This is a genomic window from Dactylosporangium maewongense, from assembly GCF_039531485.1.
GTDB lineage: Bacteria > Actinomycetota > Actinomycetes > Mycobacteriales > Micromonosporaceae > Dactylosporangium > Dactylosporangium maewongense.
In genome coordinates this window covers 1-57,671 of sequence record NZ_BAAAQD010000028.1, presented here as the reverse complement: position 1 = coordinate 57,671, position 57,671 = coordinate 1, and the positions used below count along the sequence as shown (strand labels likewise).

Genomic DNA, 57,671 nt, shown 5'->3' with positions numbered 1-57,671 from the left:
CGGCCTCGGTGCTCGCGGCGTCGACGGGCACGACCACGTCGACGTGGGACCCGGCGGACGAGACGCGGACCGGGGTCTGGCCGGGGATGGTGACCTCGAGGACGGGGGCGGTGTAGTCGACCGTCTTCTTGCCGCCGGCGAGGACGCGCAGGGTCGGCGGGCTGACGACCCGGACACCGATGGCGGAGGGGCCGTTGTCGAGCAGCTTGAAGTCGGCGATGCCGCCGGTGGCCGTGGCGGAGGCGGCCGGGCGGCTGCCCGAGGAGTCGACGCCCGCGACCGTGGCGCTCTCGACGGCGTTGATGCGCAGCAGCGCGCGGCCGTTGCGGCCCGGCAGGACGGTGATGCCGGCGAGCTTCGCCTCACCGACGGCCCGCGGGCCGTCGGCGCTGGTGCAGCGGCCGGCGTTCTTCCAGGACGCCTGCGCGCGCAGGCCGCCGGTGCCGAGCCGCAGCGCGCCGAGGTCGACGCCGGCGACGTTCACGACGTCGGGCTGGTCGTGGGCCGGGGGCGCCTGCTGGTACGCCCTGGGCCCCAGCACCCCCGCGGGCAGGTCGCCACTGCTGCGCAGGTAGCGGGAGTCGGCGGCGGCGCGCAGGGTGCCGCCGGCGATGCCGGAGTGGGTGGTGGCGACGCGGAGCTCGGGAAGGACCGTGCCGGACAGGCCGGCGGCGCGCAGGTCGACGCGGCCCAGGGCAAGGGTGTTGCTGGCGGCGGTGGCACCGAAGCCCTCTGGGCAGGCCGCGTCGGCCGGTGCCGCAGCCGCGGGCGCCGCGAACGCGACCGGGCTCAGCGCTCCGACGATCGCCGTTGCGGCGAGGGCGGCGAGGGTCCGGGCTGTTTTTGGGCGTGCGGAAGCAACAGGAGACGTCATGCTTGAGGTCCTCCGAGACCGGGAGTACGGGGGTAGCTCGCCGGGGGGCGTGCCACTGCTGCCCCCAACGAGCCCTTTCCGGCCGGAGTTACGGCCCACTTAGCGGGCTCATCCGCACTAGCAACGACGAAGTAGTTGTAATAGCTACGGGGTACACCAAAAGAGTCAAACTGGACTTTTGACCGATAAAGCCGCAGGCCATATGGAACTGGCAGTGGGCCGCGTTACTGTGCACCCATGGGCATGCTGTGCGCGGTGAGCTTCAATCGCTACGGGCGGCTGTTCTACTTCGACCCCGGCGAGTTCCGCCCGGAGGTGGGCGACCGGGTGCTGGTCCCGACCGACGACGGGCCCGAGGTCGCGGAGTGCGTGTGGGCCGCGCAGTGGGTCAGCGAGGAGACCGAGGGCTTCCCCCGGCTGGTCGCCATGGCCGCCGACGCCGACCTGCGCCGCGACGAGCTGCTGCGCAAGCGCAAGGCCGAGGCGAAGGTCGCCGCGAAGAAGCTGATCCGCGATCACGAGCTGCCGATGAAGGTCGTCGCGGTGGACCACGTGCTGGACAGCACCGGCGGGCAGGGCGCGCGGACCACGATCTACTTCACCGCACCCCACCGGGTGGACTTCCGTTCGCTGGTGCGGGATCTGGGCGCCACCCTGCACTGCCGGGTGGAGCTGCGCCAGCTCTCCGCCCGCGACTCCGCCCGCGTCCAGGGTGGCATCGGCTCGTGCGGGCGCGACCTGTGCTGCGCGACGTTCCTCAACGACTTCGAGCCGGTCACCATCCGGATGGCGAAGGACCAGGACCTGCCGCTCAACCCGCTGCGCATCTCCGGCGCCTGCGGGCGGCTGATGTGCTGCCTCAAGTACGAGCACCCGCTGTACCAGCAGTTCCAGGCCACCGCGCCGGCCGTCGGCACGCGGGTGTCCACGCCGTCGGGCGAGGGCCGGGTCGTCGGGCACAGTGTGCCGCGCGACTCCGTCACCGTGCGGATGGACGCCGACGGGTCCCGCTGCTCGTGCAGCCGGGCCTCCGTGTGCGGCTCCCGCCAGGCGTACGAGGAGCGCTACTGAACCGTCACGGTGACGGTGTGCCAGCCGGTCGCCCCGGACGGGAAGGGCGTGGCCCGGTCGGGTGTCTGCAGGGCACCTGTCTTGTCGGTCGCCCGGACCCGGAGCAGGTGGCTGCCGGGCGTCGCGGCCCAGTCGAGGCGCCACTGCGCCCAGGTGTCGTCCGTCGGCGCCGGCAGCAGCGTCGCGGCCTGCCACGGCCCGTCGTCCACCTGCACCTCGACCGCGGCTATCCCGCGCCCCTGCGCCCACGCCGCGCCGGCGACACGCACCGGGCCGGCGGCCGGGTCCAGGCGGGTGAAGGGCAGCGGCCGGTCGATCCGTGAGGCCGTCTTCACCGGGCCCCGCGCCGCCCAGCCCCGCGCCACCCAGTACGCGTCGTACGCCTCGAACGTCGTCAGCTCGATCGACGTCAGCCACTTGCATGCGCCGGCGTAGCCGTACAGGCCTGGCGTGAGCATCCGCACCGGGAAGCCGTGCTCCAAGGGCAGGGGCTCGCCGTTCATGCCGACGCAGAGCATGGCGTCGCGCCCGTCGAGCACGACCGCCAGCGGCGTCCCGATGGTCATGCCGTCCACCGACCGCGCCACCACCTGGTCCGCGCCGGGCGCCGGCCGGGCCTCCCGCAGCAGGTCCGCCAGGGGTACGCCGAGCCAGCGCGCCGTCCCCACGTACGGCCCGCCGACCTCGTTGGAGACGCAGTTCAGCGTGACGTCCCGCTCGATCAGGGGGCGGCGGAGCAGGTCGTCGAAGGTCAGCTCCAGCGGGCGGCCGACCATGCCCCTGACCCGCAGCCGCCAGCCGGCGACGTCGACGCGGGGCACGGTCAGCGCGGTGTCGACGCGGTAGAAGTCCCGGTTGGCGGTGACGAACCCGGCGCCGGACCCGGCCGGCAGCGGCGGCGCCGGTGAGGCAGGCGCGGGGAGCCGGATCGCGTCCCGGCTGCGCTCGGCGGCGCCGCGACCGGCGGCGCGCACCAGGGCGGCCCCGCCCCCGGCGACGGCGGCCCCGGCGGCGACCAGCCCGGCGGTGGTGAGGAAGCGGCGCCGGCCCATCGGCCGAGCGGACCCGCCGGCATCGGTGGCACCGCTCCGGTCGAGGGGGCGCAGCAGCAGGACCAGCGCGGCCGCCGCGACCACGCCGCCGAGCAGCGACGGCAGGCCGTCCAGCGGACCGGCGGCCGGCCGGCTCGCCGCCGCGGCCGCACCGGCCAGGCCGAGGACCGCCGCGCCGGCGAGCCCGAAGGCCTGCCGGCGCAGTCCGAGCACGCCCACCAGCGCGGCGAAGGCGGCCAGCACCACGGCGATCCCGGTGAGCAGCAGCGGCTTGTCGTGCGTGCCGAAGGTACCCACCGCCCACTCCTTCACCGCGGTGGGCGTGGCGTCGACGATCACGCCCCCGACGCCGGCGACCGGACCGGCGGCAGGGACGGCCAGGGCGGCGAGCAGCTCGCCGGCGGCGATCCCCGCGGCCGCGGCCGTGATGCCCGCGAGGGCGGCCCGGATCCGCATGGCCGGTCAGGCCTTCGGCATGAGGACGGTGTCGACGATGTACACGATGGCGTTGGCGGTCTGGACGTTGCCGCAGACGACCATCGACGCGCCGTTGACGGTGAAGCTGGTGCCGCTGCCGCTGACGGTCAGCTCGGTGCCCTGCAGCGTCTTGTGCGAGCCGGCGAGCTGCGCGGGCGTGAGCTTCTCGGGCACCACGTGGTAGGTGAGGATGCCCGTGAGGGTCTTGGTGTCGGCGAGCACCTTGGCCAGGTCGGCCTGCGGGATCTTCGCGAACGCCGCGTCGGTCGGGGCGAAGACCGTCCCGGCGGGCAGGGTGTTGAGCGAGTCGACCAGGTTGGCCTGCTTGGCCGCCGTGACGAGGGTCTTCAGCACCGGGTTGCCGGCCGCGGCCGTGCCGACGGGGACCTTAGCCATGGCGGTGAAGCTGCCGGCATCGGCGGGGTCGGTCGGCACCGCGGAGCAGCCGGCCCCGAACGGCGCGTCCGCCATGGGCGCGGCGCTGGTCGGCGCCGCCATCGTGGTCGCGGCGCCGGTGGTGGCGGCGGGGGCGGCGGTGTCGTTGCCGTCGTCCGAGGAGCCGCAGGCCGCGGTGGCCGACAGGGCGAACACGGCCGCCGCGGCGACGGCGACGAGCTTGGAGGCGCGCATGGTGATATTTCCCTTCGTAAGCGGATGTACACCATGTCTTCGGAGCGCCCCGGCCGATCGGATTGGTGCCTTTTGCAAAAAACCACGGGCGGGTGACGCGGAACCCGCGCCACCCGCCCGCTGACCTCGACGTGTCAGGCCGGCAGGACACCCCAGGCGAGGGCGCCGCCGATGAACGCCGGCACGGTGGCCGCGTCCGCGAAGGACGTGCCCGCCCCGCGGCTGTAGTCGTTGGCCTCGTTGACCGGCTGCCAGTCGGTGCGGCTGACCCGCAGCTGGATCTCGCCGCTGTTGCCACCGGGCGCCACGCTGCCACCGGTGAAGGTGACCTCGATGTACGCGTCGGCGCCGTTGACCGCCGACGGCAGGTTCACGACCCGGGTCGCGAGGTTGCCGCAGCCGACGGCGGCCCAGTCACACCAGATGGCGTAGCTGCCGCCGTCGCGGGTGAAGTAGTAGCGGACCGCGACGGTGTTCAGCGCGAGCGGCGCGGTGCCGCCGTTGACGACCTGGAGGCCGGGCTTGATCTCCTGGTCGTTGGTCGGAACGCTGTTGTTGCGGTACTGCACCCGCACCACCCCGGTCGGGTTGGCGGCGGTCTTGCCGGTGACCGCGGCGGACACCGCGGACGCGTTGCCGGCCGCGTCGAACGCCCGCACCGTGTAGCTGTAGGTGGTGTTGGCGGCCAGGCCGGTGTCCACATAGGTCGTGCCGGTGGCGGTGCCGACCTTCACCCCACCCCGCAGCACGTCGTAGCCCGCGACGGAGCCGCTGTTGTCGGTCGACGCGGTCCACGAGAGCGAGACGCTCGACGTGGTCGTGCCGGTGACCGCGAGCCCGCCCGGCACCGACGGCGGGGTGGTGTCGACCGGCGTGCTCGACGTGGTGGCGGTGCGGGCGGCCGACGCCGCGGACACGTTGCCGGCCGCGTCGAAGGCCCGCACGGTGTAGCTGTACGTGGTGCTCGGCGTCAGGCCGGTGTCCGTGAAGGACGCGGTGGCCGAGGTGCCGACCTTGGTGGCGCCGCGGTAGATGTCGTATCCGGCGACGGTGCCGCTGTTGTCGGTGGACGCGGTCCAGGTCAGCGAGACGCTCGTGCCGGTGGTGCCGGCGACGGTGAGCCCGGCGGGCACCGACGGCGCGACGGTGTCGGAGACGCCGCCGTAGCGGTCGTTGAGGCTCATGCCGTTGGCGCCGAGCTTGACGTCGTGGTCGAGGCCGACGAACTTGTTCTGGTACTGCCACAACGCGGGCTTCAGCATCGCGTACTTGGCCTCGTCCCACGTCTTCCAGTCGTCCAGCAGCAGGCCGCCGGTGTCGCCGGAGTTGGGGTTGAGCACCCAGAAGGTCTGGCTGATGCGCTTCTCGATGATGGTGTCGCGCAGGGCGTACATCCACTTGTCCTGCCGGGCGTCCTGGCCGAGCCGGCCGCCCCACTCGCCGACGAGCAGCGGCGCGGTGTTCTCGGTGTGGATGTAGAGCCAGTTCGGCTGCCACACGTCGGTGGTCAGCGACGCCTTGTCGAACGGCTTCTGGAACCACGGCTGCTCGTAGACCAGCGGGCCGTAGTCGTGCGGCGAGTAGACGATGTGGTTGCCCAGGTTGACCGGGTAGTTCTTGACGCCGCGCAGGTTGCCGCCCCACCAGTTGCCGTAGTAGTCGGCCTCGGCGGTGGAGGACCAGTTGGTGCCGTTCTTCGGGAAGATCTCGATGCCCTCGCAGAGGATGAGCATGTTGGGGTTCTTCGCGAGGATCCGGTTGCCGGCGACCTGGCAGGTGTTCTTGAAGTTGTCCTGGTCGGTGGAGTTGTCCCACTTCGCCCGCGGCGACTCCGACCACTTGCCGTGCGGCTCGTTCTTGATGTCGGCCGCGACCAGGGTGTCGTCGTTCTTGTACCGGTCGATCACCCACTCCCAGCCCTGGTAGAACAGCTCGGACGTGATCGAGCCCTTCCACCACACGGGGTAGATGTGGCCGGAGTTGTCGGCCTCGGCGGAGTGCACGTCCAGCATCACCTTGATGCCGTTCTGCTTGCACAGCTGCAGGAAGTAGTCGAAGACCTGCAGCGTGGTCTTGCCGAGCAGCTCGGGGTTGGCGTAGGTGTTGACGCCGCTGGGCACGGCGGCCTGGCCGGCCTTCCACTCCAGCAGCAGCTGGGTCGAGATCGGCACCCGGACGATGTTGATGCCGCGGTCGGCCATCGACTTGGTGATCTCGGTGATGTTGCCGCTCCACAGGCCGTGGAAGACGCGCTCGGTGGCGTTGAAGCCGAACCAGTTGGTGCCGGTCAGCCAGACCTCGTTGCCCTGGCTGTCGACGATCTTGTTGCCGGCGGTGTGCAGCCAGTCCGCGGTGTCGGCGGCGGTGGCGGGGCTCGACGACACGAACGGCGCGAGCGGGACGAGCAGCGCGGCCGCGGCGGCGGCCAGCAACCTGCGATGGAGGCGCATGCTGACGTTCCTTCCAGATGGCGGTCCAGAACAAAACCGGGGCGCCCCCAGCGTGGCGGCGCGTGGGAGCGCTCCCGGTGACGGGTAGCGTAAGCATGTCGACACCGTCGCGAAACAATGGCGAACATCGTTGGCACGCTTGTCCCGCGGCACGCCGGGACCCGCGCAAGGAGGTCCCGGCATTGACCACTGTCCTCATCGCCGACGACAACAGCGTGGTCAGGGCGGTCGTCAGGGAGATGCTCACCGGTGACATCGTGGTCGTCGCGGAGGCGGCCAACGGTGCCGAGGCGCTCGAGCTGGCCCGCCGGCACCGGCCCGACGTGACGCTGCTCGACCACCGCATGCCGGTCCGCGACGGGCTGTCGGTCGTCGGGGCGATCAGCACGCACAGCCGGGTGCTGATGCTGACCCGCAGCGCCGACGACCGCACGGTGCTGGACGCCGTGCGCTCCGGCGCGATCGGGTTCCTGGTGCACGGGCAGTTCGGCCCGGCGGAGCTGCTGCACGCGGTCCGGGCCGTCGCGGGCGGCGAGTCGCACCTGTCGCCGAGCGCCGCGCGGGTCCTGGTCGCCGCCGTGCGCCAGGCGCCGCCGCGGCATGGGCTGTCGCAGCGCGAGGCGGAGGTGATGGATCTGATCGCCCGCGGACTGTCCAATGGGGACATCGCCGCGACCCTGGTCCTTTCATCGAAGACGGTCGAGAACCATGTGAACCGCATCTTCGCCAAGCTCGGCGTCACCAGCCGGGCGGGCGCCATCAGGCGTTGGGACACCTGACTTTCGGGGGACGAGCACCCAAATCCGCTGGGTGCGATCCCCGCGAATCGCTCCTGAGATGCGGAAACGCACCCAGCGGGAGTTTCGGGAAACGTTGCCAACACGCCGCGCGCGTGGTGTCGTGACGGGCATGCGGGTCCTGGTCATCAGCTCCACCGGTAACAGCCTCGCCGAGCTGCTGCGCCCGTGCGCCGGCGCACTGGACGTGCGCCCGCTGCTGCACGTGCTCAACGGCGGGCGGATCGACGCCGATCTCGTCGTGCTGCACACGCACGCGCCGATCCGCGAGCTGACCGCGCTCGCCACGCTGCCGCCGCCGCGCCCGCCGGTGCTGGTCGTCGCCTTCGCGGTGGTGCCCGGCGACGTGGTGCCGATGCTGCGGGCCGGCGCGCGCAGCCTGCTGGTCGAGGGCCAGTACACCCGGGCGGACCTGCTCGACGCGGCCCGCGCGACCGCCGACGGGCACAGCCGGCTCTCGCCGGTGCCACTGTCCATCGTGGTCGATCACGTGCAGCACCGCACCGCCGACCGGGCGCCGGCGCTGCTGCACCAGCCGCTGACCCGCCGCGAGCACGAGATCATGGAGCTGATCGCGGCCGGCGAGCCCAACGCGGCCATCGCCACGCGCCTCGACCTGGCGGAGAAGACGGTCCGCAACCGGGTCAGCCAGATCTACCTGAAGCTGCGCGTCAACAACCGCACCGAGGCGATCGTGCAGTGGCTCAGCCGCACCGAACGCCGTTCAGGGTGAAGACGGTCGGCGCCGGGTTGGCCCCCTGCCAGGTGCCCTGCAGCCCGAACGTGACGGTGCCGCCCGCGGGCACGGTCGGCTTGACCCCGCCGTCCTCGACCACGACCGCCGGGCCCGTCTGGGTGGCGATCGCGCCCCAGTAGCTGATCAGCTGCTGACCCGACGAGAACTGGAACCGCAGCGACCAGCCGTCGATCGTCCGCGTGCCGGTGTTGGTGAGGACCACGTCGGCGACGAAGCCCGGGTTCCACTCGTTGCGTTTCGAATACCGCACCGTGCAGGCGTTCGCGGCGTCGGTCCCGGTGGGCGGTCCGGCGACCGGCGGTGACGGCTGGCCGGAGGCGCCGCCCGGCGAGGCCTTCGGCGACTTCGTGACGGCCGGTGCGGCGCCCGGCGACGCCCCCGCCGGCGACCCGGACGGCACACCGCCCGGCCCGGTGGGCGTCTGTCCACCCGGGACGGACGGCCCGTCACCCGCGGGCAGTGCGCCGGCGGACGCCCCGGCTACGCGCTCACCAGGCGGGTCCGCGGCTTCACCGAACGGCGGGACCCCGGTGAACGGCAGGATCAGCGCCACCGGCAGGGCCACCGCGGCGGCGCCGACGAGCAGCCGCAGCCGGCGCGACGGCGGTGACGCGGGCGTCGCGGGCTCGGCGGGGACGACCGCGGTGACCCGGCTGCCGCCGCCGGGCCGGGACCACACGGTCAGCGTCCCGCCGCACAGCCGGGCCCGCTCCTGCATGCCGACGAGGCCGTGGCTGCCCGCCCGCTGCAGCAGGCTCAGGTCGTCGGGCACGGCGAAGCCGGCGCCGTCGTCGCGGACCTCGAGGGTCACCTCGCCGCCGGCCCGGGTCAGCGTCACCGCGACCAGCTCCGCCCCCGCGTGCGCGGCCACGTTGCGCAGGGCCTCACGCAGGATCCAGCACAGCTCGATGCCGACCTCGGGGGCGGCGTCGACGTCGGCGTTGTGCAGGATCACGCCGACGCCGCTGGTCACCGACCACTCCCGCCCGATCGCGGCGACGACGTCGGACAGCGGCGCGTCGGCCGGGTTGGACCGCAGCTCGTCGATGAGCACCCGGGCGTCGCGGGCCGCGTCGAGCGATCCGTCGCGCAGCGTCGCCGCCAGCCGGCTGGCCCGGTCGGGCTCGGCGAGCGTGCCCGGCAGCGCGGCCGCGCCGAGGGCGATCGCGTCGAGCGTCTTGCTCAGCGAGTCGTGCATCTCCCGGGCGAGCCGGGCGCGCTCGGCGGCCGCGGCGGCCGCCCGGGCCTCGATCCGCATCCGCTCGCCGCGCGCCGCCCACGCCCGCCGCACCCGCATGGCGAGCACCGGCAGCAGCCCGGCGGCGACGACGGCCGCGACGGCGACGACCGGGTGCGGCTCCGGCGCGGCGGCCGCGGCGCCCGTACCGTCGCCGGAGCCCGAACCCGGAAGCAGCCACAGCAGCAGGACCGCCGCCGGCAGCCAGATCGCCGCGGCGGCGAGGCCGAGCAGGGTGCCCCCGACGGCCGCGGCCACCGCCAGGGGAAGCGTCGCGAGCCCCCCGGGGAGGGCGCCGGCCACCCCGAGCACGACCGCTCCCGTGGCGGTGAGGAGTGCGACGGCCGCACGAAGACGCACTGAGTCACGCATGGTGCGACGAGTATCACTCGCAGCGCGGCAACCCGCTACTGTCCCGTGGGAGCGCTGTCACCGGGGCGACGCGGCCGCCGGCAGCTGGCGCTCCAGCTCGGCGGCGGGGACGGGGCCGGAGAAGTAGATGCCCTGGGCCTTCTCGCAGCCCAGCAGGGTCAGCTCGCGCGCCTGGGCCTCGCCCTCGACGCCCTCGGCGACGGTGTCCAGGTGCAGCATCTGCCCGAGCCGCAGCACCGCCTGCGCGACCGCCGAGCCCTTCGACGTGCCGTCGAGCTCGGCGACGAAGCAGCTGTCGAGCTTGAGCGCGTCGACCGGCAGGCGGGTCAGGTAGCGCAGCGACGAGTACCCGGTGCCGAAGTCGTCCAGCGCGACCCGGATCCCGGCCGTGGTCAGCGCCTCCAGCTGCGCGATCGGGTCGGCCTCGGCGGTGTGCCCGGCACCGTCGGCGGCGCCGCCGACGACCGCGCTCTCAGGCACCTCCAGCACCAGGTGACCGGGGAAGAACCCGGCCCGGTCGAGGATCTCCAGCACCTCGCCGGTGAAGCCCTGGTTGTCCAGCTGACGGGGCGAGATGTTGACGTTGAGCTGGAGCGACGGCACCCGCCGCTGCCACGCCTTCGCCTGCGCGCAGGCCTGCTCCAGCACCCAGCGGCCCAGGTCCTCGATCACGCCGGCGCGCTCGGCGAGCGGCACGAACCTCTCCGGGACGAGCAGCCCGTGCCTGGGGTGCTCCCAGCGGACGAGCGCCTCCACGCCGGCGATCTCGCGGTGCGGGAGGGCGACGATCGGCTGGTACAGCAGCCGCAGCTGGCCACCGGCGATCGCGCCGCGCAGCTCGTGCTCCAGCGACAGCTCGGCCTCGTCGGTCAGGCTGCGGTCCCAGCACTGCCAGCGGGTGCCGTCATCCCGTCGCTTCGCCTGGTGCATGGCGAGGTCGGCGCGGTGCAGCAGCTCGTCGGCCGTGCACTCGCCGGGCCCGCCGACGGCGACGCCGATGCTCGCCGACGCGCGCAGCGTCTGGTCGCCGAACGGGATCGGCTGCTCCGTCGCGGCCGCGATCCGCCTGGCGACGGCGACGGCGTGGTCGACCCGGCCGATGTCGTGCAGCACCGCGGCGAACTCGTCGCCGCCGAGCCGGCCGACCAGGTCGCCGCCGAGCACGCTGCGGCGCATCATCTCGCCGAACTCGACCAGCAGCCGGTCGCCCGCCTCGTGCCCGAGGGCGTCGTTGACCTGCTTGAAGCCGTTCAGGTCGAGCAGCAGCACGGCGGTGCTCCCGCCCGTCCGCCCGCCGCGGGCGAGGGCGCGGCCGAGGACCTCGTGGACGCGGGACCGGTTCGCCAGCCCGGTGAGCCCGTCGGTGACCGCCATCTCGCGGCTCTCCTGCTGCACGAGCGCCTGGCGCAGCATGACCAGCCCGGTGATGCCGGCCGCGCCGGCGACGAGCCCGGCCCACGGGTGCGCCTGCCCCTGCCGGACCGCGGCGAGCACCAGCAGCGCGTAGCCGACGCCGATCCCGGCGTACGGCAGCAGCCGCGTCCTGCCGGGCCGCGCCGCGCCGCGATCGACGGACCGCCGGGTCGCCCGGCGGTTCTGCTCGACGGCGGCGGCCGCCAGCAGGAACAGGGTCGTGCTCCAGCAGGCGAGCTGCCAGGCGGTGCGCCCGACCTGGTCGGCGTGGGCCCGCAGGTGGCCGAGGTGGCCGTCGCCCACGGTGTACACGAGCATCCCGGCGGCCACGATGCCCAGCGGGCGGCGCGACGTCGGGTCGGCGCCGCGCAGGAGCACCATGACGAGCCCGGACAGCAGGGCGAGGTCGGCCGCGGGGCGGGCGGCCGCGGCGACGACCGTGCCGGTCGAGGCGCCCTTCACCGCGATGTACGGCCCGACCACGAAGTACCACATCGTCGTGGCGGCGCCGGCGACGACGATGGCCGCGTCGAGGACGTGTTTGTGGCGCTCGCCGCGGGTCTCCGGGAGCAACGGGAACGCCCGCACCGCGAACAGCAGCACCAGCACGAACGCCAGGTGCGCCGCGTCGCCGGGCGACGGGAAGGGCCCCGTGTCGGTGACGGTGGCGACGACCGGCACGCCGAGCGCGAGCCCGTAGCCGAAGGCCATCAAGCGCCAGGCGCGCCGGGTCCGCCGGTCGAGCCAGTCGTGGCGGGCCGCGCACACGGCGCAGACCAGGCCGGTCGCGCCGGACACGAGGATGCCGGCGACGGTGAGCGCGCCGGCCGTGGCGACGATGCCGGCGACGGTGAGCGCGTACAGGCCGCCGAGCACCCAGAGCACGGCCGCCCAGCGCCGCGTCCGCCGGTCCGCTCCCACCGCCCTGGCAACCTCCGCCCGACACCGTCGTCAACCACCCATTCGGCGGCGGAGGGCCGCGGCTGAGCCAAACGGCCCGCTCGTCGCGGCTGCCGCTCAGGACCGGTCCCGACCTCAGGCGGCAACCACCTCGAACACGACCGCCTGCTGCGGGGCCAGCAGCGGCGCCGGCAGGCCCACCTCCGCCAGCAGCCGGCCCGGCAGGGTGATCCCGCCGTCGAGCAGCCACGCGGGCGGCCGGTCCTGCACGGTCCTGGGCGGGCCGCCGAGGGGCAGCGGCCGCACGGTGTACCGGCGGTCCGGGTCGAGCCCCGCGAACTGGACCGGGGGCGGGATCGCGGCGCCGGAGGCCCGCAGGGTCACCAGGGCGTACACGGCGGCGCCGCGATCGGCCGCGACCACGCCGTGCACGAGCCGGTCGGGGTCGTCGCCGCCGGAGCGGACCACCGTCCCGGTGTGCAGCAGCGGCCGGAGCCGCCGGTAGCAGCGCACCCACTCGGCGACCTCCAGCCGCTGCTCCCCCGACGCGGTGGTGAGGTCCCACTCGATGCCGGCGTGGCCGAACAGCGCGGTGGCGAGCCGGAGGCTCAGGTCGCTGGTGCGCCCCGTGACGTGCGCCGCCGGCGCGCCGACGTGCGAGCCGAGGTGCTCCGGCGGCACGAGCACGCCGGTCCAGCGCTGGATCCGCTGCCGCTCGAGGGGGTCGTTGCTGTCGGAGGTCCAGAACCGGTCGACGAGGTCGAGCACGCCGAGGTCGACGCGGGCGCCGCCGGACGCGCAGCTCTCCACCTCGACGTGCGGGAACCGCCCGCGCAGCTCGGCCAGCAGGCGGTAGAGCGCGGTGGTCTGCCGGTGCGCGGCGCCTTCCTGCAGCAGGTCCCGGTTGTGGTCCCACTTCAGGTAGGCGATCGGGTATTCGCGCAGCAGCGCGGTGAGGCCCTCCAGGACGTGCTCGTAGGCGCCGGACGACAGGTCGAGGACCCGCTGGTGCCGCCAGGTCGCCGCGCCGGGCGGGCCGAGCAGCCAGTCCGGGTGGGCCCGCGCGAGGTCCGAGTCCGGGGAGACCATCTCCGGCTCGACCCACAGCCCGAAGTCCATGCCGCGGGCGTGCACCGCCGCCACGAGCGGGTGCAGCCCGTGCGGCCAGCGGGCCGCGTCGACGGTCCAGTCCCCCAGCGCCCGCCGGTCGTCGGTCCGCCCGGTGAACCAGCCGTCGTCGAGGACGAAGCGCTCGACGCCCGCGTCCGCCGCCGCGTCGACGAGGCCCCGCAGGCGCTCCATGCTCTGGTCGAAGTAGACCGCCTCCCAGGTGTTCAGCACCACCGGACGCGGCGGGACCGGGCCCCGGCGTGCGCGGACCCAGCCGTGCAGGCGCTCGGAGAGGCCGTCGATCCCGGTCGCCGACCAGGCCGCCACCGTCCACGGCGAGGTGTAGGACCCGCCGGGCGGGAGCAGGATCTCGCCGGGGTCGAGCAGCTCGCCCGCGCCGAGCACCGAGCGGCCCAGCGGCTGCCGCTCGGCCCACAGCCGCTTGTCGCCGCTCCACGCGAGGTGCACGGCCCAGACCTCGCCGGCGCGGAAGTCGAAGCCGGGGACGCCGAGCATCATGAGGAACGGGTCGTCGTGCCCGGGGCGGCCGTGCCGGGTCTCGCGGCTCCAGGCGCCGTCGCGCAGCGGGGCCCGCTGCGGCCGCCGCTCGTAGGCCCACACGCCGCTGAAGTCGAGGATCTCCGCGGCCCGCGCGGGCACCGGCAGCACGACGTCGAGCGCGTCGAGCAGGAACGGGCCGGTGCCGTGGTTCGTCAGGGTGTGCCGCATCCTCAGGACGCCCTGCGGCGACAGCGAGACCTCGCCGGCGACCTGGAGCAGCCCGTCGGCCGAGCGCAGGTCCGCCACGACGGCGCCGGAAGAGGGGCGTTCGACGCCGGCGAGCCGCCACGCGGGGCGGGCCGGGCCCGCCGCCCAGGAGCCGCGCACGGCCGGGCGGCCCGTCCAGCCCTCCGCCAGCGCTGGCAGCGTCGACAGCCGCAGGGGCTCGTCCAGGGAGCTGGGTGGCACCGCGGGGACCGCCGCGCCGGCCAGCGCCGCCAGGTCGGCGTCGGCCAGGTCGCCCAGCGCGGCGCCCCAGTGCAGGATCGCGGGCGGCCGCGGGCCGCGGGCGTCCAGCACCAGGCTCGTGCCCGCGGCCTGCAGGTGGATCAGCAACGCTGTCACCCCTCCATCATCGACCGCAGGGTGTCGAGCAGGTCCCCCGTTACGTCCCTGCTCGACACCCCCGTCGTGTGGCGCCTCCCGGCCCGACCACCGCCGGGAAGCGCGGGCGCGCCGGCCCGGAAGCCGGCGCGCCCCCTGTATCAGGACTGGACGTTGACGATCTCGCGGCCCGTGTTGGCGTAGAAGTACTGGTAGCCGGGGCTGTGGACCTGGATCTCGCCGAGGGCGTACGCGTCGCCCACCTTGAACGGTGCCGGCGAGGCTGTCACCGGGACCTTGACCTTCTGGGTGTAGCCGGTGCAGGTGATCTCGGACGTGCGGTTCGAGCCACCGGTGGTGATGTTGCCGACGGCCTGGGTGACGCTGACGTAACCGGTGAAGAGCCAGCCGGCCGGGCAGCTGACGTTCAGGGTCACGACGGTGGCCGCGCCATTCGCCTTCAGCTGGGCCTGCTTGGCGATCTTCACCGTGCCGTGGCCCGGCGACTCGGACTGGAGGTTGACGGCCGCGCCGGCCGGGACGGCGAACGCGAGCACCCCGCCGACCGCGAGCGCGGCGACGCCGAGCTTGGACTTGGTGACCTTCATGATGTTTCCTCCCCGTTGGGTGGTGTTGCGGACTCTTCGCCGTGGGAGGGACCCGCGATGCCCACCAGGACACCGACGAGCAGCGGGACGACCGCCAGCTCCCACAGGAAGTCAAAGGCGCTGTGCAGCGCGAGCGCGGCGATGGCGGCGACCGCCCCGGCCCACAGCGGGATGGGCACGCCGGCACGCCTGCCGGCGCGGACGTGCAGGATCAGGGCCGCGACGAACGCGAGCAGCAGCACGAGGCCGATCGCGCCCAGGTCGACGAGCCACTGCAGGTATTCGTTGTGGACCCACCGGCTCACGACCAGCTGGCCGGTGTGGTCGATCCAGAAGTACCGCCCCTGCCCCGGGCCGCTGCCGGCCAGCGGGTGGGCGGCGACCAGGTCCAGCGCCGAGGACGTGGCCCCGGACCGCCCGCGGGAGGCGAGGGTCGCCCGCCGGGCGAGCAGCGCGTCGAGCCCCGCCACGTGCCGCAGGCCCAGCACCGCCGCGACCGCCAGCACCGCGCCGGCGCCCAGCAGCACGAAGGCGGGCAGCCGCGGCAGGACCAGCGCCACGACGGCGCCGGCGACCAGGCCGCCGACCGCGAGCAGCGGCCGCGGCGACGCGTCCGCCGGGAACGACGGGATGAGCGCCGCCAGGGCCACCCCCGCGCCCAGCAGGGCCGGGACGGCGTGCCGGAGCACGGTTCGTACACCGGAGGCGGCGGCGAGCACGACCAGCCCGGCGGCGAACGCGAGCGCACCCGCCCGGCTCAGCGTCGCGGCCAGCCCCACCTGCGTGAGATAGACGGCGCAGGGCCGCCACCAGACGTTTGGATCGTCGACCGCCAGCGCCAGCGCCAGCAGCGCGGCGGCCGCGAGGACCGCCGCCGCGGCGTTGGAGTAGGTCAGCGTGGACGCGGCGCGCCACATCGTCGACTCGACCAGCACCGACCAGCGCTCCAGCCGCCACGCGACACCGGCCCAGCCGGTCACCGCGACCAGCGTGCCGAGCCCGACCAGGCCCGACATGAGCCACTGCCGGGCGGCCGGGCCAGTCAGGCGCACCGCCGCGAGCGCCGCGACGAGCGTGGCCAGGCTCGCCGCGACCGCGGCCACGACCGGCAGCCCGCCGCTCACGACGCCCCGCAGCAGCGCCCACGCGACGACGGCACCGGCGGTGCCGAGGATCGCGACGAGCCCCGTGAGCAGGTCCCGCCGGGCGTGCAGCGCGAGGCCGAACGCGACCGCGGCCAGCACGGTCACCAGCGTCCTGCCCGGCAGGTAGAAGCCACCCTGAGCGACGACGCCGGCGGTCGCCGCGGCGACCAGAGCGATGTGAGACAGGACCGGATCCTGTTTGTGCACAAGCGTTTCCACCAGCACCACCCTTCCCCGTCAGGGTGCCCGTGGCGGAAACAGTATCGACGTCCGCGAAGATTCGCAGACCCCTATCCGATACAACCTTTTGGGCCGCCCAGGCGTTACAGGGCTCCGGCCGGCGGGCGCTGGGCGGCGGCGAACAGCAGGCCGAGCGCCGCGAACGTCACGACGAAGCTCGCCCCGTCGGCCGCGAACGGCAGCGTGGTGAGGGTCGGTGGGGCCGGCAGCCGGAGCACCCCGACCAGCAGCGGCGCGAGGAGCGACGCGAGGACCTGGCCGCCGAGCGCGACCGCCCACACCCGCTGGAACGCGTGCCGGTCCGGCAGCTCGGCGTCCGGGCGGGCGGCCCGCGTCGCCAGCAGCCCCACCTGCAGCGCGAACACCAGGACCAGCAGCGTCAGCACCAGTTCGCCGGCCCGCCCGCAGACGTCGGCCAGCGACACGGCCCCGGCCGTCTCCCGCGCGACCCCGACGAGATCCCGGGCGGGTGCCGGTTCCCTGACGGCGACCTTCCACGGGTCGAACAGCCACAGGACCGTCGTGACGGCCGCGACCGCGGCGACGCCGGTGCCGATCGGCCGGAGGGTCGCGGTCCACGACGACCGCCACAGCACCCGTCCCGCGCCGAACACCGCGCCGGCCGTGGCGCCGCACACGAGGGTCGCGGCGCCCGGGTCGCGGGTGAACGCGTAGACGGCCAGCGGCGGCACGGCGACGACGTGCGCCCTGACCGCCTCCCGCATGACCCGGTCCCGGCGCCACAGGCACCCGAGCACCACGGCGCCGGACACGGCCGCGGCGAGGACGGCCGCGGGGAGGGCCTGCCGCCAGTACAGGCGCGGCTCGAGCACGCCGTGCGGGGTCGCGACGACGGCGGCGACCGACCCGGCGAGCAGCACGCCGACCGTGGCGACCCAGAGCATCTGGTGCACCGGCCGGCGGGCGACCTCGTACGCCGCGAGGAACAGCAGCGCCGAGATCATGAAGACGACCCATTCGAGGCCGGGCACCACCGGCTCGCGGGCACTGAGCCGCAGCACGAAGCCGATCTGCGCGAGCAGCATCGCGACCAGCAGGAGCCCCCGCAGCTCGCCGGCGCCGGTGGCGGCCAGGCGGGCGGACCGGGCGGCGGTGATCAGGAACAGCCAGCCGCACAGGCCGACGCCCGCGAACGCCGCCCAGGCGACGCGCGGCAGGTCGGGGTCCCTGGCCGCCCACGCGAGGGTCAGCAGCAACGCGGCGAGCGCCTGCAGGCCGGCGCCGGCCGCGTCGCGGTACCAGTGCGGGTCCCGCAGCACCGCCCGGACGGCGCTCACTGCGCCGCCCCCAGATACATCAGGAGCAGCACGAACAGCGCCGACCCGATCGCCAGGCTGAGGACGAACACGGCGTACTCGCTCTCCTCGGTCCGCAGCACCGCCGGCTCCTTGGCCGGCCGCTCAGCCTGCCGGTGGGCATCCGGGGACCCGGACGGCACGCTCACCTGCTCCGGCATCGGCGGCTGCTGCGGTACTGGCTGCGGCACCGAACTCGGCACCGGATGCGGCACCGGCTGCGGTATCGAATGAGGCACCGCCTGCGGTATCGAATGGGGCACCGCCTGCGGCAGCGAGTGCGGCACCGGCGGCCGTCCGTTGTGGGCGGTGCGGTGCGGGACGGCGACGCGGTACAGCGCGTCGTCCACGACCCGCGCGGCATGGTCGCGCGCCAGCGGGTCGACGTATTCGGGCCGGTTGACGTCGATCCACGACAGGTCGTCGCCGCCGTAGCCGCGAGACGACGCCTCGGACGGGACGAACACGATGCGCGGCAGGTCGGTCCCGGCCACGCCCGCCTCCGCCGTCGAGAACGTCCACGGTGGACACTCGTCGGGCCGGAAGCAGTGCTGCGCGCCCCACAGCAGCGCCCGCCGGTACTGCTCGGGCGCCACCACCGCGAAGCGCCCCGCGGCGCCGTCGGTGAGGAGCCCGGCGACGAAGGTGACCAGCCGATCGTGGCACTCCTCGAGCGCGGCGAGGATCGTGGCGTCGTCGTCGCTCGCCGCCCGCCATCCCGGTGGCATCCCCGGAAACGGGCCCTCGCCGTCGATCCCCTCGACCGGCTCGGCGTCGGTGCGGACCCTGACCGCGTCGGCGAACGTGAGCAGCCGCGGCGGCCCGAGCAGGGCCCGGGTGCGGGTCGAGGCGCGGTGATGGCCGTCCCTGGCGGGCCAGCGGTGCAGCAGCGCCATGACGTCGTCGTACTGCAGGTAGCAGGTGCTGCCGGTGTCGTACTGGCCCTGCGGCAGCGACAGTCGCGGCAGCAGACGGTCGTACCAGAGCTCCTGCTCCGGCCTCGGCAGCGACGAGCGGGCGGTCATGAAGCCCTTCGCCTCCGACCACTGGAACAGCATCGTGTGCACCTGGCCGCTCACTACGCCCTCCTCGTCGTCCCGGCCGGCATCTCCGCACCCTGATGCAGCGTCCCGGCGGGCAGCACGTCCAGCTGCGCCAGCAGCGAGAGCAGCGGCTCCAGGCAGCGCTGCGGCCGGGCGCCACGCGGGAAGCGCCCACCGGAGTCGGCGCCGCCGCCGGTCGCCGAGGCGAAGTGCAGCGTGCAGTCGCGGAAGCGGGCGAACGGCGCGAGCAGTCCGGTGCGCCCCCGGCGGTGCAGGTACGCGTAGGCGTCCCGGCTCTCCTCGACGACCCGGTCCCAGTCCAGCGGCGGGACGGCCGTCGAGCGGGCGCGGATCCACCGGTCGACCGGCTCCTCGAAGCGGCCCAGGTCGCTCTTCGTCACGACGATCGCGGCGGGCATGTCGAGCCGGCCGTCGGGGCCCTGCCGGGTGGCGAGCCGGTCGATCACCGCGCCGAACGTCGCGTCGATCGTGTCCATCTCCGGGTCGGCGACGAACAGCAGCGCGTCGACGGCGGACAGGAACTGCGCCGCCCGGGTGCGCTGCTGCCGCGGCTGCAGGGTCTCCCCGGCGACGTCGAAGAACATGAGCGGCCGCGACCGGCCGTTGACGGTCACCACGACGCCGTCGGTGTACTCGACCTCGGCCACCGCGCCGGTGTGCGGGAGCATGGTGCCCTGGTCGTACAGCGGCGTGATGTGCTGCTCGCGGAAGCTGTCGTGCCCGGCCATGTCGACCGCGCCGGTCATGACGTTGAAGTTGGTCAGCCCGCCGGCGTCGATGTCGCGCACGATGCCGGCGAGCAGGTGCGTCTTGCCCGCGCCGGACCTGCCGATGACGGCGACGTTGATCGGCCTGCCGCTGCGCAGGTAGCCCACCGGCAGGTAGTGGTCGGGGCCGTCGCCGGCCCGGTTCGGGCAGCGCTGGATCGCGTGCAGCAGCAGCGACTCGCGCTGCGCCTCGGACAGGTCCGGCGTCAGCTCCAGCGCCCGGTACTTGCCGTCGACCCAGCGGCGCAGGTTCGTCCCGGTCCACTGCACGTCGTCCAGGCACAGGTAGCACCGCCGGGGCGGGTACTGCGCCTCGGGCGCGGCCTGCGCCGGCGGCCGCGACCGGAAGAACCCCCGCCGGGCCGGGCGGGCCTCCTCCAGCGCCGCGGCGGCGTGGGCCGCGCCGTGCCCGCCCGGCACACGGCCGGACCGCAGCTCCTCGTAGCGTCGGCGGCCGGCCGCCAGCCGGTCGTCGGGCTCGCCCGGGCGGCCGACCGGGGACGCGATCGACAGCCGCGCGAGCGCCTCGACGGCGGTCGGCCGGCGCGCGGCGACCGGCTCCAGCATGTCGCCGAGCAGCGCGCCGAACCGCGGCCCGAGGTCCTGCGGGCGGGGCGTGCCGTTCAGCGTCCCGGACACGATCCGCCCGAGCAGCACCCCGACGCTCCAGACGTCGTCGCGCGGGTCGGCGTTGCCTTCGCCGGTACGTTGCTCCGGTGGGCTCCACGGCCCTTCGCCGAGCGGCTCGCGGGGCTCCCCGGCGAGCGCCGCCCAGGAGAACCCGTCGAGGTAGGCGTGGTGCCGGTCCCAGCGCACGGTGTCGGGGCTGATCGCCCGGTGGACCACGCCGACCGCGTCGAGGCGGGCCAGGGCGGTGAGCACGTCCACGAGCACCCGGTCGATGTCCTCGTTGAGCAGCCGGCCGAGGTGGCCGGCCAGCGGCTCGCCGGGCACCGGCTGCCAGAGGACGAACGGCTCGTCCACGTCGACCTTGTAGCCGACGATGCGCGGCAGCAGCGGCCGCTGGTCCCGCTCGCCGAAGCGGCGGTGCAGGCGCAGGCCGGCGCAGATCTCACCGTCGAGGCGGCGCTCCCAGGCGTCGCGTTCGCCGGGTGTGCCGCTGCCGACCAGCCGGCGCTGCAGGACCTGGTATCCGCCGCCGGCGGCGAGGTAGCGGGTGCGGAACCGGAAGCCGCCGTTGTCGAACGGGCCGCCGGAGTCGCCCGGGTCGCTCAGGACCGGCCAGGAGACCTCGTCACCGGCAGGCGTGGTGAAGTCCAGGACCTCGTCACAGATCGCGCCGGACATCCCGGCCACCTCCGTCCTCGTCGGCGCGCCTGTCGCCCGCCGTGCCGTCCCGCTTGCCGGCAGGACCCGCCGGATGGATCAGGCCCTCGGCGGTCGACCACACGGCGTACAGGCCGATGAGCGTCAGTACGCCGGCCACAATCGCCTGCCACGTCCCCAGATCGGTCATGCGGTCGCCTCCAGCTGCTCGAACTCGACGCGGGCGCGCAGCGGCACCAGGTGCAGCATCCCGGCCGACGTGCCGGCGGTCGTCCAGACCAGCTCGGCGGGGCGCGGCCGGCGCCCGGGGTCCAGGCCGTCGACGGCGTCGGCGATCGCCTCCTTGGCGCTGCCGGGCGCGAACGCGACGACGACCGCGCCGGCCGGGTCCTTGCCGATCAGCTGCAGCTGGTCGTCGGCGCACAGCTGCTGCACCGGGCCGTCGTCCAGCGCCGCCCGGCGGAAGTCGTCCAGGCCGCGCCACCAGGTGAGGACGAGCTGGTCGCGGTCGCCGCGGGCGGGCCAGCGGGGCGGCGGGTGCTGGATGCCGTCGTGCCGCACGTAGCGGTCGTAGCCGGTGGCGAGGTCGCGGGCGTCCTGCGCGACCCGGTCGGGCACGCCGTCACGCTCGCCGCGCCTGATGTCGGCGGCGCCGCGCTCCACACAGTCGACGGTGAGGGTGACGAGGTCGTGCCGGACGAGCGCGTTGACCGCGCCGACGGTCGTCGCCGCCGTGTAGGGCGTCCCCTGCGGGCCGGCGTCCAGCGCCGATCCGTGCGCGAGCAGCTCGTCGCCGAGCGAGTCGAGCGTGCTGCCCAGCGTCCGCACGGCGTCGGAGGCGCGGGTACGGGCGTCGGTGAGCACCCATTCCACGGTCGCCTCGTCGTACACGTCGGTGAGCGCCCGCACGAGCCGGTCGGGCTGGCCGGCTGGCAGCCGCAGCCGCCACGCCGCGACCAGGCGGCTCCACCACAGCCCGGTCGCGACGACGGCGAGCAGCACGCCGGCTCCGGCGCAGGCCCAGGCGACCTGCGCCGGCACGGGCGGGTCGGCACCGGCACCGGCACCGAGGTCGTCGCCGAGGCCTCCGCTGAGCAGCAGCGCGGCGCCGACCGCGGGCAGCGCCGCGCTGATCACCAGTACCAGCGCGACCATGGCGACGTCGCGGACGGCGGCGCGGCGGACCAGCCCGATCCGGTTGCGCCGGCCGCGCAGCAGTGCGGCGCCGAGGACGAGCAGCGCCACCACGGCACCGCCGAGCCCGGCGGCGACGGTGCGGCCGAGCGGCGACCCGGCCGCCGGGACGAGCGCGAGCAGCGGCGCGAGCACCATCAGCAGCGGCACCAGGAGGCTGCCGAACCCGCCCGGCATAGCCGGGACGGAGCTCAGCTCCGCGAGGCGCTGGTCGGGGCAGGCCTGGTCGACGGACGGGACCCGGACCGCGCTGCCGGCCGGGCGCAGCGCGCTGGCGGTCTCGAAGATCTCGGTGACGAGCTGCCGCAGCGGCCGGCCCATCCCGATCCCGCCGAGGGTCGTGCGCAGGACCTGGTCGACCGCGGCCGGCTGGTCGGTGGCCGGCCCGCCGGGCGGCGGCGGCAGCGTGACCCCCTCGGCCCGCAGCTTGGCCCGGCGCTGCTCGTCGGGGCCGGCGTCGCCGGTGAGCAGCAGCCGCCGCAGCGCCTCGCGGTAGGTGTGCAGCGTCTCCGCGGACCGGCGGAACAGGCCCGGGATCCCGGGCCCGCGCTGCGGCAGCAGCGGCTGCCAGGGGCGGCCGGCGGTGGCGAGGGCCGCGCCGAGCGCCCGCGCGGCCCGTTCGGCGTCGCCGCGGGCGTGCCCGAACTCGCCGGTGGGCTGGGTCGGGTCCGGGTGCCCGAACCGGCGGGCCAGCTCGCCGCCGAGGGCCACCGGATCCTGGCCGCCCGGCTGGGCCGGGATGACCCGGTCGCCGCCGGTGACGATCGCCTCGACGGCCCGCCGCTGGGCGGCCACGAGCACGTCGCCGGCGACGCGGTTGGACACCACCCGCACCCCGGGGACGGCGACCCGCGACGGCATGGCGGCCGCGCGGGCGGCCACCTCGTCGAAGAGCTCCTTCGCGGTCAGCGCCTCGAGGAGGTCGTCGAGGTGGTTGTACCCGGCGCCGGCCGGGACGAGGACGACGACCGGCGCGGGCCCTTCGCCGGGGTTCCAGGTGATGCCGTGCTCGTCGCCGACCCACAGGACGGTCGTGACCTCGTTGCGCAGGATCGTCGGCAGCCGGACCGGCACGCCCGACGCGTCGTCGGCCATCCCGACCGCGATGCACACGACGTGCCGCACGGCCCCGGCGTTGCGCACGACGGTCAGCGCGTCGCTGTGCGCGAGCAGGTCGACGGCCCGGTCGACGACGACGACCCGGCTCAGGTCGACCTCCCGGACGCCGCCGTCCAGCCCGGCGCCCCGCTGCCGCACGTACTCGTTGAAGGTGCGGCACGCGGCCAGCGCGGCGTACTCGGTGCGCAGGTCGACCAGGAGCGTCCGGCTCTCCGGTGCCTGCGTCGTCAGCGTCGTCGTGGTCATCGCTTCGTCATCCCGGGCATCGGGACGTGGCGGGTCAGCACGGTGTGCTCCAGCTCCTCGAACGTGTTGCCGCTCGGCGCGGTGCCGAGGAAGGTGCGGCGCCGGGCCGCGGAGAACGTGTCCCGCCAGAACCCGAGCAGCTGCTTGCAGTACGGCTGGGTGCCGGCGGGCAGCCGCTCCAGCATGTCCGTGAGGATCTTGATCTCGCGCTCGACGACGACGTCGACGACGTGCACGTAGAGCGGGTCCGGGTCCTCGATGATCGTGGCGAGGCCGTTCGGGGCGGTCTCCATGAGCTTCTCGCAGAAGTTCAGCCGGATCACGTTGCTGTCGGTGAGGGTCCATTCCTCGTACGCGCGCAGCAGGCTGCCCCACGAGGAGGCGGCGCCGAACGGCTGCAGGTCCAGGACCATCCCGGTGGAGGCGGGGGCGCCGCGGCGGGTGACGACCTGGATCCCGGCCGGCGAGTCCCGGTCGCCGCTGACGGTGATCTGCCCGTTCCACAGCGCGGCGAGGAACCGCTGGAGGATCTCCACGCGGTGCCGTTCGGTGGTGGCGAGCCAGTCCTGGTCGTACCCGAGCCGCTGCCGCCACGGGAGGTAGTGCTGCGGCTTCGGTGTCTTCGCCGCCTGGGACCAGTCGAGCAGGACCTGCCGCACCTCGGCGACCTCGGTGACGCCCATGCCGCCACGGGCGAACACGACCGTGATCAGCTCGGTGTTCACGGCGCGGAACTCGGGCGGCGCGACGTTGTGCCCGTGCGGCAGCTTCAGCGTCTCCCGCAGGAACCGCTCGACGTCGTCGTCGGGCGCGCCGGCCGGGTACACCACGAGCGTGTCCAGCTTCCCGGTGCCCTCGGGGACGAACGCGGCCGGGATCATGCCGGCGAGCGCCGAGACGAACCACTGCACGTCGTTGTGCGCGACGGCCGCCTCGTCACGGGTCGCGGCGGCGCGCAGCAGCTGGCTCATGTGCGGCAGCAGCGGCGCCTCCTCCTGCTGCTGCTCGCTGCCCCGCAGGATCTGCACCACCTGCTGCTTGAGCAGGCCGAGCAGGATCTGCAGGCCGTGCTCCGGGCCGCGGCCGGGGGTGAGGCTCTCGGTGAGCGCCGACCGCCAGCCGTCGGGGCCGAGGACCGCGGCGATGATCTCGCCCTCGGTCGCGTTCGGGCGGATCTTCTTGCCGGCGTACCGGTCGGCGAGCCTGCGCAGCATCCGGTCGTAGGTCAGCTCCAGCTCGGTCCGCAGCGGGAGCAGGAACGTGACGCCGACCCGCGACCGGTAGAGCTCGTCGGCGCGCCGGTTGTAGTCCTCCTCGCTCTTGCCGGCGTGGTTGGCGAGGGCGTCGACGAGCGCCCGCAGCTTCTGGCCGAACCGGTCGACCCGCGGGTGCCAGAGGGCGCGGTGGTCGTTCCAGGCGGCGTGCCAGCAGCGGTTGGTGCGGTAGCGGTACCAGGCGTTCTGGGTCTCGATGCTCTTGCGCACGGCGGGGTCGGCGACGGTCACCCGGATCACCCCGCCGAACCCGTTCTTGATCGCGGCGGGCTGGGGCGCCTGGATGCGCCAGTCCTGCGACGGCGGCTCGGGCTGCTGCCGGCGGTTCTCCATCACCCCTTCGACGCCCATCTTGTCGATCTGCTCGGCGAGGGCGGAGTCGCCGCAGAAGACCCGCTTCAGCCGCAGCAGGTCGATCTCGTTGAGGACGTGCAGCCCACCCTCGACCGGGTTGAAGTCCCGGGCGAGCTCCGGCGACCGCCGGGCGAGGGACTGGTCGAGCCCCGTCAGGCCCTCCTCCATCCGCTTGACCCGGGTGCGCAGCATGTTGACGATGTCGGTGGCGCCCCGCACCGCGGCCGGCTCGCGGAACGGCTGCTCCTCCCGCGCCCACACGGCGCCGACGCCGGAGGCGTTGAAGAAGTTGCGGATGTGGTCGAGGTTGGACTCGGCCCGCCCGGGCGGCGCCGGCAGCAGCTCCCGCACGCCCCTGGCCAGCATCCGGCCGGCGAACATGTCGGCGAGGTCGTCGAAGGGCACGGTCAGCGACCCGACCAGGCTGGTGGAGACGCTGCGCTGGCCGATGCCGGTCTTGGAGATCAGCTGCCGCTCGTGGCTGCCGTTGATGAACGTCGCGGCGAAGGACTGGTGGCCGTCGGTCCCGCCGAGGGCCTGCTTCGGCTGCTCCAGGCCGACCAGCGACAGGATCAGCGCGACGATCGAGCGGTGCAGGTCCTCCCGGTCGATGCCGGCGGTCTTGCTGAACAGGAACGCGGTCTGCGCCGCGCCCAGGCGCATCAGCACGTCGCCCTCGTTGGGGTAGGTCACGTGCAGGCCGCGGCTGACCAGCTCGGCGCTGAGCGCGCCGTGGTTGCGGTTGTCCTGGTTGAGGTCGTCGATGAGGCGGAACAGGTCCAGCAGCGACCGGCCGGCGTTGAGCGAGGCGGCCATCCCGCCGCCGCGGCCCTCGTCGAACGCCGACGGCATCAGCACCAGCGGGTAGATGTTCGCCTTGACGTTCGCGCGGGCGAACGCCGAGTCGATCAGGTGCAGGTAGTCGTAGAAGATGCCGGCGCCGGTGCCGCCCGCGACCGAGAACGCCACGAAGACGTCGACCGGCTGCAGCGCCGTCTCCAGGTCGCGGTTGAGCACCCGCAGGTCCGCGGCCGAGGTGTTGATCGCGCCGATCGCCTGCGTGATCGGGTGCCGGACCGCGTCGATGTTCTGGGAGACGGTCTCGAAGATCGCCGCCCGGCCCACCGTCGGCAGCTGCCCGGCGCCGAGCCCGAGCGGCACCACCATCGGCTCCCGCTCGGGGCCCGGCAGCCAGCTCTCCACGAAGTCCGGGGCCTGGATCCGCAGGTTCCGGGCGACCTGCGGGTAGCTCTCGAACGGCGGCAGCAGGTCGTACGCGTAGGAGGCGGTCTTGCTCGCCACGTCCGCGTAGGACTCGTTTGGCACCGAACGGCGGCGGAGCTGGCTGAGCTCCTCCTGGCTCAGGTCGGCGTAGATGAACTGCAGGCAGTGCGGCAGCTCGTACGGCTGCAGGTGCTGCAGGTTGTACTCGGGGCCACGCAGCCGCATGCCGTCGGCGCCGCACAGCTCCTCCCGGAGCCGGCGCTCCAGCTCCGCGCCGACCCGGCAACCGGTGCCGCCGAGGCCTACGAACATGACCGGGTGATAGATATGCATGGGGTCCCCTAGAGATATTCAGGCGCTCGGTTGGTGGGGCTGGTGTCTTCGTGCTGGGGCGGGTCGTAGTCCCGCTGCTTCGGGACCTGTCCCGAGTCCCGCACCGCGATCGAGTAGCCGCCGGGCAGGTGCTGCAGGTCGACCGCCGGGCCGTCGGTGAGGAGCTCGAGCGGCTTGCCGGCGCCGGGGTGCTCCAGCAGCACGCCGCTCTTGCCGCCGCGGCGCGCCGTGTAGGGGCCCTCGCCGGTGTTGGTGGACCGCAGGCCCGCCGGGTCGCGATGGTCCTGGGGCACGAGGATGTCGAAGTCGAACCGGTTCGAGCGGTGTTCGGGCTCGGGCCCCAGCACGCCTCCTTGCTGCTGGTTGCCGCGGTACAGCGCGAACTGCAGCCCCCTGACGTCCTGCCCCCGGACCCGCGCGACGAGCATCAGCGCGGCCTTGACGGCGGCGGCGGCCAGCAGGACCGCGGCGCCCACCAGCCACCAGAAGTACCGCTGCGGCCAGGACGGGCGCTCGGTGACGGTCACGCCGAGCGGAGTGTTCGTCAGCACGTCCCCGCTGGCGGCGTCGACGAGCTGCAGCACGCCGCCGGACGGGCCGACGGCGTCCTTCGCGAACGCCAGGCTGAACTTGAACTCGCTCTGCCCCGGTGCCGCCGCGGCCGTGGCCGGGGAGACCGACACCGACCCGCTCCGGTTGAGGTCCTTGACGAGCAGGCGGACCTCCTTCGGCGCGGTGCCGCGGTTGGTCACCCGCACGACCCCGGACCGGGTCGACCCCGCCTCCGCGGGAGCCCGGTCGAAGGCGATCTGCGCGTTGACGTCCGTCGGCTTGCCGGGCTCGAAGGTCTCGGAGTGCTCGTCGGCGGCGACGCCCGTGCCGCTGGCGACGCCGCGGACGGTGTACCGCCCGGAGGCGTTCGCCGGGAGCTGGAACGAGGCGCTGTAGATCGCGTCGCCGGCCTTGGCGTCCGCGTCCTTGCCGTCGTCGAGCAGCGCCACGCTCGTGTCGGCGCCGGCGCCGGTGAGCCGCGCCGAGAACGTCAGCCCCTCAAGGATCTTCGGGTCGGTGATCTCCAGCGAGCGGGTGTGCGGGCGCATGTACACGGTGAAGGCCTGCCCCGGCGCCGGGCTCGGCGGGTCGAGGACGAACACCGAGCGCAGCACGCCCTGCCACAGCGCGCTCGCGGTGACCAGCTGCTTGGACATCCCGCCGGGCGCGACGAGCTTGACGGCCCAGTCGCCCGGCTTCGGGTTGCGGATCCGCAGCGCCTCGACGGTGCCGCTGTTGCCGGCCAGCTCGAAGGTCGAGCCGTCGGCCTCGCCGCTGCTCGGCGCCTTCCGCCCGTCCGGGTCGGTGAAGGTGACCGACACGGCGGGGTCGGCCTTGTAGACGGTGATGGTGCCGTCGGTCGCGATGGCGGGGATCGGCACCTTCAGGGTGACCTCGCCGCCACCGTCCAGGGTCGTCGGCTCGGCGAACGAGCTGCCGCCGCACCGTGCGGTGGCGAACGCCTCCTGCATCGACTTGAGCAGCCGCGCGCCGCCGGAGTCCTGGACCAGCGTGGCCTTCGGCGTGACCTCCCGGCCGTCGCACTGCGCCCGGCCGCCGTTGGCGGCGAAGAACTCCAGCATGGTCTGGTCGATGTCGCCGCCGAAGCCGAGCGGCCACACCTGGACGCCGCGCTCCTTGGCCTTCGGCAGGACCTGCCGCCGCAGCAGGTCCTCGGCGTGCTGCTGCTGGGCGGTGTCGTTCGGCCCGTAGGAGGTGTCGCCGCGCACGTCGAGCCGGCCGTCGGTGAGCAGGAACAGCACCTTCGGCCGGTCGCTGCCGCCGAGGTCGGAGATGCCCTGGTTGAGCGCGGCGACGAAGTCGGTGTCGTCGCCGTCGCCGCCGGCGCGGAGGTTGATGTTCTGCTGGATGCACCGGCCCATCGCCTCGCGGTCGGCGGCGCCGGCCCCCGGCCGCAGCTCGCACCGCTGCGACTCGACGGCGGGCTTCGTGCCCCTGCTGGCGAAGCCGAAGACGATCACCCTCGACTGCGCCGACAGCTCGCCGAGCGCGATCGTGGTCGCGGCCGCCTTCTCCTGTATGACGGCTTCCGGGCGGAGACTTCCCGACTCGTCCACCGCCACGACGACGTCGATGGGCTTGACCTCGCCCTCTTCCGCGGCCGCCGGCCCCGCGCCTGCGAATACACCGGCACAGGCGGCCAGGGCGACAAGTGCCACCCGTGCAGATACGCCTCGCGTCACGGTTTGCCGTCCTCTCTGCGGTCGAACCCCGTTTCGCCGCATCCCTGACGGACAGCGCTTCCGGCAGCACGTCCCCGCGACCGGTCGCGGTCGCATGTCCGTCAGTCAGGACGGATGGAGGGCACCTCGATGGAGGGTTTTCTCGCCGGTACGGGCGGCGTGGAGCACCCGGCCGCGATGGACGGCGGCGTGCCGGGTGAGCCGTTACGGCTGGGGGTCGCCCTGGGCGTCGTCCTGGGGCTCGCCGTCGGGGGCGTCGGCCTCAAGGGCGCGGCGGCGGGACTCCACGGTCTCGGCCACCGCTTCGGCGTCCGCGCCCGACGCCACGGCGGCGTCACGCAGCGTGCCGAGCTCGGCCCGCAGGAGCTGGGCAAGCTGGTCGCGCTGCTGCGGTGACAGTTCCATGGCACACCGAGGTTAACAGCCACCGGCCCGGCGAGCAGAGCGCAGCGGCGAATGACGGGTCGCCGCGGCCGTCGGGTCAGGGCGGTGCATCCGGCCGGAGTGCCCCGGCGGTGCGGGTGGGGGCGAGGGCGGCGGCGAGCCGGGCGGCGTACGGGCCGGCCGCCCCCACGAACGCGGGCGCCGCCGAGGCGACAGTGGCGGCGGCGGGGTGACCGGCGGGCAGCAGCTCGGCCGCGGCCAGCAGGTGCCCGGCCGCGGTCACCCGGTCGGCGTCGCCGGCGCCTGGCTGCAGCCGGGCGCGCAGCAGGTGGGCCACCGCGAGGACGAGCCGGTCGACGCCCGCCGTGGCGGGGTCCGCTTCCTCGGCGCCGTAGACGATGGTGGTCGCCAGGCCCACCAGCTCGTCGACGGCACCTGCCGCGGGAGGCTCCATGGCCGCCCTGACCAGCACGGCGGCCAGCACGTGCAGCGCGCCCGGCCCGTCCGCGGCCCGGTCCGGGGCCTGGTCCGGGGCCTGGTCCAACGCTTGGTCTGGAGCTTGGTCTGGAGCTTGATCTGGGGCTTGATCTGGGGCTTGATCTGGGGCGCTTGCCGCCTCCGTGGCAAGGGCCGACACCGTGTCCAGCAGGACGAACCGCAGCGCGTCGAGGTCGAGCGGCGCGGCTGCCGGGGCGGCGAGCCGGGCGCGCAGGGTCGTGGTGTCCGTCGGGGTGTCCATCGCGCCGTCCGCCCCGTCACTGTCCACTGTGGACGAGTCCGGCCCAGGCCACGACCCGCGCCGGGTCAGCGCCGGCCAGCCGGCGGGTCAGCGCCTCCGGCATCGCCGGCGGGACCTCGCGCCGGGGGTCGAGCATCCACAGCTGCGCGCGGCGCAGCGCGTCCCACGCCGGGCGGCGCTCGACCATGAGGTGGTGGTGGAACATGTACACGAGGACGGAGGTGTCCTGTTCGGGGGCGCTCCACTGGGTGGACAGCACGGTGCGGACCCCGGCGGCGAGGAACGCGGCGCCGAGGCCGAACGCCGCGTCGTGGCCGCGCCCGGCGACGCCCGTGCGGCAGGCGGCCAGGACGACGAGGCCGATGGCCCGGTCAGGCACCTTCGCCAGCAGCGCCACGAGCTCCTCGGCGGTGAGCCGCCCGTCCGGGCCGGCGAGCACGAGGTGCGAGGTGGTGTCGCCGGCCGCCGGCTGGCTGACCCCGTGGCAGGCGAGGTGCAGCATCGCCCCGGCGCCGGGCCGGCCGCTGGTCAGCCAGTCGCGCACCTCGGCGGCGGTGCCGGCGCCCGACGTGCTGGTCGTGCCGTCGGGCCGGCGGCCGACGTAACGGGCGCCGGGGTAGAACGAGCGGTGGACGGCCTCGGCCCCGGTCCGCGCCGCGACCAGGTCGGTGGTCCCCTCGCCGGTCCGCGGGTCGGCGACGACGAGGCCGACGGGCAGGAGCGGCACCGCGGACGCCGCCGCCGAACGGCACAGCATCCGCGCCGAGACGGTCTGCGAAAACGCCACGAGCCGCACGGCGTGGGTCCCGTCGCCGCGCCGCGCAGCATGCCACGGCACCCGTGCGAGGTCGCCCACCGGCACGAGCACCACCCGCGGCGGCCGTCCACCGGCCGCCGGCGGCAGGGCCGGCAGGAACCGCTCCGCGAGCGGCCCGACGGCGGCCCCCCAGGCCCAGTCGCACAGCGCGTCGAGGCTCCCCGCGACGGCCTCGCCGCCTGGCGCGTCGCCGACCAGGTCCGGTGCGGAGACCGCGGCGAGCAGACGCTCGACGCCGACGTCGGGGACCAGGCCCGGCAGCACCATCAGGCTCGGCGGACCGGCGGCCGGCACCATGACCGCCCAGCCGGGCATCCGGTCGGTGCCGGGCACGAGGTAGACGAGCGCGTCGGTGTCCAGGGCCGCGAGGGCGGCGCGGATGTCGGGCAGTCCCGGCGGGTCGAGCAGGCCGGCGAGCGCGGGGTCGCCCCCGTCCCCGTCCCCGTCCCCGTCCCCGTCCCCGTCCCCGTCCCCGTCCCCGGACAGTGCGGCCCGAGCGGCGGTGCGCAGGTCGGCGGGGATGTCCCCGGCGCCGCCGGTGACCATCCGCCAGCGGGTGGCGAGTCCCGGCCGCCCGGCCCGGTCGAGCCGGGCGGCGACGTCGACGAACTCCGTAGCGGCGAAGAGCGCGAGCCCTCGCCCGACGTCGAGCGCCCGCACGGCCGCGGCGAGGTCGTCGCCCACGAGACAGCGACGGGCGATCTCCAGCACACTGCCGGCGGCGTCGCGGGCGGCCGCCCGGGCGGCGGCCGCGTCGCGCTGGAGCAGCACGTCCCAGGCACAGCGGCGCAGCCCCGCCGGCACAGCGCCGCGCGCAAGGGCGAACCCGGCGTCCAGCGGGTCGTGCATGCCGTCCTCCTCCATGAGTCCCGGCAGCCGTGTCATGCCGCCATCTCCACCACGCTCCACCACCCGACGAACCGGCCGCGCCGCCTTCGCCGCACACCGCTCGACGGCCGGGGTCAGCCGCGGGTGGAGGACGTGTTCCGGCGGCGGTGCGGCCGGTGTCCGGCCGCACCGCCGCGGGTGGGACGGATCATGCCTGGAGATCGATGCCGAGGATGTCCAGGACCGCCCTGGTGATGCGGGCCATCGCCGTCTCGTCGGCGAGCAGGAGCGTGATCCGCTCGGCGGGGTCCGCGCCGGCGCCGGGGACCAGGTCCAGGTCCTCGGCGCCACTGCCGGAGCGGAAGGTCAGGTCCAGGACGATGCCGACCGCCTCGACCGGATCCTGGCCGGCCCGGATCCGGCGGTCGATCGCCTGGACCGCGGCCGCCGCCAGGTCGGCGAGCCGGGCCTCGTCGTTGTCGTGGCGCTCGCTGAGGGCCAGGTGCGGCTGCTCGAACAGGGCGGCCGAGTCGGGGTCCGAGCGGGGCGATGGCGTCACAGGTGCCTGCTTTCTGCCGAGCGGTCGCTCGACGAAGTTCGCGTACCACGTCGTGCTCTGCCGCATCGCCGCGAGGACGGTCTCCACGTCCGCCGCGACCGCCCGCTCGCTGCCGAGCGGCTCCCCCGTGACCTTCGAGCGCAGCTCGGCCCACGCGCTCAGCGGCCAGAGGCCGGTGCCGGCGGTGGCCGAGACGCCGACCCAGACGAGGATCTCGATGGCCAGCGTCGTGTGCCACGGGTCGTGGTGCAGCGCCGTGGCGAGCCAGGCGGGCATCCGCGGACGCTGGAGCGCCCCGACGGCGCCCCGGCGGCGGCGGTGGCCGTCGACGGTCGCCGGGGTGAGCCGGCGGACGATCCAGCCTTCGAGGTTGTGGATCGGCACCTTCGCGTTGCGGAGGAGGTCCTCCATCACCGCCTCGACGTCGTCCTGGAACCGATCGAGGCAGTCGGGGCGCAGCCCGGCGATCGACGCGGCACACGTCGGATGTCCGCGCTGCAGCTCGAAGCGCCGGGTGTGCTGTTCGAAGACGAGCGGCCAGACGACGTCGTAGGCGCCGGCCGTGAGGGCGGTGTAGTCGTTGCTGCCGATGGTGTCGCTCGCCCGGTGTGCCAGCTCGCCGACGCGGGCGAGATCGCGCACCGTTTCCGTCGATTCGGGCACCTCAGAATCCTTTCGCCTGCTAATGCTGCAACAGTGCCCGAGCGCCCCCGCACCGGAAAAGACCATTACGCAAAAGATCCCACTACCCGCATCCAATGACGTTCCTTCGGCTTTCTGCCGTCCGTCGATCGGACGGGTCCCGGCACCCGATATCCCGACCCTTTCATTGGACAAGTACTGGCCAAGTTCTGCGCAATAGTGCGGACATTGAAGAGTGACGTGGTCTGAGCGCCGGAATGGGGGCTTACGCTGGCGCCCGTCGAATCTTCGCTGGAGCAGTTCGAGAGGGGGACCGGTGTCCGCAGAGGACGATCTCGTGCGCGAGCTGGTGCGGATCCGCCGAGGGTGGGGGCTGGACAGCCACGACCTGCGCGCCAGGGTCGGCGAGCGGCTGGCCGCGCTGTGCGGTGTCGAGCCGGCCGACAGCGACCGCGACGTCCGCGACCGGCTGCTCACCTGGCTGGGCTCGCACGTCGTGGACCTCCCTGCGGAGCTGGCCCGCACGACCGCGGTGGCGTTCGCGCTGGAGCGCGACGTCCAGCACCGGCACCTCACCCAGCGGGTCGAGTGGCTGGCCCGGGAGCAGTCGTGCGCGCCGCGGACGGTCCGCCGACGGATGGACCACGCGCTGCGCCTGGTCGTCCGGGCCGCCCTGAACCGGCGGGAGCACCGGGACGCGGCCGGCCGGCAGCTGCGCTCGCTGCGCGCCGTGCTGCACCTGGGCGACGGCACGCTCCAGCTGCACGAGGCGTGCGAGACCGTCGACGTCACCGCGCCCGCGGGCCGCCGTCCGGCGAGGCTGCCCGCCACGCACGAGTCGTGGCTGTCGCAGGGCAGGACCGGCTCGCACTACACGGTGGTGCCGCTGGTGCCCTGTGCGCGGTTCGAGGTCGAGGTGCGCCTGTCGCCCGGCACCCGCCTGCGCATCCACCGGCTGGAGGCGGCGCCCCCGGGCAGCGCCGGCGAGGAGCCCCCGGTTTTGGGGACCGCCGGCGACGCCGTACACGCGGAACAGGACGACCGGGACGGGCAGGACGGGCGCCGCGGGCTGCGGCTGGTCTTCGACGACCTGGTGCCCAGGCACGGCTACGGGCTGGTGTGGACCGGCGGCGACCATGTCCCGTCCCCCTCTCCCCCGATGGACTAGTCATCGCGTTCCGGCGCCTAGTCAACGTTGCCGATATCGATCGTCTCCGCAGGTCGAGAGGCTTCTTGCGTACCTCTCGAGCGACGAGGAGCACGCAGATGACGACCCTTCGACCGACCCTCGAACCGGAGCCGGAGCCTCTGCACGCGGTGCTGGCCCGGCTCGTGCACCACGTGCTGAACGGCCCCGTCGCGCCCACCACCCGGCGGCTGCTGCACACCGCGTCCGGCGGCGACCCCCAGCTGCTGCGGGCCCTGGTGACGAGCGCCCTCGCCGACGGCACCCTGGTGTGGCAGTCGGGGCGGTGGCGCTGGGCCCCGGACCTGTCGCAGGCGAGCCGGACGACCGGCCTGATCGAGGCCAGGGCGTTCACCATGAAGCCCGACCAGCTGGCCGCCCTGCGGACCCTCACCGCCACCGGCGCCGAGCCGTTCGCGGCCGTCACCCAGGCGCTGGGCGACCGCACCGACCCCGGCGACGCCACCGACGAGACCCGGCTGACCCGCCGCGAGCGGGAGGTCCTCACGATGCTCGGCAGCGGCCTGAGCACCAGGGGCATCGCCCAGCGGCTGTGCCTGTCGCAGCGGACCGTGGCCAAGCACCAGGAGAAGGTGTACCGCAAGCTGGGCACCTCCGACCGGCTGACCACCGTCCTGCGGGCGCAGCGGCTGGGCCTGCTGAAACCCGGTGCCTGAGCCGTCACGCAGGCAGGGCCCGGACGCCGCACCCGGCGTCCGGGCCTCGGGAGCGCAGCGGCTCCGGGAGCCTCAGGAGATCTCGCTCGGCCTGGTGTCGCGGTCCAGCTCGTCGCCGTCCACGACGACGACCTCGGCGACGCGGCCGTTGAGGTACACGGTGACCGGCCGCTCCTCCTTGTCCAGCAGGGCCAGCCGGGCCGTGGTGGCGCTCTCCATCGCGGACTGGACGTTCTGGACGACGGAGGTGAACTGGTCTGCGTGGATGCCGTACTCGTGCTGGCCGATGACGATCCGCTTGGTGCCCATGACGGTCTTCCTCTCAGAAGGTGGTGCGTTGCGATGGACGCCGGGCAGCTCAGGCGACTGCCTCGACGGTGAACGAGAACGAGAAGTCCTGCGCGCGGCGCAGGGTCCCGTCGGCCGGGTGCCGTCCCGCGCCGAACCCTTCGTGGGCCAGCAGGGAGGTCCGGTAGAGCCCGATGCTGTCGCCGACGGCCCGGCGCAGCAGCTTGTAGGCGACGTTGACGACGACGGCCCCGGCACCGATCGCGGCGACCGCCAGGGCCGCCTGCGGCGCGGCCAGGGCGAGGCCGGCCAGGGTCGTCGCCGCGCCCTGCACCTCGGGGTCGCCGAGCTCGGCGCGCATCATGTCGCTGAGCTCGAGACTTCCGGCCGAGTCGCGGGACACGAAGACCGCGATGTCGAGGAAGTCGGTCGCCGGCCCGTGGTAGACCAGCAGCTTGTCCAGCGGCAGCCGGTCGCCGTCGCGGACGTTGGCGAAGCGCTGGGTCTGCGCGGTGTAGACCGGCGTGCCCGGGTGCGATCCGCCGGTCAGGACCACGGCGTCGACCCGGACGTCGGCGCCGAACAGGGCCCGGTTGCGGTGCACGACCAGCTCGCCGAGGCGGACGGCCACCCGTTCGGGCGCCGCGCCGCGCGCGGTGAACGACGGCGTGAGCAGCCGCGCCGCCGGGTCCGGACGGTCGTCGATCGCAAAGGTGACCTCCTCGGCCACCGGTGCGGGCACCGGGCTCAGGTCGAAATCGATGAAGCGGACGGTGTACTGGATCTGCGGGCCGGACGACATCACCATGTCGCGCGTGCCCCCTACAGCGATCTGACGGACAAGCTGCTCCAGCGGCGACGGCCAGTGGCCCTTCCGGTTGGTGTACGCGGCGCCCTGCTCCAGCACGGACAGGTCCTGCGGGCGGTCCGACGCCACGACGACGAGGCTCTCCGGGCGCACCGCGCTCGGGTCCAGCCCGTCGGACCAGCCCAGCTGTACCCCCTCCAGCCGCCCCGTCATGTCGTCGAGGCCGAAGAGGTAGAACTGCCCCGGGTCGAGGCGGATGCCCGACGGGCTGAACCTGGTCTGCAGGGTGATCGCGCCGCCGACGCCGATGTCGACGAGCGCGACGTGGACCGTCCGCTCGCCGCTGTTGCCGATCCGGACGAAGACCCGCTCGTCGCGGTACAACACCTCGCCGGTGTGGCGCAGCGGCTGCTCGGCGCCGTCCACGACGCGGCCCCACTCCAGGCTGATCTGCGCGTCCAGGGCGAACCTGGGGTCGTCGTGCAGCTCACGCAGCCGGGCCGCGCGGGCGAGCCGCACCAGGTCGATCTTCACCAGGCCGGCCTGCGCGCCGCCGGCCGGGCGGGGCGGGTGCAGCGGGCCGACCCGGTCGCGCAGCGCCATGCCGCCGTCGCCGTCGAGGACGACGTCCGCGACGGTGGCCTCGCCCGGCTCCGCCGGTCGCAGCAGGGGCGTCGTGCCGACGGCCAGGCGGAGCTCATCGGCCCGCGGGTCGTCGGGGATCCCGACCGGCAGGCTCGGCTCGGACGAGCGGGTCTGGAACGCCCGCGCGCCGGGTGGCACGGCGGTCCAAGTGCCGGCGAAGGTCAGGTGGGCGTGCACCTCCAGGGACCCGACCCGGTCGACGACCGCCGTCCCGACCGCGTGCGCCGGGTCGGCCTCCACCGCCCCGGCCGGCATGACCGCGAACTCGTCGCCGAGCCGGATCCCGAGCAGCGGCGCGACCTGCAGCGAGATCCGCTCCGGGTTGGCGCCCGGCACGACCCGCAGCGCGCCGGCCGCGTCCGGGACCCGGGTGGAGAAGATCACCCGGTCGGCGGCGACCCCCTCGGCCTCGGGGCGCTGCGCCGGGGCGAGCGCGAGGACCTCCCGGCGCACCCGGTCCATCAGCGACGACCAGGTCACCGGCAGGTCGCCGGCGTCGCGCAGCGCCCGGACGAACGCGTCGGTGAACATGCCCGTCCGCACGCCGTGGGCGTTCGTGTACTCGTACGCGGCCTCCTCCGGCGCGCAGGCGACCAGCCGCACCGCGAGGTCGCTGCCCAGGATGTCCCTGGGGAGCCCGCCGAGGCGCTTGAACCTGTCGAGCTCCTCGGCGACGTGCTCCTCGGCCCACTCGTACGGGTAGTGCAGGGCCTTGACCCTGAAGTCGTCGCGCGACACCAGCGCGGAGTGGCACGCGTCGATCATGACCGCGACGTTGTCCGTCTTCCCGGTGAGCAGCGCGAGCAGGCTCGACAGGGTGGCCGCCGTGATGCCCCGGAAGTCGCCCTCGGTCGACTTCTCCAGGTCGTTCGGCACGATGAACTGCACCGAGGGCCGGCCCTGCCGCGACGGGTGCCGCTCGTCCGGCGGGGCGAGCAGCCGCCCGCCGTGCCCGCTGTAGTAGACGAAGACCGAGTCTCCGGTGCCGGTCTGGGCGATCAGCTGCTCGTAGGCGTCGAGGATCCCGGCCCGCGAGGCCGCTTCCCCGGTGCACCGTTGAATGGTGAATTCCCGCCGCGAGAGCGCGTCGGCCATCGCGTCGACGTCGTTTTCAACTCCGGCGAGCCCGTTGGTCTGCGCGCCGATCAGCAATGCCTTCCGCGCCACAACGCCCCCTCAGCAAGGTGGGTGAAGAAATCCACCCCGGACGTTATTGGCTGGGCGGTGCGGCAGTCACTAGCCGACGACTACGTTGGTTCACGTATTGCGCAGGACCGCCCTTGTGGGCAAGCGCTTCCGGTATCGGGCGACACCTACTCCTACGAATCGGCGAACAACTGGAGCCGTTGTGCCGCCATCGCGGCCATCTGCCGGTTCTCGACATCCGCTTTCCGAAGGATGCTGCCGACATGGACCGCCACGGTCCGCTCGGCGATACCCAGTCTCCTGGCGATCTTCCGGTTGGTTTCGCCGGCGGTCAGCAGCTCGAGCACCTCCATCTCCCGGCCGGTCAGCCCCCAGGGGACCGCCGGTCGCCGCTGCTGCGGAATGGCCGGCTGCGGCGGGGCGTCGGACGTCTCGGCCATTCGTACCGGGTCCAGCTCGACGCCGGCCGCCCCGGCCAGCTCCTCGACCGCCCGCATCAGCGGTTTCGCCGACAGCTCGCGGGCCAGCCCGTTCGCGTCGCCGGCCCAGCGGGTCACCGTCTCCTTCGGGCCGGTACGCACCGCCGCCTCGGCCGCGCGCCACAGGGCGTAGGCGCGGTGGTAGGGCCGCTCCAGCCGGGCCCAGCCGGCGGCGACCCGCTCCCACTGCCCGGCGGTGGCGGCGGATCGCGCACGGTCCAGCTCCGCCCGGCACTGCGCCGACAGGACGTCGACCTCCGACCCCGGCTCGGCCGGCCGGGCCCGGTCGAGCAGCGGCTCCAGCGCCGCCAGCCGCCCGGCGAGCGCCTCCTGGTGCCGTTGCCGCCCCTCGCTGCGCGGCACGTCGGCGGCCGCCCGCAGCGCGCTCGCCAGGAACCGCAGCAGCGACAGCACGTGCTCCGTGCCCTTGAGCAGGTCGATCCAGCGGTCGACGGCCTCGGCCGCGGCGTCGTGCTCCCGCTGCCAGAGCGCCAGCTCGATGAGGCAGCAGGCGAGCGGACTGAGGAACCGGGGGTCCGTGCCGGCGTCGGCGCGCAGGTCCCGGAGCAGCTCGGCGGCGCGGCCGAACCGGCCGCGGGCGACGTGGATCTCGGCGAGGGTGAGCCGCGGGTACCGGGTCTCCCGCACCGGCCGGTCGCGGATCGCGCCGGTCAGCAGCGACTCGGCCTCGTCCCACCGGCCGAGCATGACCAGCGTGGTGCTGACGTTGTTGGCCAGCACCCGGGTGCTCTTGGTCTGCAGCCCGGCCGCCTCGCAGCGGTCGAGCTCGTCCAGCGCGACCGCCGCCGACTCGGCCAGCCGGCCGGCGTGCTCCAGGGCGACGGTCAGGTTCCCGTAGGCCCGGTGCAGGTCCTCGAGCTGGCTGACCTCCTTGGCGATCGCGACGGCGGAGAGCAGGTCGGGGATGCCCTGGTCGGGCTCGTCGAGCAGGGTCAGCGCCACCCCGACGGCGTTGAGGGCGCGCCCCTCCTCGGCCCGGGCCCCCGCCTTGCGGGCGTGCCCGACGGCGGTGCGGGCCGCCGCCAGCCCGTCCCGGTAGTGCCCGGACTGCAGCTGGACGGTCGCGAGCGCGGCGAGCACGCGGGCCTTCGCCGCGCTGGGCGGCTCCAGCGGCAGGAGGGTGTCGGCCCGGCGGTAGGCGACCACCGACGCCTCGTTGTCGCCCTGCTCCCACAGGTACCGGCCGAGCCGCTCGTGCAGCTCGCCGGCGCGGACCGGCCGCTCGCCCGCGTCGACCCCGTCGATCGCGCGGCGCAGCAGCTGGAGGGCCTTGTCGAGGTCGCCGGCCCAGCGGGCGGCCTCGGCGGCGGAGGCGAGCAGCCGGTCCTCGGTCGTGCCGGCGACCGCGGCCGCGTCCGGGACCAGCTGCCAGAGCCGGTCCAGCACCCGCTCGTAGTGGCTCTGCGCGACCCGGAACGCCTGGCTGCGCTCGGCCTCCGCGGCCGCGGCGAGCGCCGCCCGCAGCGCCTGCGGCCAGCGGCGGGCCTCGAACCAGTGGTGGGCCAGTGTCGCGGCCGGGTTGCCCTCGGTGGCGAGCGACGGGTCGGCGGTGAGCGCCTCGGCGAGCAGGGTGTGCAGCTCGCGCAGGTGCCCGGGGCCGAGGTCGTCGAGGACCACCTGACGCAGCAGCGCGTGGCGGAAGTCGTACGTCAGCCGCTGCGGGTCCAGCTGCAGGATCTGCCGGTCGTCGCAGACCCGCAGCGCATTGTCGAGCACGCGGGGGCGCAGTTCGCAGACCGTCGCCAGCAGGTCGTAGCCGACGGGCTGGCCGGCCACGGCGTCGGCGTCGACGACGTTCCTGGCGTCCTCGCCGAGCGGGTGCAGCCGCGAGTGCAGCAGGTGCTCCAGCGAGTGCGGCAGCTGGCCCGCGGACGGGTCGGTGAGCCGGCCGTCGACGATGAGCTCCTCGGCGAAGAACGCGTTGCCGCCGGTGAGCCGGTGGTACTGCCGCACGACGGCCGGCTCGAGCTCCTCGGCGACGGACGCGCCGAGCAGCTCACCGAGCTCGGTCTCGGTGAAGGCGGGCAGCCTGATGTGCTCGACCCGAGCGCTGAACGTGGTCTCCGCCAGCAGCGCCATCAGCCGGCTGCCCTCGATCTCCCGGCCGGGCCGGTAGCTGAAGACGAACAGCACCCGCTCGTCCGTGCGGTACTGCACCAGGTACGACACCAGGTCGAGGGTCGACGGGTCCGCCCAGTGCAGGTCCTCGAAGACGAGGATGGTCGGGCCGTTCGCGCCGAGATGGTCGAGCATGCGCAGCACCGCGCCGAAGACCCGCATCTGCGACACGGGCTCGGCGGCGGCACCGGTCGCCGGTCCGCCGCCCGGCAGGCCGGCGATCAGCTTGGTCAGCTCGGTGTACGCCGGCCCGCCGTACTTCGTCACGTAGTCGTCGCCGTGCGCCCGCACGAGCCGCCGGATCGCGTCGACCAGCGGCGCGTAGGGCACGCCGACGCCGAGGTTGATGCACGCCCCCGACAGCACGTGCAGCCTGCCCGCCGGCCCCGCGGCGGCGACGGCCGCCGCGGTGAACTCGCTGATGAGCCGGCTCTTGCCGATGCCCGCCTCGCCGGCGATCAGGACGGTGCCGGTGCCGGCGGAACCGCCGGCGCCACGCAGGAGATGCCGGAGCCGGTCGAGCTCCGTGCGACGCCCGACGAACGCGCGGGCCGTCCGATCGCCTGCCATTGCGCCATCGTGCCTCCGCCACCGGCCGATGTCAGCCGGGCCTGTGCCGAGTTCCCCCTCCGACGCCGCACGTCGGACCGAAGCGGTGGCGCCCGGTAGCGACACGGACGGCAGAAGCCAGGAGAACGGAGGGTGGCGATCAACCCCTGTCGTCGTTGACGGCGCTGAGCCGCTCGGCGACGATCGTGCAGAGCTCGGCCGGGTCGGCCCCGGCCGCGACGGCGGCGCCCCAGGCGGCGGCGAGCTCGCCGGCGAGCAGCCCGGTCAGCCGGCACTGCGCGGTGCAGGGCAGGCCACCGTCGGTCTCGTAGTCACACATGTCGATCTCCGGTCGCTGCTTGTGCGCCAGGGCCGGGCGACCGGCCGAAGCTCGCTGTCCGTGTGCCCGGATCCGCTGGGTCGGGGATGGGACACACGCGTGGTCATGGCCGTTCACCGCAAGCCTCCTGTCGTCAGCAACCGGTCGAGGACGGTGGCGACGCCGTGCCGCCGCACCGCCTGGTGCACCGTGCGGAACCCGCCGCCGTAGACCGGGTCGGGGTTGGTGCTGAGCCGGCGGCGCAGCTCCAGCGCCATCGGGGTGCCGTGCCGCCGCAGCCACGCGTAGGCGAAGAGCTCGCACAGGCCCTCCTCGATCACGTCGTCGACCGGTGCCCGGCCGCGCAGCGCGAGCCAGGCGTGGCCGATCTCGTGGGCGACCGCCCGGCCGAAGTAGGTCGGCGGCAGGCCCGCGACGATGCTGATCCCGGTCACCCGTGTCCCCTCCGCTCCGCCGGTCGTCTGTTCCGTGAGCCCGAGCAGGACCCCCGTCGTCACCAGCCCGGCGGTCGCCGCGGCCTCCTCCGGGCTGACGATGCGCACCCGCACGCGGTCCGGCAGCTCCAGCCCGATGTCGGTCATCTGCCGGCGTACCGACGGCAGGTGCAGCCGGGCGTCCTGCTGGGTCTCCACCGCGTCGGCGAGGCACGTCGGGCAGCGCATCATCCCGGCGGCGAAGGGCCGCCAGCCCGGCGGCGCCGGGTCGGCGTGGGTCCGGGCGCAGAACATGCACTCGGCCAGGACCGGGTGGGCGGCGCAGGTGACCTCGCCGTGCAGCGACTGCCGGTATGCCAGCACCGGCCGGCTCCCGCAGACGGTGCACGCCGGCGCCACTACAGCGGCGTCCATCTGCCGGTCACCCTGTCCCGGATCCATCCTGTCGTCGCGGTGGTCTTCGCCGCCGGTACGACGGCCGCCGGGCGGGGCTGGGGCACCGTCCTGGCCGGGTCGGCCGCCGGCGGCGGCTTGCCGGTGAGCCGGTAGCGGAAGTAGTAGCCCCAGTCCTCGATGGGCGGCCGGCTGCCGGGCACCTCGCTGAGGGTGGCCCGCAGCAGCTGCCGGCCGTCGTCGTCGAGCGCCGCGTCGGCGCGCGCCGGGTCGCGGGTCGTGGACTGCTGGTCGCCGCTGCTGAAGACGCGCAGGACGAACAGGCCGAACTTGTAGCAGTCGGACTGGGTGGTCAGCCACCCCTCCGGCGCGTCCCAGTCGGGCGCGTCGAGCTGCGCGACCTCCGCCATGGTGCCCTTCTTCCGGACGCCGTCGCAGTCGACGAGCATCACCGACGGGTGCCCACTGAGCCGGAACAGCTCGTTGCGGGCGTTGAGGTCGCCGAAGACCAGGTCCATGGCGTGCAGCCAGTGCAGCGCGGCGGCCAGGTCGCGGCAGATCGTCAGGCGCTGCTGCGCCGTGACGACCGGCATCCCGACCAGCGCCGCCCGCTGCGGCGGCACCAGCAGGTTCTGCACCTCCCGCGTCGACGTCTTCTTGGTGCCCGTGCCGGGCAGGGTGCGCAGCTGCATGAACGACGGGTCGATCAGCGGCATGATCACCCCGCTGACCTGACTGCCGTCCTCGACGACCCGCAGCGGCCAGGCGGTGAAGCTGTCCAGCTTGGCGCGGCCGGCCGGCTCCAGCCCGTTGCGGAACTTGACCAGCTGCCGCGGCCCCTGCCGGGCCTTGGACTCCGGCTTGTACTCCTTGTAGACCAGCGGGCCGGGCGCGTCGGGGAGCCGCAGGTGCGGTGCCTCGTACACCCTGGCCTGCCCGCCCGTGCCGAGCAGCCGGCCGAGCGCGCCGAGCTGGCCCACGGTGACGACTTCGTCGGCCACCGCGTCACACGGCCCAGATCGCGACGGCGGTGCGATCGTCGTCGTGGGTCTTGCGGGCGAAGTCGACCTGCGCGGCGAACTGCAGCGGCGCCGGCGGCTCCCGCCACGCCTCGGCCAGGAACCTGCCGACGGTGCGGGTGCCGTCCTCCAGCGGGTCGCCGAGCCCGTCGCTCATGAGCACCACGACGTCGCCCTTCCGCACGGTGGTCGTGACGCACCCGCCGGCGGGTGGCCGGCTGAGCGGCAGCGCCTTCGTCACGGAGGTGGCCGCGCCTTCCCCGCTGTTCTTGGTCTCGAACATCGGCTGCCAGTGCCTGCCGTCGCGCAGCACCCACGCCGAGGAGTCCCCGACGGCGTAGAAGTACGCGTCGACCTCCGGCTCCACCGGGCGCAGGTCGATCACCCCGAACAGGGCGGTGGCGGCCAGGTGCCGGGCGATCTCGCCGGCGTCCAGCTCCCCGCCGTCCGGCGCCGGCTCGACCAGCTTGTTGCCGAGCCGGACGATCTCGTCGCTGAGCTGCGTCACGATCTCCGGCCAGTCGATCTCGGCCGGGGGCTTGCGGGTCAGCGCGAGCGAGACGAGCTCGGCGCCGAGCCGCGTGACGACGGACGCCGCCTTGTGCGACAGCTTGCTGTTGGACACCCCGTCGGAGACGACGGCCACGAGGTGGCGGCGGTCGTCGGTGCAGCGGAACGCGTAGTCGTCCTGGCGGACGGTGCCGTTGTACCGGTGGCTGAGGCCGCGCACGCTGGCCGCGCGCAGCTGCAGGACCCGGCGGTCGGTGACGTCGTGGAGGTACACGCCGTCCAGGACGGTGTCGCGCCGGTCCCACTCGGCCGGGTCGGGCCGCGGCTTCACCCTCAGCGCGGCGGCACCCGGCTCCCCGACGGTGTACGGCGTGAACCCACCGGCCCAGGCAGGTTCCGGCCCCCGGCCCGGCGGCTGAGCCTGGGGTTGTACCTCGGCCCGCGGTTCGGACCGGGACTGGGGCTGCGGCTGGGACTGGGGCTGGGACTGGGGCTGGGACTGGGGCTGGGACTGGGGCTGGGACTGGGGCTGGGACTGCGGTTGGATCGGGGCCAGGGCCTTGGTCAGGACAGGGGTGTGCGCCTTCACCGGGGCCTGCGCCCGGGCGGGCCCGTGCGCCAACACCTGGGGTGCCTGTGCCGCGGTTTCCTGCTTCGTCGGTGACGGGCGGCGCGGGGCCGAGCGGCCCAGCGCGGCGTGCCCCTGGACGATGCGCCGGGCCGCGGCGACCGGATCCACCGGTGCGCCGTCCCAGTCGTGGCCCTGGTGGTACACCAGCCGGACGACGGCGAGCGGGTGCGCCGCGGTCAGCCCTTGCAGCGCCGTCTCCCACTCGTCGTCCCCGGCCTGCGGCCCGTCGGCGAGCACCAGCAGCAGCGGCGGCTGCGAGGCGAGACCGTCGGCCTGGAAGGTGGCCAGGTCCTCCTTCATCCACCCGGCGACCTTCTGGAAGGCGGCACCGTAGGCCCGCTCCCCCTCGACGGGGAGCGGGAGCGAGCCGCTCGCGTGCGCCGGCTCGGCCCGCAGCAGGACGCGCCGCACGGTGCGGCCGAAGCCGACGGCGGTGAGCCGGACCCGCGACCCGAGGTCCGGCTCCTTCAGCACGCCGATGAACCCTTGGACGAACGCGTCGACCGAGGCCTGCTTCGACGGGTTCGCCGGCTCGCCGGCCAGGTCCACGAGCAGGTACAGCGGCAGCAGCTCGGGGCTCATACGAAGTCGTCCGGGTCGTACTGCTTGATGCCGGCCGGCAGGCTCGACTTCGGCGGCAGGATCGTGCCGGTGCCGCCGCCGGCGAGGCTCAACCCGGACTGGATCATGCTGGAGATCAGGATCTCGGCCATGCCGGTGATCGCCTTCGCCGGGTCGTGGCCGGTCTCCATCATGTACAGCGCCATCTTCTTCGCGCCGGCCGACGGGTGGATGAGCGAGCTCATCACCTTGATGTCGGCCTGGTCGACGCCGCACGGGATGAAGTTCGGGTAGATCCGCGCGGACGTGAGGTCGGCGAACGCCCGCTCCCACACCTGCTTCTGGTCGGTGGGCTCGCCGTCGCTGATGAACCAGACCGCCGGCCGGTGCACGACGTACTGGTCGGCCTTCAGCTGCGCGACGTTGGCGTCGATCTCCCGCTGCAGGGTCTGGAACGCGGCGGCGTAGCTGGTGCCGCCGCGCACCGACAGCGCCGGCAGCGTGAGGTCGGGGTCGAGCAGGTCGCACAGCGGCAGCCGGACCTGCGCGTCGTCGGAGAAGTCGATGAGCCCGAAGCGCACCTTGTCCGACAGGATCGGGTTCTCCGACAGCGCGTCGACGATCGCCGGCATGATCTTGTTGGCCTCGTCGAGCTTGCTGCCCTGCATCGACAGCGACACGTCGACGACGAGGTAGAACGGCAGGAGCTTGGCTCCGGAGTGGTCCATGGTGTTCCTCTCGGTCGGGTTGGGATCAGGGGGCGCCGCGGTCGGCGGACAGGCCGCTCACCGCGGTCGCCAGATCGGTCACGGCCCGCGCCTGGTCCTGCAGCCGCTCCAGCTCGGCGGCCACCCTGGCGTTGCCGCCGTCGAAGCGCTGCGGCCAGATGGACGACATGTCCTGCCGGCAGAGGTTCTCGTAGTCGCGTTCGCTGCGGTTGGTGCGGATGACGGTGTCGAAGAACCGGTCGGCGGCGGCGGCGAGGATCCGGGTCATCAGCCGCACCTCGTCCAGCAGCGCGGTCTCCAGCTCGACGACGCAGTGCTCGACGACGGCGGTCAGCTCGTCGTACAGGCCGTCGACGCCGACCGCGGCCGTCTGCTGGAACGCGGCCCGCTGCGGCACGGCAGGGTCCGGATGCCCGAACTGCCCGACGACGCGGGACACGCGCTTGCGCGACCCGTCCGGCATCACCACCCACTGGCTGCTGCCGCCGCCGGTCGGCGCGGCCTGCCGCGCCGGAGCCGCCTGGGCCGGAGCGGCCTGGGGTGGCACGGCCTGGGGCGGCGCGGCCTGGGGCGGCGCGGCCGCGGGGCGTGGCACGGACCGCGGCGGCGGGGGCCACTGCGAGGACGGCGCCGGCGCGGACGGTGGCGCGGACGGCGGCACGACGGTGTCCCAGTGCACCTCGCGGACGATCGGCTGGGTGACCCGCAGCACGACGCTGCCGTAGTCCTTCTTCAGCTCGCACATCCGGTGCAGGGCGCCGGCGAGGATCCTCGCCTGCCGGTCGCCGGCGGTGGCCCGCAGGTCGTGCAGGGCGTTCGGCCCGGCCGGCACCAGCTCCGGCGTCAACCGGCCGCGCAGCACCTCCGCCACGTCGTCCCACAGCTGCTGGACCGACTCGGCCAGCGACAGGTCGATCCCGCTGAAGATCTCCCCGATCCTGGTCCTCGCCCGGTAGTACTCGTCCTGCTTGGTCTCCAGCGGCCCGTGGACGAACTGACCGTGGATCTTGGTGGTCCAGGTGGCCCGGTCGCCGTGCCCGAGCCCGCCGCGCGTCCAGGCCCGCGCCTCGCCGACCGCCTCGGCGATCGCCTCCGTCAGGGTCCGGCCGGCGTCGCCCGCGGCCAGCGCCGCGTCGTACCGGTCGACGAGCCGCGACAGGTCGTCGGCGAGGTCGTTGCGCAGCTCCTCGGCCAGGGTCCGGAACTCGTCCTCCCGGTTCGGCAGCAGCTGCGCCAGGTCCTGGCCGCTGCGCCGCACCTCGGCGGCGAACGCGGCGACCGCGGCGGCGGCCCCGGACGCGACCGACACCGCCGCCCGGACCACCGCGCGGTCCATGTCCGCCAGCTTCCCCGCCAGGTGCCGCAGCAGCGGCTGGAGCAGCTCCTCGACGACCTCGTCGCGGACGGCGACGTCCGCGGTCAGCACCCGGATGTCGCGCTCCAGCGAGGCGTCCCGGACGCTCTTGACGGTGTTGTCGAAGTACTCGCCCTCCGGGTCGTTGGCCCGGTCGCGGTTGACGACGACCACGTAGTAGTCCTCGAGCGGCACGCCGCCGCGCGCGGAGTCGGCGAGGTTGCGGGTGTAGGAGTCCTCGGCCAGGTAGCTGGCGCCCTTGCGGTCGCCGCGCTTGACCATCACCAGCAGGTCGATCTCGTTCTTCACCTGTTGCAGGAACTGCCGGTCGATGTCCAGCCCGGCCTCGCCCGAGCCGGGCAGGTCGATCAGGCCCAGCCGCGTCGCCGTTCCGTCGAGGAAGGACTGCTCGATCCGCACGCTGCGGACCGCGTGATAGGGCTGGACCTCCACCGGGTCGCCGGTCTCCTTGCGCGGATAGGCGATGTACGGCCGGAGCCGCTCGAACGGCACCCTGACCGTGCGGTCCGGCCCGAGCAGCAGCGCCTCGTAGCTGGCCAGCGACCGGTGCGCGGCGTGCAGCTTGCGCAGGTAGTCGTCGGCCTTCGCGCCGGCGGCCTCGGCGCTGCCGGCGGCCGGGTAGCGGTAGTCGCGGAAGCCGGCGACGTCCTGCGGCACCGGCCCGAGACCGGCCTGGTCGTGCAGCGGGGCGAGGTACCCGTCCCGGAACGACGCCCAGGTGTGCAGCATCAGCGTCGCCGACGGCGTGCCCTCGGTGTGGTAGATGCTGCTGGCCGCCGCCGTCGTCGGGTTGAACCGGGTCGACGGCACCACCGTGTCCGGCAGGTTCGTGATCGTGCGCAGCAGCGTGCTCTTGCCGACCTTCGTCGCGCCGATCACGCCGATGTTGACGGTCTCCCGCCGCACCCGGGCGGCCGCCGCGTCGATCTGCCGGCCCGCGTCCACGATCCGCCCGCCCGTGCCGGCGAGCGCGCGCCCCTGCTGGAGCAGCCCGCCGACCTCGGCGATGATCCGCGCCCGCTCCGCGACGTCCTGCTCCCGCCGGACCGCCTGGTCGGCCGCCTCCAGCAGCCCGACGAGGCGGTCGAGCCCGCCGGTCATCGCCGCCCAGCCGGCGCTGAGCCGGTCGACGAACGCCCGCTGGCCGCGCCGCCCGTTCAGCGCCTCATTGATCCGAAGGTGGATGTCGGTCTCGGCCACGCCCCAGCTCCTTCACTCGTCGCTCAAGGCTCACTTGACGGACAGCGCGCCGGTGGCCGCTGTCCGTCAGAAGCCGCGTGCGAGTGAACGCCCGACATCCCGATGGAGGCTGAGTGACGTGTCCATGCTTGGACAGCGGCGCGCGCGTGGCGACGACACGGTGTACGTCCGAGCGACGCCGCAGAAGGTCGAGCTGACCGAGACCTACGCCGTCGACCAGGAGATCTCACGCAACCCCACGATCGAACAGGTCGGCGACGGCGCCGGCCGGATCGAGGCCACCGTCCCGTACGACGGGTACGAGTTCTTCACCCGGCAGGCCGTCGCCGACGTGGAGCGGGCGCTCGGCACGCGCGGCGCCCCGGGCGAGCGCCGGGCCACCATCGGGCACCTGCTGCTCGCCGACCACACGAACACGTCGGGCCTGCGCAACGTCATGCGGCCGCACGGCCAGGCCGGCCTCGTCCCGCTGAGCATTCCGGTGGCGGACCGCGACGGGACGCTCGACCTGAGCGGCGGCCGGCAGGCGAGCGTCGTCACGCTCGACTACCAGCCGGAGAACCCGCCGGTGTACCCGGTGGCGCTGACGGTCGAGCTGGACGACCTGGACACCCTGACCGGCACGTTCGACACCATGCAGACGCTGATGACCCGCGGGCGGGAGAACCCGTCACTGGTCATCGAGCGGCTCCAGCAGGAGGCCAGCTTCTCCAGCGCGCTGCTGCTGACGTTCCGGGTCAAGATCGCGATCCCGGTCAAGGCCGGCTACCCCGCGCTGCGGCCCTCGGTCACCGACATGTCGGTGGAGTGGCCGACGCTCACCTCGATGCGCAGCACCGAGCTGTACATCGAGAACTTCGGCGGAAAGCCCGACCAGCGGATCCGCCGGGCGCCCGTGCGGTACAACCCGGTGAAGGGCCGGCTGGAGTGGAAGGCCGTCCCGATGCGTGAGGTGAAGGAGGGCGGGCCGGGCAACGGCGCCGGCACCCGGGTCTTCCTCAGCGCGAACTGCCTGCTGAAGATCGGGCACCCCGGCGAGCTGTTCGACCAGGACCAGCTCGAGGTGACCGCCCGGGTGCGGGTGCCGGACTACCTGCTGTCCGGGATGGAGGCCCGCCTCTACGACGCGACCGGGCACCCGCAGCGCACGCAGCCGAAGCTGGCCACGAAGCTGAACGTCCGCACCATGGTCTACCCGGCCGACATCTTCGCCGGGCGGGCGTTCTCGCCTTACCACCAGTTCGTCGTCGACGACATCCTCCCCGACGAGAAGCGGATCACCGACGTCGTCACGGTGCTGCGCAACTCGAGGTTCACGGTCGACGAGCCGCGGCCGAAGGATCCGCAGGACCCGCTCGCCCCGACGTGGCTGGTGGTGGCGCACCGCAGCCAGGGGCCGGACAGCCTGGACCTCCTGGTCGCCGTCGAGGGCGAACGCACCACCCAGGGTCACAAGCAGCTCCTGCGCTCGGACTACGAGGTCAGCGGGATCAGGGACAGCGGCCGGCTCAAGGTGTCCGTCATGGCGACGCTGCCACGGGACCACCGGGAGCTCACCCGCGAGATCAACGCATTCCAGAGCAAGCTGCGCGAGCGCTACCACTCTCACCAACTGTCCAGGAAGTCGGCGGGATCATGACTGAAGAACTGGTGGACCGCGCGCCACGGGTGCGCTGTCACGAGTGCGGGTCCGACCGCGTCTTCGCGGTGTGCCACCACTGCCAGCGGCCGATGTGCGACCACCACAGCCCGCTCGCCTACCGGCAGGGCGGCACGCTGGTCCGGATGCCCGGCGGGTCGGCCGAGGAGGCGCGCCCGGCCAGCAAGGAGCTCGCCGGCCTGCACCTGGGCGGCCTGCGGGAGGCCGTCTACCACTGCAAGGACCACGTGCACATGGTCCGCGGCAGCCTGATGCCCTGGGTGTACGCCGGCGCCGGCGCCGCCGTGCTCGGGCTGCTCCTGCTGTGCGTCGCCGCGAAGTTCGGCCTGTTCCTGATCCTGACCGGCGGGCTGGTCGGCGGCGGCGCCTGGCTGCTCGACCGGGCCATGGCCACGCGGATCGTGCGCCCGCCGCTGCCGCTCGTCCCGCAGGTGAACACCGTCGAGCTGCTCGAGCGGCTCTCCGGGTACGTCCGGCTCGAGGACGGCGAGTACACGAGCACCGTCGAGTCCCTCACCGGGCAGCTGACGGCCGAGATGTCGGCCAACGAGGGCCACGCCGCGCTCCGCGCCTACCGCAGGAAGTTCGGGGTGCCGGCCGCCGAGCCGGTGCCGTTCTCCGGCGGGTACCTGATGCTGCAGGGCGACGTCGGCCTGGCGTTCCGGGCCGGGCAGGCGCCGGTGCTCAGCGGCGGCACCGGCGTCTCGATCGGCGGCGAGTCCGCCGACGAGCACGAGCTGTTCCCCGCCGACCCGCAGCTGCCGCAGCGCGAGAGCACCCTCGCGATCGACTACGAGGTGCAGGACCGCCGCAGCCCGCGCGAGATTCCACTGTGGATCGTGCCGTCGCTGGTGCCGGCGTCGGACCGGCGGGCGCTGGAGATCGACCTGCACTGGAACCGGCTCGGCCCCGAGCGGGAGCAGCGGCTCAGCCTCGCCGTGTTCGACCTCATCGAGCTGGAGGTGCCGGCCAGCTGGGGCACCGTGGAGAGCTCCGCACCCGGCCAGGTGGCGATCGGGCGGTCCGGCGGGCGGCGGACGATCCGCTGGAAGCAGCTGCCGCCGCCGCAGCCCGGGGCGCGCAGTCTCACCCTGCAGCTGCGGTTCGAGCGGCCCATCACGGAGGTGCCGGAGTCGACGGACCCGGACGACGACGGCAGCCGCAGCCGGCTCACGCTCTCCGGGAAGGTGGAGGCCACCTTCGAGGGGCTGCTGTCCGGGGTGACCGGCGTCGGCGTCTACCTGCCCGGCGGCGGGCCCGGCCACTCGCCGCTGCCGAAGACGCAGACGAAGGTGGCGGTGACCTTCGACGCCAGCCTCCGCTCGATCCGCTACCAGGACGACCGGGTCGTGCCGGACGAGAACCACGAGAGCGACCTCGCGCAGGGCCGGCACCGGGCGGACGAGTTCCACGGGGTGCTGCCCGACTCGCGGACCGTCGCGGAGCTGACCAACGCGATCAGCTCCGACGGCTACTACGTGAAGAGCGTCGTGGAGCACCCGCCGTTCCGCGACGACGTCCGGATGGGTGTGGTGAACCGCGTCTGGGACATCGCCGGGCGGATGTACGTCGGGCTCTTCCCGATGGACTTCGACATCAACCTGCGCGGCGACGAGATGGCCGTGCAGGACGGGTTCACCGGCAACACGGTCGTGCAGGTGACGGTCAAGGGCGCGTACGCCAAGGGGACCCTGGTCGACAGCCGGGAGTCCTCCGGCACGACCGGCGCCGTCATGGACCTCGCGGACGCGACGGTCGAGACGGACCTGCAGGGCGACGAGCTGCTCCGGCGGATCGAGGACACCTGGGTCAGCCTGCACACCAGGGTCACGGACCTGCTGGCCGCCCGGGCCGAGCGGACCGTCCGGCGGCACGCGCTGCCCGGGGCGGCGGAGAAGATCCACCACGGCGAGCTGGTCGACACCGTCCCGGAGCACGTCGTGCGGGCCGACCCGATGCCCGCCGTGTCCGCGACGGCCGTGCCCATGCAGACCGGGTCCATGCAGACCGGGTCCATGCCCACCGTGCCCGTGCCGGCGGCGCCGGTGCCCGTCGCGCCTGTGCCGGTCGCGTCGAACGGCGGGCCGGCGCCGGGAGACCGGCGCGCCGAGCTCGTCCGGCAGCGGGAGGCCGCGGACGACGCGGTGATCAACGGCCGGATCAACGAGGACACGCACGGCCGGATCGTCGCCCGGATCGAATCGGAGCTCAGCAGGCTGGAGGCGTCACGATGAACATCAAGTGCGGGGTCAACGGCGAGGGGCGCGACGTTCACCAGATCTTCGTGTGCCACCACTGCGGCATGCCGGTGTGCGAGGAGCACGGCTGGGTCGTCGCGGCCGACGACGCGTTCGCCGAGTTCACCCACGTGCTGTCGGTGCTGCCGGACGTGCCGCCACCGGCGACGGGGCTGACGGTGCCGCGGCCCGCCATGCACTGCCGCGACTGCGTGGACAGGTTCCACAAGGGCACGGTGAAGCGGCACGGCTGGGCCGACCCCCGACCGGTCGTCCGGCCATGATCGAGGTCTCCGTCACGCCCGGCGACGTCGTCGCCGGGCGTGCGACGCCGCTGTCGATCCGCTTCGCGAACACCGGCCGCGGCTCGTGCTTCAACGTCGTGTTCAAGCTGCGGCTGCCGACCGGGGTCGTGCTGATGAGCGGCTCCGGCCAGGTCGAGATCCCGGCGATCCGGGCCGGCCAGACCCACACGCACACGGTCACCGTCGCCGCCCGGCGGGCCGGCGCGTTCGAGCTGACCAGCACCAACTTCTCCTACCGCGACGAGAACGACAGCCCGGTGCGGGTCAACGACTTCCGCGCCGGCCTGACCGCGACGGCCGCGCCGGCGCCGGAGCGCCGCAAGCAGCCCTCCGGCCGCCTCCGCGTCGAGTGCGAGGACCGCGAGCTCGACCTCGGCGCGTGGGACGAGCTGTCGGTCAGGGTCACCAACACCACCGGCGTCCCGCTCGACGACGTCATCGTCGACGTCGTCGGCCCCTTCTCCGGCGACGGCAAGCGGTCCCGGATCGCCGTCCTGGCCGACGGCGCGACCGCGAGGTGCACCTTCGCGGTGAACGCGGCCCAGGGCGGGCGCCACGTGCCGGTCACCGTCAGCACCACGTACGGCTACCGGGACCTGGGCGGGGACCTCCGCACGGCCCGGCAGGAGGACCATGCGACCGTCGTCGTGCGGGCGGTCGAGCCGCGGCAGGAGTCCCCGTCGGTGCAGACCGTCCTGTACCTGGCGGCCAGCCCGCGCAACCTGCCGCAGCTGCGGTCGGACCTGGAGATGCGCAAGGTCAAGGAGCGGCTCCAGCTGAGCCGGCACCGGGACCAGTACCGCATCGAGCCCTTCCTCGCCGCCCGCTTCGACGACATCAGCCAGGCCCTCGTCGACTACGAGCCGCAGATCGTGCACTTCTCCGGCCACGGCGACAGCGACGGCAACCTGTGCGTCGAGGACGAGACCGGCAACAGCACCAAGGTCACCCCGGAGGGGCTCGCCGGGCTGTTCGGCCAGCACAGCTCGACGATCCGCTGCGTCGTGCTCAACGCCTGCTACTCGCAGCGGCTCGCCGAGGCGCTGACGGCGCGGATCGACCACGTCGTCGGCATGCGCTACCGCATCGGCGACGAGGCGGCGATCGAGTTCAGCGTCGGCTTCTACCTCGGGCTGTTCGCCGGCTGGGCGGTGCCGGACGCGTTCGCCCGCGGCCGGACGCACCTGCTCGCCCGGCCGGCGCTGTACCGCGAGCACGACTCGCCGCTGCTGTTCCCGCCCGCATGACCAGCGGTCTCAGACCTTCTCGATCCAGAACTGGATGGACTTCGGCGGCAGGGTCAGCGCCAGGACCGGGCCGGTCTTGTCGCCGAGGCCGCTGTTGTACTGCGACGGCGTGTACTGCTGCCCGTGGAAGGTTCGCGTCGAGCCGGTGTCCACGGTGTACGAGACGGATGCGGTGCCCCGGTTGGTGAAGGCGAAGACCAGCTTGCCCTGCGGCGTCTTCCAGGCCATGATCCGCTGGTCCTGGCGCACGGTGCCCTCGTCGACGTGGTGGCGCACGGAGTTCCACGGCAGGTACTGCACGAAGCCGGCGACGGCGTGCCAGTTCTGGCGGTTGTAGTCCCAGTGCCCCTTGGCGATGTTCGCGTACTTCGTGAAGTCGTTGTCGTCGTACGGGCGCCAGAAGCCGAGCGAGTAGCCGGCGGCCTCCGTGTTGTACGTGGGCTTGAGCGCGTGCAGCCAGAACCAGGTCGGCGAGTTCTGGAACGTCATCCAGTTCATGATGGACTGCGCGGTGTTGATCATCCGCCAGTCGCTGGTGCCGCCGGACAGGTACTCGAACTCGTTGTTGTAGACCACCTTCCCGGCCGCGTTGCCGGTGAACGCGCCGGCGGTCAGCTGCTCGTTGCTGTCGGCGCCGATCCGGTGCCAGCTCCAGCCGTCCACATAGGACAGCGCGGTGGCGTCGGCGCGGATGAGCGCGCCGCCGCGGCCGTTCTGCCCGGCGTTGGAGTCGGCGTGGATGTGGATGTCGGGCCGGCTCGCCCGGATCTTCCCGGCCGCGACCTTGAACGCGGCGTAGTACTGCTCGTTGGAGTAGCCGCACGCGGAATACGCGAGGTTGGTCAGGTGCGGCTCGTTCTGCAGCCCCCACATCTTCACCGGGATCCCGTTGGCCTCCAGGTACTCGATGTCGCGCACGAGCGCGTCGCCGAACTGGTCCAGCGCCGCCGGCGTGGTCGAGGCGAGCGTGCCGCCGATGTAGCTGTTCGTGGACTTCCAGGCGGGCGCCGGCGACCAGTACTCGGCCGCCACACCCTCGATCCCGGACTGCTGGATCAGCTCGCGGATCTCGGCCATCTGCTCGGGCCACCGGCCGACGATGTTCTTCCGGTCGGCGGTCAGGCCGCGCAGGTACAGGCCGAGGGCGAGCCGGCAGTAGCGGAACCCGCGGTCGGGGCGGACCTTCAGCATGTCCCGGTAGAGCCGGGTGCGCTCCTCGGCGACCAGGTCGTGCGGCACCGACGTGGTGGCCTCGGGCAGCCCGTTGTTGCCGGAGCCGATCGAGTCGAACTGCAGCTCGACGCCGAGCCCCCAGATCGTCTGGCGGGGCTGGTCGTGGCGGATGACGTAGTCGGCGGCGGCCGCGGACGCGGGTGCGGTGCGGGCGGCGGTGCCGAGGACGGCCCCGGCGCCGGCCGATGCGGCCAGGCCGAGGGTGGAGCGGCGGGTGAGTGCCATGGCGGTGGAACTCCTCTCGGATCTCACAGTGGTGGAAGACCTAAGGCGGCGCGCGGGGCGGTCCGCAGCAGGCTGGCCGCCTGCACGGCCGACGCGCCGCCGTCGAGCACGATCTCGGTCGCCGTCAGCAGGGCCGCGGCGGGAGAGACCACAAAGGACACCGCGGCGGCGACGTCCTCGGGGGTGCCGAGCCGGCCGAGGTGCGCCTCGCGCTGGCGGGCCTCGTCCTCGGGACCACCCAGTCGTGCGGTGGTCGCCGGTGTACGGATCCAGCCCGGTGAGACGGTCACGGCCCGGATGCCGTGCGCGGCGTAGTCCACGGCGAGCTGGCGGGTGAACGCCACCAGTCCGGCCTTCGCGGCGGCGTACGCCGGCAGACCAGGAGCGACGGTGTGCCCGAGCACGGATCCGATGGTGACGATCACGCCCTCGCCGGCGGCCGTCATGCCGGGCAGCACCTGGCGGGCGCACAGGAACGCGGAGGTGAGGTTGGCGTCGATGATCCGGTGCCAGTCGGCCGGGTCGGTGCGGTGGACGGGCGCGCCCTCGGTGAGCCCCGCACACGTGACAAGCACGCCGACGGTCCCGATCGCGGCGAAGACCCGCTCGACCGCGCCGGGGTCGGTGAGGTCCGCTTCCTGCCGGTCGATGCCCACGACGTCGTGGCCGTCCGCCTGCAACCGGGCGGCCACGGCCGACCCGATGCCGCCCGCCGCCCCCGTCACGACCGTTCTCATGCTCTGAACACCTCGTATCTGGCGATGAGCGACTCGTCGAGCGTGACGCCGAGGCCGGGCCCCTCCGGCACCGCCAGCGCACCGTCCACAAGGGACGGCTTGGTGACCGGGAGGTCGTCGCGCAGCGGGTTCGGCAGCCGGTTGTACTCGTAGATCGGCACGTTGGGGGTCGCGGCGGCGAACTGCAGCGCCGCGGCGAGCCCGACCGCCGAGCCGACCCCGTGCGGGGAGACGGTGACGTGGAAGGCGTCGCACAGCGCCGCGATCCGCCGCGCCTCGGTGATCCCGCCGGCCCGCGCCAGGTTGGGCATGACCACGTCGACGGCGCGGGCGAGCAGGAAGTCGCGGTACCCGTACCGGCTGAACTCGCTCTCACCGGTCACGACCGGGATCCGGACGGCGGCGCGCACCTCGGCGAGCCCGGCGACGTCGTCCGTGGCCAGGGGTTCTTCCAGCCACCGCACGCCGAGGCCGTCGAGCGCCTGGCCGAGCCGGATCGCGGTCTTCACGTCGTAGGCGCAGTTGAGGTCGACGTGCAGCGCGGCCCGGCCGGCGAGGGCGTCGACGACCGCCGACACGTGGGCGAGGTCGGTGGCCTCGCCGCGCCCGAGCTTGAGCTTCATCGCGCGGAAGCCCTGGTCGAGGAACGCGTGGGCGCGCTCGGCCGACTCGGCCACGTCCGGCAGGAACGGGATCGGGCTGGCGTAGACCGGGACCGTGTCGCGGACCGGCCCGCCGAGCAGCCGGTGGACCGGCAGCCCGGCGGCCTTGCCGCGCAGGTCCCACAGCGCCAGGTCGACGCCGCTGATCGCCTCCAGGTAGAACCCGCCGGTCCGGCCGGCGCCGGACTGCGCGCCGAACATCAGCTCCCACAGCGCCTCCGACGCGCCCGCGTCGCGCCCGACCAGCATCGGGGCGAGCAGCGTGCCGACGATCGTCGCGGTCACCCGTGGCTCGGGCAGGCCGTAACACTCGCCGATCCCCTCGATGCCGTCGACCGTCCGGATCCGCACGAGGGTGGTGTACTGGCCGAGCCGCGGCAGGACCCGGTGGCTCGACGCGGGGGTTGTGAGCCAGTCCGGGACGGTGTCGTAGAGGTCGGCGAACGGCGCGGCGAGCGCGATGGCCTCGACGGAGGCGATGGTGAGACTCATTTGATGAGGGCGTTCATCCGGTCACGGGCAGCCATGAGCGCGTCCTTCGGGGTCTTCTTGCCGATGAGGATGGCCTGGACCTCTTCGGCCAGGACCTTCTCCATCTGGGAGAACTGCGGGTAGATCCAGAACGGGCTGGCGCTGGAGTTGACGCCGATCTGGCTGGTGAAGTCGGTGGCGAACTTGTCGTTCTTCACCTCGGTGGCGGCCTGCCCCGCGGTCGTGGTCGGCGGCAGGCCGGCCTTGGTGAACCACGGGATCGAGTAGCCGGTGTCGGTGGTGATGGTCTTCGCGAAGTTCGCGGCCGCGGCCGCGCCGGCGCCGTTGACCACCACGATGATCTGCCCCCAGGCGAGGTGCCGCGGCTTGTCGCCGGCGTTCTTCACCGGGCGTGCGACGGGGACCATCTTCGTGCCGAGGTCCTTGTCGGGTGAGGATTTCGTGACGGCGGCGCGGCCGCCGATGGCGTCCTCGTAGAAGGCGGTCTTGCCCTGGGACATCAGGGCGCGGGCGTCGACGCGGTTGACGTCGGGGGCGATGAGCTTCTGGTCGTAGAGCTTCTTGTACCAGGTGAGCGCCTCGATCGACGGGTCGTCGCCGATGATGATCCTGTCGTTCTCGACGATCGGCGACCCGAACTCCCACAGCCACGGGATGATGTCCTTGAGCTGGTCGACCTTCGTCATGCCCGCCCATGGCACGACCCCGCCGCCGAGGCCCTTGACGGCGGTGAGCGCCGCCTCGAACTCGGCGATCGTCTTCGGGGCGCTCGTGACGCCGGCCTTCGTCAGCAGCTCGGTGTTGCTGATGAGGCCGATGCCTGCGGTGGTCCACGGCAGGCCGTACTGCACGCCCTTGGACTGGCCGAGCGCGAGCGGGGCGGCCGCGTAGTCCTGGCCGGCGGCGACGCTCTTGAGGTCCAGGAGCTTGCCGGTGGCGGCGAGGGTGGCGAGCCAGGCGACGTCGAGCTGGACGGCGCCGGTCAGCTGGCCGCCCTGCACCTGCAGCAGGACCTGGTTGAGGTAGTCGTTGTACGGGTACGACGGCGTGCTGATCTTCGTCCCGGCGTTCGCGGCGGCGTACCTGTCGATCGCCGCCTGCAGGGGCTCCTTCGTCACGGCCTCGT

41 protein-coding genes and 2 pseudogenes (1 of these 43 running past the window's edge) are annotated in these 57,671 nt (G+C 73.9%); 10 read left to right on the top strand and 33 right to left on the bottom strand.

The window, feature by feature from the left end; genetic code table 11:
• Positions 1-874, bottom strand: partial view of a hypothetical protein gene (locus ABD332_RS47325; protein WP_344511450.1) — the 5' portion only. The gene continues 707 nt to the left of window position 1, outside the view; the window shows 874 of its 1,581 coding nt (coding positions 1-874); it begins with the start codon at positions 872-874; its stop codon lies beyond the left edge, outside the window.
• A 237-nt stretch (positions 875-1,111) separates the two neighbouring features.
• On the opposite strand from ABD332_RS47325, the gene ABD332_RS47320 reads away from it, so the two are divergent.
• Positions 1,112-1,945 (top strand): PSP1 domain-containing protein, encoded by an 834-nt coding sequence (locus ABD332_RS47320; RefSeq protein WP_344511448.1) that lies wholly within the window; start codon positions 1,112-1,114, stop codon positions 1,943-1,945.
• On the opposite strand, the gene ABD332_RS47315 is transcribed toward ABD332_RS47320, so the two are convergent.
• The 4 genes and pseudogenes from ABD332_RS47315 to ABD332_RS47300 form a co-directional block, all read right to left on the bottom strand.
• Positions 1,939-3,453 (bottom strand): molybdopterin-dependent oxidoreductase, encoded by a 1,515-nt coding sequence (locus ABD332_RS47315; protein WP_344511446.1) that lies wholly within the window; start codon positions 3,451-3,453, stop codon positions 1,939-1,941. The two genes, ABD332_RS47320 and ABD332_RS47315, sit on opposite strands and share 7 nt — an antisense overlap.
• Before the next feature lie 6 nt (positions 3,454-3,459).
• Positions 3,460-4,104: a fasciclin domain-containing protein gene (locus tag ABD332_RS47310; RefSeq protein WP_344511444.1), complete on the bottom strand. Its 645-nt coding sequence runs from the start codon at positions 4,102-4,104 to the stop codon at positions 3,460-3,462.
• A 134-nt stretch (positions 4,105-4,238) separates the two neighbouring features.
• Positions 4,239-4,661 (bottom strand): annotated as a pseudogene (locus ABD332_RS47305) (cellulose binding domain-containing protein); the annotation flags it as partial.
• 102 nt (positions 4,662-4,763) lie between these two features.
• A pseudogene (locus ABD332_RS47300) lies at positions 4,764-6,554 on the bottom strand (cellulase family glycosylhydrolase); the annotation flags it as partial.
• A 182-nt stretch (positions 6,555-6,736) separates the two neighbouring features.
• Here ABD332_RS47300 and ABD332_RS47295 point away from each other — a divergent pair.
• Complete coding sequence (locus tag ABD332_RS47295; protein ID WP_344511442.1) at positions 6,737-7,333, top strand: response regulator; 597 nt, start codon at positions 6,737-6,739, stop codon at positions 7,331-7,333.
• Positions 7,334-7,463: 130 nt separating this feature from the next.
• A complete protein-coding gene (locus tag ABD332_RS47290; RefSeq protein ID WP_344511440.1) occupies positions 7,464-8,084 on the top strand; it encodes a LuxR C-terminal-related transcriptional regulator in 621 nt (206 codons plus the stop codon).
• On the opposite strand, the gene ABD332_RS47285 is transcribed toward ABD332_RS47290, so the two are convergent.
• The 12 genes from ABD332_RS47285 to ABD332_RS47230 all read right to left on the bottom strand — a co-directional run bounded on the left by ABD332_RS47285 (position 8,056) and on the right by ABD332_RS47230 (position 28,646).
• A complete protein-coding gene (locus tag ABD332_RS47285; RefSeq protein ID WP_344511438.1) occupies positions 8,056-9,717 on the bottom strand; it encodes a cellulose binding domain-containing protein in 1,662 nt (553 codons plus the stop codon). The genes ABD332_RS47290 and ABD332_RS47285 overlap by 29 nt on opposite strands.
• Before the next feature lie 57 nt (positions 9,718-9,774).
• Positions 9,775-12,051 (bottom strand): putative bifunctional diguanylate cyclase/phosphodiesterase, encoded by a 2,277-nt coding sequence (locus ABD332_RS47280; RefSeq protein ID WP_344511436.1) that lies wholly within the window; start codon positions 12,049-12,051, stop codon positions 9,775-9,777.
• Between the two features lie 114 nt (positions 12,052-12,165).
• Complete coding sequence (locus ABD332_RS47275; protein ID WP_344511434.1) at positions 12,166-14,265, bottom strand: alpha-galactosidase; 2,100 nt, start codon at positions 14,263-14,265, stop codon at positions 12,166-12,168.
• Positions 14,266-14,405: 140 nt separating this feature from the next.
• Positions 14,406-14,852 carry a hypothetical protein gene (locus ABD332_RS47270; protein ID WP_344511432.1) on the bottom strand — a complete coding sequence of 149 codons (447 nt, stop codon included), beginning with the start codon at positions 14,850-14,852 and terminating at the stop codon, positions 14,406-14,408.
• Positions 14,849-16,216 carry an O-antigen ligase family protein gene (locus ABD332_RS47265; protein WP_344511430.1) on the bottom strand — a complete coding sequence of 456 codons (1,368 nt, stop codon included), beginning with the start codon at positions 16,214-16,216 and terminating at the stop codon, positions 14,849-14,851. The genes ABD332_RS47270 and ABD332_RS47265 overlap by 4 nt, the downstream gene beginning before the upstream one ends.
• A 104-nt stretch (positions 16,217-16,320) precedes the next feature.
• On the bottom strand, positions 16,321-17,535 hold the full coding sequence (locus ABD332_RS47260; RefSeq protein ID WP_344511428.1) for a hypothetical protein: 1,215 nt from the start codon (positions 17,533-17,535) through the stop codon (positions 16,321-16,323).
• Positions 17,532-18,632: a hypothetical protein gene (locus ABD332_RS47255; protein ID WP_344511426.1), complete on the bottom strand. Its 1,101-nt coding sequence runs from the start codon at positions 18,630-18,632 to the stop codon at positions 17,532-17,534. The genes ABD332_RS47260 and ABD332_RS47255 overlap by 4 nt, the downstream gene beginning before the upstream one ends.
• Positions 18,632-20,692, bottom strand: a complete 2,061-nt coding sequence (locus ABD332_RS47250; RefSeq protein WP_344511424.1) for a TRAFAC clade GTPase domain-containing protein — start codon at positions 20,690-20,692, stop codon at positions 18,632-18,634. Before ABD332_RS47250 ends, ABD332_RS47255 begins: the two co-directional genes overlap by 1 nt.
• The gene (locus ABD332_RS47245; protein WP_344511422.1) at positions 20,673-20,861 is read right to left on the bottom strand and encodes a hypothetical protein; all 189 of its coding nucleotides are present in this window, start codon (positions 20,859-20,861) and stop codon (positions 20,673-20,675) included. Before ABD332_RS47245 ends, ABD332_RS47250 begins: the two co-directional genes overlap by 20 nt.
• Entirely contained in the window at positions 20,858-23,230 is a 2,373-nt protein-coding gene (locus ABD332_RS47240; protein WP_344511420.1) for a hypothetical protein, read from the bottom strand. Before ABD332_RS47240 ends, ABD332_RS47245 begins: the two co-directional genes overlap by 4 nt.
• On the bottom strand, positions 23,227-26,394 hold the full coding sequence (locus ABD332_RS47235) for a tubulin-like doman-containing protein (protein WP_344511418.1): 3,168 nt from the start codon (positions 26,392-26,394) through the stop codon (positions 23,227-23,229). The genes ABD332_RS47240 and ABD332_RS47235 overlap by 4 nt, the downstream gene beginning before the upstream one ends.
• Positions 26,395-26,423: 29 nt before the next feature.
• On the bottom strand, positions 26,424-28,646 hold the full coding sequence (locus ABD332_RS47230; protein WP_344511416.1) for a choice-of-anchor X domain-containing protein: 2,223 nt from the start codon (positions 28,644-28,646) through the stop codon (positions 26,424-26,426).
• Between the two features lie 153 nt (positions 28,647-28,799).
• On the opposite strand from ABD332_RS47230, the gene ABD332_RS47225 reads away from it, so the two are divergent.
• Positions 28,800-29,066 (top strand): hypothetical protein, encoded by a 267-nt coding sequence (locus tag ABD332_RS47225; protein WP_344511414.1) that lies wholly within the window; start codon positions 28,800-28,802, stop codon positions 29,064-29,066.
• Positions 29,067-29,151: 85 nt separating this feature from the next.
• On the opposite strand, the gene ABD332_RS47220 is transcribed toward ABD332_RS47225, so the two are convergent.
• The 3 genes from ABD332_RS47220 to ABD332_RS47210 form a co-directional block, all read right to left on the bottom strand.
• Positions 29,152-29,793: a hypothetical protein gene (locus tag ABD332_RS47220; RefSeq protein WP_344511412.1), complete on the bottom strand. Its 642-nt coding sequence runs from the start codon at positions 29,791-29,793 to the stop codon at positions 29,152-29,154.
• Positions 29,794-29,809: 16 nt separating this feature from the next.
• Positions 29,810-31,495, bottom strand: coding sequence for a CHAT domain-containing protein (locus tag ABD332_RS47215; protein ID WP_344511410.1), 1,686 nt, complete (start codon positions 31,493-31,495; stop codon positions 29,810-29,812).
• A 151-nt stretch (positions 31,496-31,646) separates the two neighbouring features.
• Complete coding sequence (locus tag ABD332_RS47210) at positions 31,647-32,660, bottom strand: hypothetical protein (protein ID WP_344511408.1); 1,014 nt, start codon at positions 32,658-32,660, stop codon at positions 31,647-31,649.
• Between the two features lie 295 nt (positions 32,661-32,955).
• Between ABD332_RS47210 and ABD332_RS47205 the strand changes: the two genes are divergently transcribed.
• The gene (locus ABD332_RS47205) at positions 32,956-33,807 is read left to right on the top strand and encodes a hypothetical protein (protein WP_344511406.1); all 852 of its coding nucleotides are present in this window, start codon (positions 32,956-32,958) and stop codon (positions 33,805-33,807) included.
• A 98-nt stretch (positions 33,808-33,905) separates the two neighbouring features.
• Complete coding sequence (locus tag ABD332_RS47200) at positions 33,906-34,502, top strand: helix-turn-helix transcriptional regulator (protein ID WP_344511404.1); 597 nt, start codon at positions 33,906-33,908, stop codon at positions 34,500-34,502.
• Between the two features lie 72 nt (positions 34,503-34,574).
• Here ABD332_RS47200 and ABD332_RS47195 read toward each other — a convergent pair whose 3' ends face one another.
• The 9 genes from ABD332_RS47195 to ABD332_RS47155 all read right to left on the bottom strand — a co-directional run bounded on the left by ABD332_RS47195 (position 34,575) and on the right by ABD332_RS47155 (position 47,747).
• Positions 34,575-34,811, bottom strand: coding sequence for a hypothetical protein (locus ABD332_RS47195; protein WP_344511402.1), 237 nt, complete (start codon positions 34,809-34,811; stop codon positions 34,575-34,577).
• 49 nt (positions 34,812-34,860) lie between these two features.
• On the bottom strand, positions 34,861-37,410 hold the full coding sequence (locus ABD332_RS47190) for a caspase family protein (protein ID WP_344511400.1): 2,550 nt from the start codon (positions 37,408-37,410) through the stop codon (positions 34,861-34,863).
• Between the two features lie 152 nt (positions 37,411-37,562).
• On the bottom strand, positions 37,563-40,577 hold the full coding sequence (locus ABD332_RS47185; RefSeq protein ID WP_344511398.1) for a helix-turn-helix transcriptional regulator: 3,015 nt from the start codon (positions 40,575-40,577) through the stop codon (positions 37,563-37,565).
• A gap of 139 nt (positions 40,578-40,716) precedes the next feature.
• On the bottom strand, positions 40,717-40,896 hold the full coding sequence (locus ABD332_RS47180; protein WP_344511396.1) for a hypothetical protein: 180 nt from the start codon (positions 40,894-40,896) through the stop codon (positions 40,717-40,719).
• A 113-nt stretch (positions 40,897-41,009) separates the two neighbouring features.
• The gene (locus tag ABD332_RS47175) at positions 41,010-41,744 is read right to left on the bottom strand and encodes a protein DA1 (protein WP_344511394.1); all 735 of its coding nucleotides are present in this window, start codon (positions 41,742-41,744) and stop codon (positions 41,010-41,012) included.
• The gene (locus ABD332_RS47170) at positions 41,729-42,724 is read right to left on the bottom strand and encodes a protein kinase (protein ID WP_344511392.1); all 996 of its coding nucleotides are present in this window, start codon (positions 42,722-42,724) and stop codon (positions 41,729-41,731) included. The genes ABD332_RS47175 and ABD332_RS47170 overlap by 16 nt, the downstream gene beginning before the upstream one ends.
• 4 nt (positions 42,725-42,728) lie before the next feature.
• The gene (locus tag ABD332_RS47165) at positions 42,729-44,465 is read right to left on the bottom strand and encodes a protein phosphatase 2C domain-containing protein (RefSeq protein WP_344511390.1); all 1,737 of its coding nucleotides are present in this window, start codon (positions 44,463-44,465) and stop codon (positions 42,729-42,731) included.
• Complete coding sequence (locus tag ABD332_RS47160; RefSeq protein ID WP_344511388.1) at positions 44,462-45,172, bottom strand: vWA domain-containing protein; 711 nt, start codon at positions 45,170-45,172, stop codon at positions 44,462-44,464. Before ABD332_RS47160 ends, ABD332_RS47165 begins: the two co-directional genes overlap by 4 nt.
• Before the next feature lie 25 nt (positions 45,173-45,197).
• Positions 45,198-47,747 (bottom strand): hypothetical protein, encoded by a 2,550-nt coding sequence (locus tag ABD332_RS47155; RefSeq protein ID WP_344511386.1) that lies wholly within the window; start codon positions 47,745-47,747, stop codon positions 45,198-45,200.
• Positions 47,748-47,865: 118 nt separating this feature from the next.
• Between ABD332_RS47155 and ABD332_RS47150 the strand changes: the two genes are divergently transcribed.
• The 4 genes from ABD332_RS47150 to ABD332_RS47135 are packed head-to-tail and all read left to right on the top strand — an operon-like array spanning position 47,866 to position 53,196.
• Positions 47,866-49,386 (top strand): hypothetical protein, encoded by a 1,521-nt coding sequence (locus ABD332_RS47150; protein ID WP_344511384.1) that lies wholly within the window; start codon positions 47,866-47,868, stop codon positions 49,384-49,386.
• Positions 49,383-51,641, top strand: coding sequence for a hypothetical protein (locus ABD332_RS47145; protein WP_344511382.1), 2,259 nt, complete (start codon positions 49,383-49,385; stop codon positions 51,639-51,641). Before ABD332_RS47150 ends, ABD332_RS47145 begins: the two co-directional genes overlap by 4 nt.
• The gene (locus ABD332_RS47140; RefSeq protein ID WP_344511380.1) at positions 51,638-51,928 is read left to right on the top strand and encodes a hypothetical protein; all 291 of its coding nucleotides are present in this window, start codon (positions 51,638-51,640) and stop codon (positions 51,926-51,928) included. Before ABD332_RS47145 ends, ABD332_RS47140 begins: the two co-directional genes overlap by 4 nt.
• Positions 51,925-53,196 carry a CHAT domain-containing protein gene (locus ABD332_RS47135; protein WP_344511378.1) on the top strand — a complete coding sequence of 424 codons (1,272 nt, stop codon included), beginning with the start codon at positions 51,925-51,927 and terminating at the stop codon, positions 53,194-53,196. The genes ABD332_RS47140 and ABD332_RS47135 overlap by 4 nt, the downstream gene beginning before the upstream one ends.
• A gap of 9 nt (positions 53,197-53,205) precedes the next feature.
• Here ABD332_RS47135 and ABD332_RS47130 read toward each other — a convergent pair whose 3' ends face one another.
• The 4 genes from ABD332_RS47130 to ABD332_RS47115 all read right to left on the bottom strand — a co-directional run.
• Positions 53,206-54,654 (bottom strand): glycoside hydrolase, encoded by a 1,449-nt coding sequence (locus ABD332_RS47130; RefSeq protein WP_344511376.1) that lies wholly within the window; start codon positions 54,652-54,654, stop codon positions 53,206-53,208.
• A 23-nt stretch (positions 54,655-54,677) separates the two neighbouring features.
• On the bottom strand, positions 54,678-55,391 hold the full coding sequence (locus tag ABD332_RS47125) for an SDR family NAD(P)-dependent oxidoreductase (RefSeq protein WP_344511374.1): 714 nt from the start codon (positions 55,389-55,391) through the stop codon (positions 54,678-54,680).
• A complete protein-coding gene (locus ABD332_RS47120) occupies positions 55,388-56,545 on the bottom strand; it encodes a mandelate racemase/muconate lactonizing enzyme family protein (RefSeq protein WP_344511372.1) in 1,158 nt (385 codons plus the stop codon). Before ABD332_RS47120 ends, ABD332_RS47125 begins: the two co-directional genes overlap by 4 nt.
• Positions 56,542-57,671 (bottom strand): ABC transporter substrate-binding protein (locus ABD332_RS47115; protein WP_344511370.1); only part of this gene is annotated, 1,130 nt, incomplete at its 5' end. The genes ABD332_RS47120 and ABD332_RS47115, both read right to left, overlap by 4 nt.

Excerpts from the sequence above, each read along its gene's own strand:
- ABD332_RS47320 (WP_344511448.1), top strand. The coding sequence starts at position 1,112 with ATGGGCATGCTGTGCGCGGTGAGCTTCAATCGCTACGGGCGGCTGTTC.
- ABD332_RS47315 (WP_344511446.1), bottom strand. The coding sequence starts at position 3,453 with ATGCGGATCCGGGCCGCCCTCGCGGGCATCACGGCCGCGGCCGCGGGG.
- ABD332_RS47310 (WP_344511444.1), bottom strand. The coding sequence starts at position 4,104 with ATGCGCGCCTCCAAGCTCGTCGCCGTCGCCGCGGCGGCCGTGTTCGCC.
- ABD332_RS47290 (WP_344511440.1), top strand. The coding sequence starts at position 7,464 with ATGCGGGTCCTGGTCATCAGCTCCACCGGTAACAGCCTCGCCGAGCTG.
- ABD332_RS47285 (WP_344511438.1), bottom strand. The coding sequence starts at position 9,717 with ATGCGTGACTCAGTGCGTCTTCGTGCGGCCGTCGCACTCCTCACCGCC.
- ABD332_RS47270 (WP_344511432.1), bottom strand. The coding sequence starts at position 14,852 with ATGAAGGTCACCAAGTCCAAGCTCGGCGTCGCCGCGCTCGCGGTCGGC.
- ABD332_RS47250 (WP_344511424.1), bottom strand. The coding sequence starts at position 20,692 with ATGTCCGGCGCGATCTGTGACGAGGTCCTGGACTTCACCACGCCTGCC.
- ABD332_RS47245 (WP_344511422.1), bottom strand. The coding sequence starts at position 20,861 with ATGACCGATCTGGGGACGTGGCAGGCGATTGTGGCCGGCGTACTGACG.
- ABD332_RS47240 (WP_344511420.1), bottom strand. The coding sequence starts at position 23,230 with ATGACCACGACGACGCTGACGACGCAGGCACCGGAGAGCCGGACGCTC.
- ABD332_RS47235 (WP_344511418.1), bottom strand. The coding sequence starts at position 26,394 with ATGTTCGTAGGCCTCGGCGGCACCGGTTGCCGGGTCGGCGCGGAGCTG.
- ABD332_RS47225 (WP_344511414.1), top strand. The coding sequence starts at position 28,800 with ATGGAGGGTTTTCTCGCCGGTACGGGCGGCGTGGAGCACCCGGCCGCG.
- ABD332_RS47220 (WP_344511412.1), bottom strand. The coding sequence starts at position 29,793 with ATGGACACCCCGACGGACACCACGACCCTGCGCGCCCGGCTCGCCGCC.
- ABD332_RS47215 (WP_344511410.1), bottom strand. The coding sequence starts at position 31,495 with ATGACACGGCTGCCGGGACTCATGGAGGAGGACGGCATGCACGACCCG.
- ABD332_RS47200 (WP_344511404.1), top strand. The coding sequence starts at position 33,906 with ATGACGACCCTTCGACCGACCCTCGAACCGGAGCCGGAGCCTCTGCAC.
- ABD332_RS47195 (WP_344511402.1), bottom strand. The coding sequence starts at position 34,811 with ATGGGCACCAAGCGGATCGTCATCGGCCAGCACGAGTACGGCATCCAC.
- ABD332_RS47185 (WP_344511398.1), bottom strand. The coding sequence starts at position 40,577 with ATGGCAGGCGATCGGACGGCCCGCGCGTTCGTCGGGCGTCGCACGGAG.
- ABD332_RS47180 (WP_344511396.1), bottom strand. The coding sequence starts at position 40,896 with ATGTGTGACTACGAGACCGACGGTGGCCTGCCCTGCACCGCGCAGTGC.
- ABD332_RS47175 (WP_344511394.1), bottom strand. The coding sequence starts at position 41,744 with ATGGACGCCGCTGTAGTGGCGCCGGCGTGCACCGTCTGCGGGAGCCGG.
- ABD332_RS47165 (WP_344511390.1), bottom strand. The coding sequence starts at position 44,465 with ATGAGCCCCGAGCTGCTGCCGCTGTACCTGCTCGTGGACCTGGCCGGC.
- ABD332_RS47160 (WP_344511388.1), bottom strand. The coding sequence starts at position 45,172 with ATGGACCACTCCGGAGCCAAGCTCCTGCCGTTCTACCTCGTCGTCGAC.
- ABD332_RS47145 (WP_344511382.1), top strand. The coding sequence starts at position 49,383 with ATGACTGAAGAACTGGTGGACCGCGCGCCACGGGTGCGCTGTCACGAG.
- ABD332_RS47140 (WP_344511380.1), top strand. The coding sequence starts at position 51,638 with ATGAACATCAAGTGCGGGGTCAACGGCGAGGGGCGCGACGTTCACCAG.
- ABD332_RS47135 (WP_344511378.1), top strand. The coding sequence starts at position 51,925 with ATGATCGAGGTCTCCGTCACGCCCGGCGACGTCGTCGCCGGGCGTGCG.
- ABD332_RS47130 (WP_344511376.1), bottom strand. The coding sequence starts at position 54,654 with ATGGCACTCACCCGCCGCTCCACCCTCGGCCTGGCCGCATCGGCCGGC.
- ABD332_RS47125 (WP_344511374.1), bottom strand. The coding sequence starts at position 55,391 with ATGAGAACGGTCGTGACGGGGGCGGCGGGCGGCATCGGGTCGGCCGTG.
- ABD332_RS47120 (WP_344511372.1), bottom strand. The coding sequence starts at position 56,545 with ATGAGTCTCACCATCGCCTCCGTCGAGGCCATCGCGCTCGCCGCGCCG.